Source organism: Amycolatopsis pithecellobii (genome assembly GCF_009707865.1).
GTDB classification, from domain to species: Bacteria; Actinomycetota; Actinomycetes; order Mycobacteriales; family Pseudonocardiaceae; genus Amycolatopsis_E; species Amycolatopsis_E pithecellobii.
In genome coordinates this window covers 112386-168466 of the sequence record NZ_WMBA01000004.1, presented here as the reverse complement: position 1 = coordinate 168466, position 56081 = coordinate 112386, and the positions used below count along the sequence as shown (strand labels likewise).

58 protein-coding genes (2 of these 58 cut by a window edge) are annotated in these 56081 nt (G+C 67.3%); 22 read left to right on the top strand and 36 right to left on the bottom strand.

Annotated features, from left to right (window positions below; all coding sequences use genetic code 11):
• The 4 genes from GKO32_RS04580 to GKO32_RS04565 all read right to left on the bottom strand — a co-directional run.
• Window positions 1–782: the 5' portion of a metal-dependent hydrolase family protein gene (locus GKO32_RS04580; RefSeq protein ID WP_154755499.1), read on the bottom strand. The gene continues 517 nt to the left of window position 1, outside the view; only the first 782 of its 1299 coding nucleotides appear in the window; its start codon is at window positions 780–782; its stop codon lies off the left edge, out of view.
• Between the two features lie 84 nt (window positions 783–866).
• The gene (locus GKO32_RS04575) at window positions 867–1445 is read right to left on the bottom strand and encodes a carboxymuconolactone decarboxylase family protein (protein WP_154755498.1); all 579 of its coding nucleotides are present in this window, start codon (window positions 1443–1445) and stop codon (window positions 867–869) included.
• Window positions 1442–2293 (bottom strand): ABC transporter permease, encoded by an 852-nt coding sequence (locus GKO32_RS04570; protein ID WP_154755497.1) that lies wholly within the window; start codon window positions 2291–2293, stop codon window positions 1442–1444. The genes GKO32_RS04575 and GKO32_RS04570 overlap by 4 nt, the downstream gene beginning before the upstream one ends.
• Window positions 2290–3234 (bottom strand): ABC transporter ATP-binding protein, encoded by a 945-nt coding sequence (locus GKO32_RS04565; protein WP_154755496.1) that lies wholly within the window; start codon window positions 3232–3234, stop codon window positions 2290–2292. The genes GKO32_RS04570 and GKO32_RS04565 overlap by 4 nt, the downstream gene beginning before the upstream one ends.
• A 187-nt stretch (window positions 3235–3421) precedes the next feature.
• Between GKO32_RS04565 and GKO32_RS04560 the strand changes: the two genes are divergently transcribed.
• From GKO32_RS04560 to GKO32_RS04545, 4 genes are all read left to right on the top strand, one after another.
• Window positions 3422–4087: a TMEM175 family protein gene (locus tag GKO32_RS04560; RefSeq protein WP_208024272.1), complete on the top strand. Its 666-nt coding sequence runs from the start codon at window positions 3422–3424 to the stop codon at window positions 4085–4087.
• A 138-nt stretch (window positions 4088–4225) separates the two neighbouring features.
• Window positions 4226–5203, top strand: a complete 978-nt coding sequence (locus tag GKO32_RS40050; RefSeq protein WP_154755495.1) for a response regulator transcription factor — start codon at window positions 4226–4228, stop codon at window positions 5201–5203.
• A gap of 95 nt (window positions 5204–5298) precedes the next feature.
• Window positions 5299–6246, top strand: coding sequence for a fumarylacetoacetate hydrolase family protein (locus tag GKO32_RS04550; RefSeq protein ID WP_154755494.1), 948 nt, complete (start codon window positions 5299–5301; stop codon window positions 6244–6246).
• Window positions 6243–6719, top strand: a complete 477-nt coding sequence (locus GKO32_RS04545; protein WP_208024271.1) for a VOC family protein — start codon at window positions 6243–6245, stop codon at window positions 6717–6719. Before GKO32_RS04550 ends, GKO32_RS04545 begins: the two co-directional genes overlap by 4 nt.
• 7 nt (window positions 6720–6726) lie before the next feature.
• Here the strand turns inward: GKO32_RS04545 and GKO32_RS04540 are convergent, their stop codons facing one another.
• Window positions 6727–7299, bottom strand: coding sequence for an NADPH-dependent FMN reductase (locus tag GKO32_RS04540; RefSeq protein WP_154755493.1), 573 nt, complete (start codon window positions 7297–7299; stop codon window positions 6727–6729).
• Between the two features lie 109 nt (window positions 7300–7408).
• On the opposite strand from GKO32_RS04540, the gene GKO32_RS04535 reads away from it, so the two are divergent.
• The 3 genes from GKO32_RS04535 to GKO32_RS04525 all read left to right on the top strand — a co-directional run bounded on the left by GKO32_RS04535 (window position 7409) and on the right by GKO32_RS04525 (window position 9750).
• Window positions 7409–8098 (top strand): polysaccharide deacetylase family protein, encoded by a 690-nt coding sequence (locus GKO32_RS04535; protein WP_154755492.1) that lies wholly within the window; start codon window positions 7409–7411, stop codon window positions 8096–8098.
• Between the two features lie 38 nt (window positions 8099–8136).
• Window positions 8137–8985: a fumarylacetoacetate hydrolase family protein gene (locus tag GKO32_RS04530; RefSeq protein WP_154755491.1), complete on the top strand. Its 849-nt coding sequence runs from the start codon at window positions 8137–8139 to the stop codon at window positions 8983–8985.
• 84 nt (window positions 8986–9069) lie between these two features.
• Entirely contained in the window at window positions 9070–9750 is a 681-nt protein-coding gene (locus GKO32_RS04525; RefSeq protein ID WP_154755490.1) for a GntR family transcriptional regulator, read from the top strand.
• A 7-nt stretch (window positions 9751–9757) separates the two neighbouring features.
• Here the strand turns inward: GKO32_RS04525 and GKO32_RS04520 are convergent, their stop codons facing one another.
• The 3 genes from GKO32_RS04520 to GKO32_RS04510 are packed head-to-tail and all read right to left on the bottom strand — an operon-like array spanning window position 9758 to window position 12830.
• Complete coding sequence (locus GKO32_RS04520; protein ID WP_154755489.1) at window positions 9758–11353, bottom strand: ATP-dependent acyl-CoA ligase; 1596 nt, start codon at window positions 11351–11353, stop codon at window positions 9758–9760.
• The gene (locus tag GKO32_RS04515; protein WP_154755488.1) at window positions 11320–12279 is read right to left on the bottom strand and encodes a fumarylacetoacetate hydrolase family protein; all 960 of its coding nucleotides are present in this window, start codon (window positions 12277–12279) and stop codon (window positions 11320–11322) included. Before GKO32_RS04515 ends, GKO32_RS04520 begins: the two co-directional genes overlap by 34 nt.
• A complete protein-coding gene (locus GKO32_RS04510) occupies window positions 12276–12830 on the bottom strand; it encodes a VOC family protein (protein WP_154755487.1) in 555 nt (184 codons plus the stop codon). Before GKO32_RS04510 ends, GKO32_RS04515 begins: the two co-directional genes overlap by 4 nt.
• Window positions 12831–13021: 191 nt before the next feature.
• Here GKO32_RS04510 and GKO32_RS04505 point away from each other — a divergent pair, with 191 nt between their 5' ends.
• Window positions 13022–14008, top strand: a complete 987-nt coding sequence (locus GKO32_RS04505; protein WP_166459374.1) for an isopenicillin N synthase family dioxygenase — start codon at window positions 13022–13024, stop codon at window positions 14006–14008.
• Window positions 14009–14037: 29 nt separating this feature from the next.
• Here the strand turns inward: GKO32_RS04505 and GKO32_RS04500 are convergent, their stop codons facing one another.
• The 7 genes from GKO32_RS04500 to GKO32_RS04470 all read right to left on the bottom strand — a co-directional run bounded on the left by GKO32_RS04500 (window position 14038) and on the right by GKO32_RS04470 (window position 22226).
• The gene (locus tag GKO32_RS04500) at window positions 14038–14655 is read right to left on the bottom strand and encodes a carboxymuconolactone decarboxylase family protein (protein WP_154755485.1); all 618 of its coding nucleotides are present in this window, start codon (window positions 14653–14655) and stop codon (window positions 14038–14040) included.
• The gene (locus tag GKO32_RS04495; protein ID WP_166459373.1) at window positions 14652–15428 is read right to left on the bottom strand and encodes an alpha/beta fold hydrolase; all 777 of its coding nucleotides are present in this window, start codon (window positions 15426–15428) and stop codon (window positions 14652–14654) included. The genes GKO32_RS04500 and GKO32_RS04495 overlap by 4 nt, the downstream gene beginning before the upstream one ends.
• A gap of 13 nt (window positions 15429–15441) precedes the next feature.
• Window positions 15442–16047, bottom strand: a complete 606-nt coding sequence (locus GKO32_RS04490; protein ID WP_154755483.1) for a TetR/AcrR family transcriptional regulator — start codon at window positions 16045–16047, stop codon at window positions 15442–15444.
• On the bottom strand, window positions 16044–17021 hold the full coding sequence (locus tag GKO32_RS04485; protein WP_154755482.1) for an aldo/keto reductase: 978 nt from the start codon (window positions 17019–17021) through the stop codon (window positions 16044–16046). Before GKO32_RS04485 ends, GKO32_RS04490 begins: the two co-directional genes overlap by 4 nt.
• Window positions 17022–17372: 351 nt before the next feature.
• Complete coding sequence (locus tag GKO32_RS04480) at window positions 17373–19412, bottom strand: hydantoinase/oxoprolinase family protein (RefSeq protein ID WP_154755481.1); 2040 nt, start codon at window positions 19410–19412, stop codon at window positions 17373–17375.
• Window positions 19409–21028 carry a hydantoinase B/oxoprolinase family protein gene (locus tag GKO32_RS04475; protein ID WP_154755480.1) on the bottom strand — a complete coding sequence of 540 codons (1620 nt, stop codon included), beginning with the start codon at window positions 21026–21028 and terminating at the stop codon, window positions 19409–19411. The genes GKO32_RS04480 and GKO32_RS04475 overlap by 4 nt, the downstream gene beginning before the upstream one ends.
• A 67-nt stretch (window positions 21029–21095) precedes the next feature.
• The gene (locus GKO32_RS04470) at window positions 21096–22226 is read right to left on the bottom strand and encodes an NAD(P)/FAD-dependent oxidoreductase (RefSeq protein ID WP_154755479.1); all 1131 of its coding nucleotides are present in this window, start codon (window positions 22224–22226) and stop codon (window positions 21096–21098) included.
• Between the two features lie 96 nt (window positions 22227–22322).
• Between GKO32_RS04470 and GKO32_RS04465 the strand changes: the two genes are divergently transcribed.
• The 8 genes from GKO32_RS04465 (at window position 22323) to GKO32_RS04430 (ending at window position 29855) form a co-directional block, all read left to right on the top strand.
• Window positions 22323–23195 (top strand): MurR/RpiR family transcriptional regulator, encoded by an 873-nt coding sequence (locus GKO32_RS04465; RefSeq protein ID WP_154755478.1) that lies wholly within the window; start codon window positions 22323–22325, stop codon window positions 23193–23195.
• Window positions 23196–23313: 118 nt separating this feature from the next.
• Window positions 23314–24633: an MFS transporter gene (locus tag GKO32_RS04460; RefSeq protein WP_154755477.1), complete on the top strand. Its 1320-nt coding sequence runs from the start codon at window positions 23314–23316 to the stop codon at window positions 24631–24633.
• Window positions 24634–24767: 134 nt separating this feature from the next.
• A complete protein-coding gene (locus GKO32_RS04455; RefSeq protein WP_154755476.1) occupies window positions 24768–25778 on the top strand; it encodes an ABC transporter substrate-binding protein in 1011 nt (336 codons plus the stop codon).
• Between the two features lie 125 nt (window positions 25779–25903).
• Complete coding sequence (locus GKO32_RS04450) at window positions 25904–26800, top strand: ABC transporter substrate-binding protein (RefSeq protein WP_166459372.1); 897 nt, start codon at window positions 25904–25906, stop codon at window positions 26798–26800.
• A 14-nt stretch (window positions 26801–26814) separates the two neighbouring features.
• Window positions 26815–27645 carry an ABC transporter ATP-binding protein gene (locus GKO32_RS04445; protein WP_154755474.1) on the top strand — a complete coding sequence of 277 codons (831 nt, stop codon included), beginning with the start codon at window positions 26815–26817 and terminating at the stop codon, window positions 27643–27645.
• Window positions 27646–28479, top strand: coding sequence for an ABC transporter permease (locus GKO32_RS04440; RefSeq protein WP_154755473.1), 834 nt, complete (start codon window positions 27646–27648; stop codon window positions 28477–28479).
• Between the two features lie 16 nt (window positions 28480–28495).
• A complete protein-coding gene (locus tag GKO32_RS04435) occupies window positions 28496–29188 on the top strand; it encodes an alpha/beta fold hydrolase (RefSeq protein WP_166459371.1) in 693 nt (230 codons plus the stop codon).
• Entirely contained in the window at window positions 29178–29855 is a 678-nt protein-coding gene (locus GKO32_RS04430) for an alpha/beta fold hydrolase (protein ID WP_154755471.1), read from the top strand. The genes GKO32_RS04435 and GKO32_RS04430 overlap by 11 nt, the downstream gene beginning before the upstream one ends.
• A gap of 17 nt (window positions 29856–29872) precedes the next feature.
• Here GKO32_RS04430 and GKO32_RS04425 read toward each other — a convergent pair whose 3' ends face one another.
• Window positions 29873–30097: a 3-keto-5-aminohexanoate cleavage protein gene (locus GKO32_RS04425; protein ID WP_312867483.1), complete on the bottom strand. Its 225-nt coding sequence runs from the start codon at window positions 30095–30097 to the stop codon at window positions 29873–29875.
• Between GKO32_RS04425 and GKO32_RS04420 the strand changes: the two genes are divergently transcribed.
• Window positions 30075–30473: a hypothetical protein gene (locus tag GKO32_RS04420; RefSeq protein WP_154755470.1), complete on the top strand. Its 399-nt coding sequence runs from the start codon at window positions 30075–30077 to the stop codon at window positions 30471–30473. The two genes, GKO32_RS04425 and GKO32_RS04420, sit on opposite strands and share 23 nt — an antisense overlap.
• A 34-nt stretch (window positions 30474–30507) precedes the next feature.
• On the opposite strand, the gene GKO32_RS04415 is transcribed toward GKO32_RS04420, so the two are convergent.
• On the bottom strand, window positions 30508–31398 hold the full coding sequence (locus tag GKO32_RS04415; RefSeq protein ID WP_312867482.1) for a LysR family transcriptional regulator: 891 nt from the start codon (window positions 31396–31398) through the stop codon (window positions 30508–30510).
• A gap of 80 nt (window positions 31399–31478) precedes the next feature.
• Between GKO32_RS04415 and GKO32_RS04410 the strand changes: the two genes are divergently transcribed.
• A complete protein-coding gene (locus GKO32_RS04410) occupies window positions 31479–31970 on the top strand; it encodes a cupin domain-containing protein (protein WP_154755469.1) in 492 nt (163 codons plus the stop codon).
• 23 nt (window positions 31971–31993) lie between these two features.
• Here GKO32_RS04410 and GKO32_RS04405 read toward each other — a convergent pair whose 3' ends face one another.
• Genes GKO32_RS04405 through GKO32_RS04390 form a run of 4 tightly spaced genes read right to left on the bottom strand, consistent with a single transcriptional unit; the run spans window position 31994 to window position 35837 of the window.
• On the bottom strand, window positions 31994–33073 hold the full coding sequence (locus GKO32_RS04405) for an ABC transporter ATP-binding protein (protein ID WP_154755468.1): 1080 nt from the start codon (window positions 33071–33073) through the stop codon (window positions 31994–31996).
• Window positions 33070–33876, bottom strand: coding sequence for an ABC transporter permease (locus GKO32_RS04400; protein WP_154755467.1), 807 nt, complete (start codon window positions 33874–33876; stop codon window positions 33070–33072). Before GKO32_RS04400 ends, GKO32_RS04405 begins: the two co-directional genes overlap by 4 nt.
• Window position 33877: 1 nt before the next feature.
• Window positions 33878–34744, bottom strand: a complete 867-nt coding sequence (locus GKO32_RS04395) for an ABC transporter permease (RefSeq protein ID WP_154755466.1) — start codon at window positions 34742–34744, stop codon at window positions 33878–33880.
• A 43-nt stretch (window positions 34745–34787) separates the two neighbouring features.
• Window positions 34788–35837: an extracellular solute-binding protein gene (locus GKO32_RS04390; protein ID WP_166459370.1), complete on the bottom strand. Its 1050-nt coding sequence runs from the start codon at window positions 35835–35837 to the stop codon at window positions 34788–34790.
• Between the two features lie 242 nt (window positions 35838–36079).
• Here GKO32_RS04390 and GKO32_RS04385 point away from each other — a divergent pair, with 242 nt between their 5' ends.
• A complete protein-coding gene (locus GKO32_RS04385) occupies window positions 36080–37516 on the top strand; it encodes an amidohydrolase family protein (RefSeq protein WP_166459369.1) in 1437 nt (478 codons plus the stop codon).
• Window positions 37517–37730: 214 nt separating this feature from the next.
• The gene (locus GKO32_RS04380) at window positions 37731–38810 is read left to right on the top strand and encodes a LacI family DNA-binding transcriptional regulator (RefSeq protein WP_154755463.1); all 1080 of its coding nucleotides are present in this window, start codon (window positions 37731–37733) and stop codon (window positions 38808–38810) included.
• Here GKO32_RS04380 and GKO32_RS04375 read toward each other — a convergent pair.
• The 14 genes from GKO32_RS04375 to GKO32_RS04310 form a co-directional block, all read right to left on the bottom strand.
• Window positions 38764–39597 carry a mycofactocin-coupled SDR family oxidoreductase gene (locus tag GKO32_RS04375; RefSeq protein WP_154755462.1) on the bottom strand — a complete coding sequence of 278 codons (834 nt, stop codon included), beginning with the start codon at window positions 39595–39597 and terminating at the stop codon, window positions 38764–38766. The two genes, GKO32_RS04380 and GKO32_RS04375, sit on opposite strands and share 47 nt — an antisense overlap.
• Complete coding sequence (locus GKO32_RS04370) at window positions 39594–40844, bottom strand: DUF3500 domain-containing protein (protein ID WP_154755461.1); 1251 nt, start codon at window positions 40842–40844, stop codon at window positions 39594–39596. Before GKO32_RS04370 ends, GKO32_RS04375 begins: the two co-directional genes overlap by 4 nt.
• Window positions 40844–42070, bottom strand: coding sequence for a bifunctional 3,4-dihydroxy-2-butanone-4-phosphate synthase/GTP cyclohydrolase II (locus GKO32_RS04365; protein ID WP_154755460.1), 1227 nt, complete (start codon window positions 42068–42070; stop codon window positions 40844–40846). The genes GKO32_RS04370 and GKO32_RS04365 overlap by 1 nt, the downstream gene beginning before the upstream one ends.
• Complete coding sequence (locus GKO32_RS04360; RefSeq protein ID WP_154755459.1) at window positions 42067–42543, bottom strand: flavin reductase family protein; 477 nt, start codon at window positions 42541–42543, stop codon at window positions 42067–42069. Before GKO32_RS04360 ends, GKO32_RS04365 begins: the two co-directional genes overlap by 4 nt.
• Window positions 42540–43349, bottom strand: coding sequence for an alpha/beta fold hydrolase (locus GKO32_RS04355; RefSeq protein ID WP_154755458.1), 810 nt, complete (start codon window positions 43347–43349; stop codon window positions 42540–42542). The genes GKO32_RS04360 and GKO32_RS04355 overlap by 4 nt, the downstream gene beginning before the upstream one ends.
• Before the next feature lie 20 nt (window positions 43350–43369).
• On the bottom strand, window positions 43370–44140 hold the full coding sequence (locus GKO32_RS04350) for a cupin domain-containing protein (RefSeq protein WP_154755457.1): 771 nt from the start codon (window positions 44138–44140) through the stop codon (window positions 43370–43372).
• A gap of 13 nt (window positions 44141–44153) precedes the next feature.
• Window positions 44154–44855, bottom strand: a complete 702-nt coding sequence (locus GKO32_RS04345; RefSeq protein ID WP_154755456.1) for an SDR family NAD(P)-dependent oxidoreductase — start codon at window positions 44853–44855, stop codon at window positions 44154–44156.
• Window positions 44856–44866: 11 nt separating this feature from the next.
• Window positions 44867–45661 carry an alpha/beta fold hydrolase gene (locus GKO32_RS04340; protein WP_154755455.1) on the bottom strand — a complete coding sequence of 265 codons (795 nt, stop codon included), beginning with the start codon at window positions 45659–45661 and terminating at the stop codon, window positions 44867–44869.
• A complete protein-coding gene (locus GKO32_RS04335) occupies window positions 45651–46820 on the bottom strand; it encodes an LLM class flavin-dependent oxidoreductase (protein WP_166459368.1) in 1170 nt (389 codons plus the stop codon). Before GKO32_RS04335 ends, GKO32_RS04340 begins: the two co-directional genes overlap by 11 nt.
• Window positions 46821–46847: 27 nt before the next feature.
• On the bottom strand, window positions 46848–47936 hold the full coding sequence (locus GKO32_RS04330) for an LLM class flavin-dependent oxidoreductase (protein WP_154755453.1): 1089 nt from the start codon (window positions 47934–47936) through the stop codon (window positions 46848–46850).
• Between the two features lie 93 nt (window positions 47937–48029).
• Window positions 48030–49067: an AraC family transcriptional regulator gene (locus GKO32_RS04325; protein WP_166459367.1), complete on the bottom strand. Its 1038-nt coding sequence runs from the start codon at window positions 49065–49067 to the stop codon at window positions 48030–48032.
• A 108-nt stretch (window positions 49068–49175) separates the two neighbouring features.
• Window positions 49176–50177: an ABC transporter permease gene (locus tag GKO32_RS04320; RefSeq protein ID WP_154755451.1), complete on the bottom strand. Its 1002-nt coding sequence runs from the start codon at window positions 50175–50177 to the stop codon at window positions 49176–49178.
• Complete coding sequence (locus GKO32_RS04315) at window positions 50174–51697, bottom strand: sugar ABC transporter ATP-binding protein (protein WP_154755450.1); 1524 nt, start codon at window positions 51695–51697, stop codon at window positions 50174–50176. Before GKO32_RS04315 ends, GKO32_RS04320 begins: the two co-directional genes overlap by 4 nt.
• Window positions 51690–52856, bottom strand: coding sequence for a sugar ABC transporter substrate-binding protein (locus tag GKO32_RS04310; protein WP_154755449.1), 1167 nt, complete (start codon window positions 52854–52856; stop codon window positions 51690–51692). The genes GKO32_RS04315 and GKO32_RS04310 overlap by 8 nt, the downstream gene beginning before the upstream one ends.
• A 255-nt stretch (window positions 52857–53111) precedes the next feature.
• Here GKO32_RS04310 and GKO32_RS04305 point away from each other — a divergent pair, with 255 nt between their 5' ends.
• Both GKO32_RS04305 and GKO32_RS04300 read left to right on the top strand, forming a co-directional pair.
• Window positions 53112–53936 carry a fumarylacetoacetate hydrolase family protein gene (locus GKO32_RS04305; RefSeq protein ID WP_154755448.1) on the top strand — a complete coding sequence of 275 codons (825 nt, stop codon included), beginning with the start codon at window positions 53112–53114 and terminating at the stop codon, window positions 53934–53936.
• Window positions 53936–54556 (top strand): maleylpyruvate isomerase family mycothiol-dependent enzyme, encoded by a 621-nt coding sequence (locus GKO32_RS04300; protein ID WP_154755447.1) that lies wholly within the window; start codon window positions 53936–53938, stop codon window positions 54554–54556. The genes GKO32_RS04305 and GKO32_RS04300 overlap by 1 nt, the downstream gene beginning before the upstream one ends.
• Before the next feature lie 154 nt (window positions 54557–54710).
• On the opposite strand, the gene GKO32_RS04295 is transcribed toward GKO32_RS04300, so the two are convergent.
• Window positions 54711–56081: the 3' portion of an FAD-binding and (Fe-S)-binding domain-containing protein gene (locus GKO32_RS04295; RefSeq protein WP_154755446.1), read on the bottom strand. 1416 nt of this gene lie beyond the right edge of the window; 1371 of the gene's 2787 nt are visible here — the last part of the coding sequence; the start codon falls outside the window, past its right edge; its stop codon occupies window positions 54711–54713.

Genomic DNA, 56081 nt, shown 5'->3' with positions numbered 1-56081 from the left:
CGGTCGTCGATACCGAAACCGTGTTCGACCGAGCGGACTCCACCGCGGATCGCGGCGAGGATACCGGCGCGCCCTTGCGCGTGTGCCGCGACCGGGCGGCCACGGTGCCGGCGAGCTTCGTCCACGACGGCGGCGACCTCTTCGTCAAGCAGGTCCTCGTCGTCGGGATCGTCCGTCGCGCTGCTGATCCCGCCGCTGGTACAGACCTTGATGACGTCGGCGCCGTCGCGCAGCATCCGGCGCGCCGCGAGCCGCACCTCACGCACGTCGTCGGCCAGCACACAGAAGTCGAAGTCGAGGTGCAGCCCGCTGGGCAGCGTGGCGTCCGCATGCCCGCCGGTGTGACTGATGATCCCGACCGCGACCTGCAACCGTGGCCCTGCCAACTGCCCGCCGGCGACGGCGTCGCGATAGGCCGCCGGCAGCGCACCCAGGTCACGCGCCGACGTGATGCCCGATTCCAGGGTTTCCCGCAGCCGGTGGGTGGTCTGGATCATGCGCATGACATCGCCCGTCGTGAGCGCCTGTTCCACCACCGACCGGTTCGACGGCAGGCCCAGGTGGACGTGGCAGTCGAAGAACCCGGGCAGCAGCGTGCCGCCCTGGCCGTCGATCGCCGGAATATCCCGCGATGCCGGCGGCGCTTCGCCGGCCGGGCCGGCGAAGGTGATCCGCCCGTCGGCATCCGCCTCCAGCACGGCATCCGGCACCGCGGCGTCGCTGACACCGTCGACGAGGCGGACGTTGTGCACCCGCAGTGGCGACTTGTTCTCGATCTCCATGCTCCCTTGGCCCTTCTTCCTTCCGGATCTCGACGCGCTTTCGGCCTACCTCCACGACCGGATCGGGCAGGTCCCGCAGCGGCATCACTCGGCGTCGGGCGGCGCCGGGACGTCATAAGCGTTGAGCACCAACGAAATGCCGGCGTACTGCGCGATCAGGAAAACGAGTTCCGCGGTACCGGATTCGCCGAACGACCGGACGGCCGCGCGATAGAGCGCACCGGGCATCGGCCCGCCGGTGTAAAGACGAGCCGCCACATCATGGGCGACGGCCTCCTCCGGCGTCAGCTCGGCCGGCCGCTGCCCAGCCACCAGAGCCGCGACGACGGTGCCGGAAAGCCCGGCCGCCCGCGCGATTCTGCTGTGCGAATAGAGCTCGTATCCGGCACCGTATCGGGCCCCGGTGGTGAGGATGGCGACCTCACGGACCCGCACCGGAAGCACGCTCACGGTGGTGACCGCCGTGGACCAATCCAGCAACGGCCTGGCGAGCTCCGGGAAGTGCAGCATCACGGGAAACGGCCCGACCAGCGCGCCGTTTTCGTCGATCGTGGTGAACGGGGTGCGCAGCCCGCCGAGCATCCGGCGAATCTGCTCGTCGAGCTGTTGTTGCTCCGCGGAGAGCTGGTCCGGGCTGATGGGCTTGATTCGCACGGTGATCACACGTCCCTGGTACGGAAGGCGGAGTGGCTCACGACGGTGACGACCACCGTGGCCACGAGGAGGATGAAAAGCCCGGAGCCCGGCGAGACCATGCCGCCGACCGGGACCACGGTGTAAGCGGCCTGGCCCGCGGTGATCGGCCAGTACCGGCCGAACGCGTCACCGATCGCGCCGGGCAGTCCCGGAGCGAGGGCGGGCACGAGCAGCAGCGCACCGACGAGGACGGCGAGGCTGCTGGTGCTCGACCGGGTCAGTACCCCGACCGCCACCCCGATGAGCGCCACGAACGTCAGATACAGCGTGGCCCCGACGAGCGCGCCGAGGACACCGGGGTCACCGAGCCCGGCGGCGGGCAGGCCGGCACCCTTGACGCTCAGCTGCACCACCGTGAAGCTGATCAGCGTGGTGAACAGGCTTACGACCAGCGCGATCGCCCCCACCACAAGCGTCTTCGCGACCAGCAGGCGGGATCGCGACGGCACCATGGCGAGGCTGCCGCCGATCATTCCGCTGGCGTATTCGGGCGTGATGCTGAACGCGCCGAGCATCCCGATGACGAGCTGGGCGAAGAGGAAACCCTTGAGGCTGCCCGCGGTCGGATCCCAATCGGGCGGCACCTGCGACGCCGGAGTGCTGAGCAGATCGGACATGCCGAGCACGCTGAGCCCGACCCCCGCGACGATGGCGGTGAGTGCAAGGATCCAGGTACTGCGGACGCTGCGCAGTTTCGTCCATTCGGAACGAATCGTGTTCCTGGCCGGGATCGCATCCCGGACAACGTGGGCGAGGTCGGCCGGGCGCAACCTTGTCCAATCAGGACGGTGTGGTCTGGTCCATTGGAGTTTCATGCGGCACGGCTTCCGTACTCGGTGACGTCGTGGGTGAGCCGGAGGAATACGTCCTCGAGGGACTCACGGACCCAGGTGAGCTCCTCGAGCGGGATCCCCTCGGTCGCCGCGATCTTGCCGACGATGGCCGTGTCGGCCCCGGTGACCAGAAGGTTGCCGGTCTCGCCTCGGTCGAATACGAACCCGGCCCGCCCCAGGGCACGCGCCAGGTCTTCCGGTGCCGGTGAAGAGACCGTGACGATCTGCGTCGTGTGCGCCCGCACGAACTCCTCGAGCGACGACTCGGCCACAAGCCTGCCCTGACCGATCACCACGAGGCGGTCCGCGGTCAGCTCCATTTCGGACATCAGGTGGCTGGAGAACAGGATGGTCCGGCCCTCCGCCGCGAGGTTCCGCATCAGGGTGCGCGCCCAGCGGATACCCTCGGGGTCCAGACCATTCAAGGGCTCGTCGAACACCAGCACTCCCGGGTTGCCGAGCAGGGCGGTCGCGATGCCGAGGCGCTGCTTCATCCCCAGTGAGAACTCCCCCGCCCGGCGGGAGGCCGCGGCGGTCAGGCCCACGAGATCGAGCACCTCACCGGCCCGTGTCCGGTCGAGGCCCGCGGCCTGGGCGAACGCGAGGAGATGGTCGAACGCGGTGCGCTGAGGATGGACGGCGCGCGCGTCCAGGAGGGCACCGATCGTGTGACCCGGGTCGTCGAGCTCGGCGATGCGCCGGCCGCCGATCGTGATGCTGCCGCGGGTGGGCTTCGCGAGCCCGAGGAGCATCCGCATGGTCGTGCTCTTGCCGGCTCCGTTGGGCCCGAGGAATCCGGTGATGACGCCCGGTTCCGCGGTGAACGACAGGTCGTCTACCACGACCTTGTTCCCGTATCGCTTGGTAAGGCCCCGCGCCTGGATACCGGCCGTGGACGCGGGGCCCGCCTTGGACTCCGTCATGTATGCCCCCTTCTCTCAAGAAACCACACTACACGGTGCAGTTTTCACAAGGCTGAGAAGAGGATGTGAACATGGCCGTGCCGTTGTCAGCCGGCCGGTGGAATCGGTGAGGGAGACGCGGTGCGCGCCGTAGGATTCCATGAGCTGTTCTGCGCGCCATGATTGTCAATTCCAGGGAAGCGCCACCATGATTGACCAACCCAGCGACCACGGCGGCACGCGCACTCCGAGCGGACGACTGCAAGCCTTCAGCGACGGAGTGTTCGCCATCGCCATCACACTGCTCGTACTGGACCTTGCGGTGCCGGCGCGCGACCAGGTCGGTGCGGGCGGACTCGGCTCCGCCCTGGCGCATCAGTGGCCGTCGTACTTCGCCTATCTGGTCAGCTTCCTGGTCATCGGCATCATCTGGGTCAACCACCACACCATGTTCAGCATGGTGAACCTGGTCGACCGGTCGGTCCTGTTCGCCAACCTCGGGTTGTTGCTCGTGGTGTCCGCGCTCCCCTTCCCGACCCGGCTGCTGGCCGAATACCTCACTGCGGGTGCGGATGCGCACATCGCCGCGGCCGTCTACAGCACCACCATGCTCGCGATGGGCGTCGCCTACAGCGTGCTGTGGATCGCCGTCACCCGCGACGTCGGGTTGCTGCACAAGCACGTCGACCCGGTCGCCGCCCGGGCAGCGCTGCGCCGATTCGGCCTCGGCAACATCGCCTACCTGGCCACCATCGGCCTGTCGTTCGTCAACGCGATCGCGACCCTGGCGGTGCACGGGGCGCTGGCGCTCTACTACTGCTTCGACCAGCTCGCAACACCGCACGCCGGACGGCCCGATGACGACACGGGCTGAGTAATAGCCGAGGGCCACGATCGCGAGCACTACCGCCAGCTGCCCGCGCACTTCCGGCGGCGCGCCCCATCGAGACCTGTGGTGGCGGGTAGTCCACGACGGCGGTCGGCGAGGGTTTTCCGCGGTTATGCTCGTCCGGTGGTGCACAACGACGTCAGGCCCGCCGAGCCGGCCGGGCTCGACGCGGAGGTCAGGCGTATCGCGGCGGGGGCGCGGCCGGACAAGGCACGGCGCTTGGCCGATCTCATCCGTCGACGGGCCGAGGTCCAGCACGTCACCTTGGCCGCTGTCGACCGCCGCGAAGGCCGCGTGCTCGCCGTCACCGGCACGGACGTCATCCGGCCCGGAGCCGTCGTCCTCCCCCAGCAGTCGACCCGCCTGGAGGCGGTCACAGCGGGACGAACCTGGGCGTCGGGCGACTTCGTCCGCGAACCGGGTTTCGACCGGCTCCTCGACCGGATAGCCAAGATAGCCGGCCACCGCGCCGGATGTGCAATTCCGATCGCCGTCCAGGACCGGACCGGCGGCGCCGTCCTGCTGTCCTCGTGCGACCACCGCGCCTCCTGGGATGCGATCGCCCGTGGCATCACCGCTGCCGCACCCACCCTGGCCACAGCACTGGGCCTCGCCCCGGCCCACGTACTCCGCGTGCTCGTCCTGCATCGGGACATGCTCGCCGCCGAAGGACTGGCCCGTATCCTCGAGCACGGTCTCGACGCCGAAGTCCGGCTGCTCCACGGTCCGCATGCGCCGCAGCTGCCCGATTCCCCGGCATGGGCAGACGTCATCGTCACCGACCGCGAATCCCGGATGGTCAACGGTTCTCCCATCGTCATCGCCAGACACTGGCCGAAGAAACGGATTCTCGCAGCCGTCAAGCAGGCCAAGCCCAAGCCGGCGACAACCGGACCGGCACCTGCAGCGCCGGCGTTGACCCCACGCGAACTCGACCTGGTGCGCGAACTGGACTCCGGGTCGTCCTACCACCAGATCGCCCGGCAGCTCGGACTGACGACCCAGACCGTGCGCACCTACTCGAAGTCGCTCTACACCAAGCTGGATGCGCACTCGCGCGGCGAAGCCGTCTTCCAAGCACGGCTACAGGGACTGCTTTAGCGAACCCCCACAAATGTGGCTGCCGGGCACACGCCGGGAAGTACATCCTGGATGACCGCCGCGGAAATGCGGGAAGTCCACCCCCAGGGAGCGTCGTGCGCCTCGCCAGCTTCGGGCCCTCGCAGGGCGAAAGTCCGGGCATCCTACTCGATGACCGGCTACTCGATGTCCGTCGCGCGCTCGCGCGGCGCGGACATCATGCTGTCGGCACACCGACCGATCTGATCTCGTTGCCATACTGGCGAGAGATGGCCGCCCTGCTCGTCGAGGAAGCCGAAGACACCGACCTGGTGCCGGTGTCGGGCACGCGTATCGGGCCGCCGATACCACGCCCCGGCCAGGTGATCCTCATGGGCGCCAACACCTATTCCCACATCACGGAGGCAGCGGCCATCTCCGGCGGAGTGCCGCCCCACCGGCCGATGGCAGTCGGAAAGGCATCCGGAACGGTCGTCGGACCAGCCGACGACGTCGTGCGACGGCCGGGCGTGGAGACCCTCGACTACGAAGTGGAGCTTGGCGTGGTCATCGGGACTGCTGCCCGCGACGTCCCCGAGGAGCGGGCCCTGGACGTCGTCGCCGGGGTGACCGTCGTCAACGACATGTCCGACCGTGACCTGCAACGTGCTGTCCACGAGGATCACGAGTTCTACCGCAACCCCTACCTCGGGAAAAGCTACGACGGTTTCTGCCCCAGCGGCCCGGCGCTGGTCACCCTCGACGAGCTGGACGATCTCCGAGACCCGGCCGCGATCCGGCTCCGTACCTGGGTGAACGACGAACTCCGCCAGGATTCGGACCTGACGGACCTCGTGTTCGACGTGCCGCGGATCATCTCCTACCTCTCCACGGTGCTCACGCTCATGCCCGGGGATCTCATCTGCACCGGCAGCCCGGCGGGAGTAGCGGCCTTCCGGAACCCGCCGCTCTACCTTCAACCCGGTGACCTGGTCCGGACCGACATCACCGGACTCGGCGGTACGGCGAACCGGATCATCGCCGCCCCGCAGCCGACCACGAGTGAGAAGGGAACACACCGGTGAGCGCACCAGCCCTCAACGGCATCCACCACATCCGGATCCCGGTCAGCGACCTGGACACCAGCCGGACCTGGTATCAGCGCGTTCTCGACGCCACCTATCGGCCCGAGTTCAACCACTACGCGCCGGACGGCACGCTCACCGCCTACATCCTCGAGGTCCCCACCCTGCCGATGATCGAGCTACGCCTGGCGCCGCTGACCGCCGCCGGCTGCAAAGGGTTCGACCCGCTCATCTTCTCCGTCCCCGGCCGCTCCGATATCGAGGCGTGGATCCGGCACCTGGACGCCGAAGGCGTCGAGCACTCCCCCCAGCTGCGCGGCCTCCTCGGCTGGACCCTGGTGTTCCTCGACCCCGACGGGCTCGCACTGCGGGTGTACACCGAAGAGACCCACGAATGGGACCACGCCACGGCGGACCTGCACTCGCCATGGCTGTACACCTCACGCGACGCGCAGCCCCCCACCCCCGGCTGAGCCCGCATCACCGCAATTCAGCCCGGACCATCTGTAACGCGCCGGCCCACGACTCGAGTTGGTCGAACAGGGTTGCCGCGGCCTCCCCGTGCTCGGGGGCCGGCTTGAAGACAGAGAAACCCTCAAAGTCCGTGAAAACCGAGAAGGAGACCTGCTGACGGACGTGCGCGATCTGAAGTTCACTGCAGATCGCGCGGAGATGTTCGATCGCCCGGGCGCCACCCAGGGTGCCGTAGGAGACGAAGGCCGCCGCCTTGTTGTGCCACTCGGCATACAGGTAGTCGATGGCGTTCTTCAGCACGCCCGAGGTGGAGTGGTTGTATTCCGGGCTGACGAAGACGAACCCGTCATAGGCGGCGATCGTCGCGGCCCAGGCCTTGGTGTGCGCCCCCGAGTACTGCCCCAAGGCCGGCGAGAGGGCCTCGTCCAGATGCGGCAGTGGGTAGTCCGCCAAGTCCACCAGTTCGTACTTCGCGCCGGTGCGCATGCCGGCCTTGTCCAGAACCCAGTCGGCCACGGCCTTGCCGTTACGGCCGGGCCGGGTGCTGCCGACGATGATCGCGATCTTCAGGTCGCTCATGGGCGCTGACTCTCCTCGCTAAAATCTCGAGATTATTTCCTTGTCATGATACTATGTCCTCAATCTCGCAATAGCGAGCCAACTTCGAGAAATATTCGGGAGGTCTTCCATGGCCGGCAAAGCAGCCGAGCGCAGGCGAGTGACGCTCACCTTCGACAACGGGCCGACCCCGGGCGTGACCGACAAGGTGCTCGACGTGCTGGCGGCCCATCGCACGCTCGCCACGTTCTTCGTGGTCGGCACCCAGCTGCAGCAGCCGGGCGGCCTGGCCCTCGCGCGGCGGGCGGCGGCGGAGGGGCACCGCATCGGCCATCACACGGCCACCCACACCGTCCAGCTCGGCGCCGCCGAGGATCCTGACGACGCGGTGGCCGCGGAGATCATGGCCATCGAGGACGACATCGACGCGCTGGCCGGTACCAGCGAGACCGAAGGCGAGCGCCTGTTCCGGCCGAACGCCGCGGGCGGCGTCCTCGACAAGCGTGTGTTCAGCCCGGAGGCCGTGCGGTATCTCGAGCAGCATCGCTACACGTGCGCGCTGTGGAACTGCGTGCCGCGCGACTGGGAGAACACGACAAGCTGGGTGGACCACGCTCTCGCGTACGTGGCGCGCACCGACTGGTCCGTGGTGGTCGTCCACGACCTGGACACCGGGGCGATGGACCGGTTGCCGGCGTTCCTGGCCGGACTGGCCGCGATGGACGTCGAGACCGTCACCGAATTCCCCGACTCCTGTGTCCCCATCAGGCAAGGCCGGCTACGGCATTCCCTGGCCCACCTCACCAACGGGGCCGGGTAACCCGGCTTACCACGGCACACCTACAGCTGGAGTCACCTATGCGTATCGCCAACGTCGACGGCCGTCTGACCCTTCTCACCCCTGACGGTCCCGTGGATGTCGCCACCGCGAGCGGCGGCCGATTCGGGCCGGATCCGCAAGCCGCCTACGAATCGTTCGACGACCTTCGCCGATGGGCACAGGACCAAGGCGGACCAGCCGCCGGCGCCGAAACCGGCATCGGAGACCCGCGGCTTCTCGGCCCCGTGGCGCCCGCCCCTCGTCAGGTCTTCGCCATCGGAGTCAACTACCGGGATCACGCCGCCGAGGGGGGCCTCGGCACTCTGCCCGATGAGCCGATGGTGTTCACCAAGTACCCCAGCTCGTTCTCCGGACCCGTCACCGACGTGCCGCTGCCCGCCGGATCCGTCGACTGGGAGGTCGAACTGGTGGCGATCGTCTCGCGCACCGCGCGCGGCGTGGACTCCTCCCGTGCGTGGGAGTACGTGGCCGGCCTGACCGTGGGGCAGGACCTGTCCGAAAGGCAGCTGCAACTACGCGGGCCGTTGCCGCAGTTCAGCATGGCCAAATCGCATCCTGGCTTCTCCCCGACCGGTCCGGTGCTGGTCACGCCCGACGAGCTGCCCAACCCGGACGACTTGGAGATCGGCTGCGCCGTCAACGGCGAACAGGTGCAAAAAGCACGGACCACCAGCATGATCTTCCCGGTCCCGCAGCTGGTGGCGTATCTGTCCACGATCGTCACCTTGTACCCGGGGGACGTGATCTTCACCGGGACACCGTCCGGGGTCGGCGCGGGCCGCACCCCCCAGCGCTTCCTGCGTCCCGGCGACGAGCTGAGCAGCTGGGTCGAAGGCATCGGCGAGCTCAAACAGCGATTCGTGTGAGCCTGCCAAGCGGCCGCCAAATCTCGAGATAGCGCCATCTTCCCGCGCCAACGGTTCAGTCCCGCAGTTGGATATCATGGTTCCATGTCCAGCCAAATCTCGACGACCCGGTCTGCGCTTGTCTACGAGGAGGTCCGCAAGGAAATCCTGCGTGGAACGCTCCCGCCTGGCTCCCGGCTCCGCTTCGTCGATTTGGCCGACCGTTTCACCGTCAGCCAGTCGGTGGTCCGCGAGGCGCTGATGCGCCTGGCCGAGCAAGGCCTGGCCGTCGCCTTGCCACAGCAGGGGTTCCGGGTCCGGACACTGAACCTGAGCGACCTCAACGAGATCACCGAAGCCAGGATTGAGATCGAAAGCCTGGTCGTGCGCCGCGCGATCGCGCACGGCGACCTTCAATGGGAGTCGTCGGTGATCGCCGCACACCACACCCTCGCCCATACCCCGGCAACGACGGAAACCGGCGAAATCAGCGAAGACTGGGTCGATGCGCACGAGGCGTTCCACCACGCGACCCTGCAAGGGTGCGGGAACGCCCAACTCCTGTCCATCGCGACGTCCTTGCGCGAAACGGCGTCGCTCTACCGGTGGTGGTCCGGGTCGATGGCCCCGGACCCCGAGCGCGACGTGGCGCTCGAGCACCAGCAGATCCTCGACGCCGTGGTTGCCCGCGACGAAATGAATGCGGCCTGCCTCATCGCGCAGCACATCCAGCGCACCACCGACGCACTGAACAAGAAGGCCGGCCAACCCGAAGTACGCAGCTGACCTTCCCCTACGTTCGTGCCGCGGGCATGGCTTCTCGATCCCACGAGCCCTCGATACCGACCTCGCGCAGGACGTACTTCTGGACGCGCTCGGTGGCGGTCTTGGGCAGCTGATCCACGTAGCGCACGTATCTGGGCACCATGAACGGTGCCATGTGCTCACCGCAGAAGGCCACGAGTTCCGCGGGATCGAGCTCGCCCGAGCCCGGCTTCAGCACGATCACGATCATGACGTCCTCCTCGCCGAGTGGTGAGGGAACACCGATCGCAGCACTCTCGGCGACAGCCGGATGAGAGTTGACGACTTGTTCGACCTCATAGGAGGAGATGTTCTCGCCGCGGCGGCGGATCGAGTCCTTGAGCCGGTCGAGGTAGACGAAATACCCGTCGGGGTCACGCCTTCCACGATCCCCGGAGCGGAACCAGCCATCGTTCATGGCGGCCTCGGTCGCGGCGCTGTCCTTGAAATAGCCGCGGAACAGGATGTGGGGCCGCTTGCTCCGGATCACGATCTCGCCGGGCTCGCCGTCGGCCGCTTCCGTTCCGTCGCTCCTGACGACCCGCACTTCCGCCCAGCTCGTCGGCAGGCCGAGCTTTCCGACCCGGATGTCGTCCGGTGGGTTCCCCAGGCAGAACGTGGCCGTCTCGGTGAGTCCGTAGATCTCCAGAATCCGCAGGCCGAAGCGCTTCTCGAAGGCCGGCCACAACGGCTCGGGGGCGGCCCCGCCCACCGCCAGCCGCACCCGGTGCTCCGCGTCGTCCGTCCGCGCGGGCTGCTTCGCGATCATCGTCAGCATCGCGCCGATGTAGTTGAACACCGTCGCGCCGGTGCGGCGCAGGTCATCGAGGAATCCGGACGCGCTGAACCGCGGAGCCAGCACCATCGGCCGCCCGGACAGGAGGGAGCCGCAGGTGGTCAGCATCTGCGCGTTCACATGGAACAGCGGCAGGCTGGTGTACAAGACGTCATCGTCACGGACCCGGACATACCTGTGCATGAACTCGTACGCCGCGGTGGAGTAGGCGTTATGACAGTTCAGGACGCCCTTCGGGGGACCTGTGGTCCCTGACGTGTACAGGATCGACGCCAGATCCGCGGAGGAAACGGCCGGCAACCGCGGCACGGCGTACGAGCCCGCGAGGAACTCGGTGAGGGATGGCCATCCCGGAGATGCCGCACCCCGAACGAAACAGAGCACTGGGGCGCCGCCGTCGGGCAGCGCCGCGCTCAAAGCCGGGACGACGGACTCGTCGGCGACGATCACCCGCGGTTCACTGTGCTCGATGACGTAGCGGAGACCGTCGCCCTTGAGGCCCATGTTGACCGGCACGAACGCCGCGCCGAGAAGAGCCGCGCCGAACCAGATGTCGAGGAATTCCAGGCAGTTGGGGAGCATGATCGCGACCCGGTCTCCGCGGCCGACACCCGCCGTGGCTAGGGACGCTGCGGCCTGCTCCGCGCGGGCCCGCATCTGGCCGTAAGAGACCGACTCGTCCCCGAAGCGGACGAAGGGATCCTCGGGACTCGCTTCCGCCCGTCCAGCGAGCAGGGCGGGCAACGTCGTCGGCGTCACGGCGTCACCGATGTGCTCTTTCGGCGCCACTCCCGGACGGGAGGCGGCTCGACAAGGCTGTTGACGAGCCGTCCGAGACCCTCGACTTCGAGGACCACTTCATCGCCGGCAGTGAGCCACGGGTATTCGTCCGGGTTATTCGTCGCGGAAAGCTCGAGAATACAGCCGGTGCCCACTGTTCCCGACGCAATGAGATCGCCCGGCTTGACCCAGGTACCGCGAGACGAATACGCGACAAGCTCGGCAAAGCTCCAATACATGTCCGACAGATTTCCCTTGCTGTACTGCCGGCCATTGACGAACGCCTTCATCTCGAGATCGAAAGAATTGCCCTTCCGAAAGGGCTCCAGTTCGTCTTTGGTGACGAGAAAGGGGCCCGTCGTCATCGCCCAGTCCTTGGTCTTGAACGGACCGACCTGAAACTTCACCTCGTGCCCCTGAATGTCGCGCGCACTCCAGTCGTTGAAGATGCAGTAGCCGGCGATCAGCTCTTCCGCCTCGGTGACATCGACATCGGCACCCGCCCGGCCTACAACCGCCGCGACTTCGAGTTCATAGTCCAGCCACTGCGAACCGGCGGCGGCGGGAATCGTGGCACCGGAGCCGGTCAGACCATGCGGGTTGGTGAAATACACCATCGGGTGCTGGTACCAATTGTCGAAATCGAATGGCACGCGGAAGGCCGCGAATCCGGCGCGCAGATGTGCTTCGAACGAGGCCGAGTCTCGAATTGATGGTGGCTGAGGGATCGGTGCACACAGTTCGACATCTTCGACCGCAACAACCTCGCGGGGATCCCTGGTCGCCTTTTCGCCTGCCGCCGCCAGCGCCGAACCATCGTCGCCGAGGAGACCGAGGAGGCTCACCCCCTGTTCGAGGCCGAATATCCGGTCGTCGACGATCAGTCCGGCTCGTTGGGCGCGAGTCGCGGGAGAAATATAGGTGGCCCACTTCATGACTGATCGGCAGGCTGCTGCGGGCGCCAGGCGTTGTTGCTGGTGTGGTCGCCACCGAGCCAGCGAGCGAGGTCGGCGTGTGCCGTGCGCAGCCGCTCGGCGTTGATGTTCTCCACATCGGGATGGTCGACGGTGAATTCGAGCTGCAGCCCGTTGGGATCCACGGTGTAGAGCGACACGCAGTAGCCGTGATTGACCACGAAGGTGCTCGGTTCCGTGTAGCCGGCCTCGGCGAGGCGCTTGCGGATGGCGTCCTGGGTCTCCTGTTCCACCTTCAAGGCGACGTGGCGGATCGGGGTCGGGTTGATCTTCGTGTTGAATTCCCGCTGGTCCTGCGGGTCAGCCATCTGGAAGAAGGCCAGTGCGCTGCCGTCAGCCAAGCCGTAGAAGGTGTGGGAGAGGGCGCGCTCGGACCCGCCGACCTCCTCGATCTCGGTCCAGGTGGCGATCAGGGGCAGGCCGATCACATCCTCGTAGAAACGCCGATTGGCTTCCTGGTCGTCGACTATCCAGCCGTAGTGGTGGAGACGGAGTGGAAGTTGCGTGCTCATGAGGTGACCTCCGTTGGTCGAGTGGATCGTGGATGGGCGCATGTCCGGCACTGCGGCGCGCTGCTCTATCTCACGACCTTAAGCCGAGAGTTTCGAGAAGTCAACATAATCTCTAGATTCGGCAGTTGTCACGGTAAAGGTCCCGCGGCCGTCCCTTGTCCGCGCGGATGTGGTGCCCTTACCGTGCCGACATGATGCGGGAAATTCCCCGGGTCGAACTCGCCGACGCGACGGCCGCGTCGGCGACCCGGCGGCGTGAGTTCGGCGAGACCGTGGAGCGCGGGTTGCGCGAAATCGGCTTCGTCTTCGTCCACACTCGAAATGTCGCGCGGATGCTGCCCGCGGCCTATGCCGCATATGCCGACGTATTCAGCCGTCCGGCCGACGAGCTCGAGCGGTACCGGCGGCCCGGAATTCACCACCTGCGCGGCTATACCCCACTCGGCGTCGAAACGGCCGCGGCCTGCCGGCGCTCCGGAATGGACGGTGAGCCGCAACCCGACCAGCGGTCATGCTGGCTCATCGGCCCCGAATCGATCACCGACCCCACACTCCCAGTGCGTTTCCCGGCCTTCTACGCCGACAACGTCTGGCCCGAAAACGCCCCGGCGTTCCGCGACCACACGCTCTCCTTGTTCGACGCCCTCAACGAGGTGGGCCTGGCGATCCTGCACGCCCTCGAACCACAGCTGGGCTGTCCCGACGGCTACTTCGCCGACCTCACCCGGGACGCGAGCACGGCACTGCGACCGCTGTGCTATCCACCGATCACCACGGATCAGGTCGGACAAGTCGTCTGGGGCTGCCGGCACACCGACGGGAACCTCGTATCCGTCCTTCCGCCCTCGACCGGCAAGGGTCTCAAGGTCAAACTCCGCGGCGGCGGCTGGATCGAAGGCACCGCCCCCCAGGATCACACGATCGTCCAGGTCGGGGACATGTTGCAGTACCTCACCGGCGGCCACCTGCGATCCGCCGTGCACCGCATCGACACGCCTGCTACCCCGACCGGCCACAGCCGGTACTCCAGTCCGCTGTTCATCTACCCACGCGCCGACGTCGATCTCCAGCCGGCGCAACGCTGGCGTGCCGACCCACGGAAATACCCGTCGATCACCGCCGCGGAATTCTTCGAAGCCCGGCTGCGATCGACCGGGCTGAGCGCCACCCTGAACTGACACCTGCCTCGCGCGGCCCCTCATTCTTGTCATTCTTGGCGAGGCGCGGGAACTTCGAAGGCGTTGAGCAGCGCCGCGGTCGCGAGGTAGATGCCGATGACGTTGACCAGGTCGAGCACTCCGTGCCGACCGACCGCTTGAATCGCGCGATCGTAGGTTCCGGTCGAGACCGAGTGCTCGCGGACGAGTTCGTCGGTGAAGCGATGCACGACGGCCTCGACCGCGGAGAGCCGATCGGTCGTCGTGCCGCTGATGATCGAGGTGATCACCTCCTCGGCGACACCCACGTGCCTCGCGACCGCGGTGTGGGCGTAGATCTCGTAGCCGCTGTTCCACGCGGTTGCGACGGTGAGGATCGCGATTTCGCGCAGCACCGGGGTCAAGCTTGATCCGGCCTGATCGTCGAGGACCCAAGCCATGAACGCCCGTCCCGGTCGCGGCCTGTGCACGAAGGCGTTGAACGGACCGATGAGATCGCCCTCCGCCGTCGTCACCGCCATACCGGACGGTTGCGCCCACGGCACGACCACGGCCCGGAGCTCACGTTCCCACGCGGATTGGCCGGCATCCATGGGGCCACTGCGCACCAGGGGCAGCCGCCCACCCCAGGCGACGTCGCCGTCGCCTGGGGTGCAGTCGGTCGTCATGACGAGGCGAACGGGGTGATGAGGTCGGCCAGCTTCTCCGGCGCTTCCATCGGGACGAGATGCCCGGCGTCGATGGTGACGATCTCGGCGCGGGTCAAGCTGGGGAGCGTTTCCTTGCGTTGCATCTCCAAGCCCCAGACGGGGTCGAAGTCGGCGACGATCAGCAGCGTCTCGATGTCGATGGGGGCGCAGCGATTGGTCCAGTCCTCGTAGACGCCCTCTTCCAGCCAGGCGTCCCACGCGTGGCGGTTCACGCGCAGGTAGTCCTCGCACGCCCGGTCGAACACCTCAGCCGGGAGCGGCAGGGCGCTGCGGTCCCGGACGAACTGCTCGGCGTCGGCGCGATCCCGGGCGCTCGCCTTGAGAGATTCCCGAAGCTGCGGCCCGCCGACCTCCTGGCCCAGCGGGGTCGGGGTGAGCAGGATCAGCTTGGCGGGCGGGTTTTTCAGGCCCAGCGCCTTGCCCTCCCGGCTGGCGAGGATCTGCATCACCTTGCCGGTCATCGAGTGCCCGAGCAGGACGTAGTCGGTCAGCTCGAGTTCGTTGATCGTGGCCGCGAACTGCCTTGCCATCTGGCGCATCGTGTATCCGGGGATGTCGGCCGCCTCGCCGTGTCCCGGTGCGTCGATCGCCACGGTGCGGAAATGCCGGGACAACAGCGGCGTGGCTTCGACCCATTCGCGCCGCGAGAAGCTGAACGAGTGCGACATCACCAGGGTGCGCCCGGGAACCGCCGGGGTCCCCTGTTGGGCGGTGTCGGTTACGGGAAGCATGGTGGGACCTCCGTCATTGATCGTGCGTGGGATGGGTGGTGAATCCGCGCAGCGCGGCGCGGGCGAGCTCCAGTGCCGTCTCGGCATCGATCTGCCGGCCGAGCAGCATCCGGAAGGTCGTGGGCCCGAACAGCAGGTCGATCATGAGGTCGGCATCGACGTGCGGATCGAGCTGACCGAGGTCGACGCCGCGCTTCCACAGCGCGCGCAACGCCTCCCGCCGCGGGGCGAAGAACCGTTCGTTGAGCAGGTCGGCGGTGCCGGGTTCGAGGACTGCGGCGGCGATGAGCTCGACGAAGACCCGGCCGTCGCGGCCCTGGTACTGCCCGGCCAGCGCGGTCACCGAACCCAGCAGGTCGGCAGCCGTGTCCGCGGTCTCGGCCAGTGGCACCTGGTGGGCGATGTGCGCGGCGAAGGCGTCGATCGCGAGGGCGGTGCGCTGCGGCCAGCGCCGGTAGATCGTCGGCTTGCTCACCCCGCTGCGCTTGCTCACCGCCTCCACGGTGCACGCGGCCACGCCGCCTTCCAGCAACAACTCCGTGGCCGCCTCGAGTACACGACTCTCCAGGGTGGTGTCCCGCGGCCGGCCGCGAGGTCGCCGGGCCTCGCCGGTGGTCACGGCCGTCCCGTGTTCTGCAGGGCGCCGTACCGGTCACCCGAGACGCGATCGGCGAGCGGTTCCAGCTGGGCCAGCACCTCGTCGTCGAGCTGCACGTCCGACGCCGCGACGTTCGCAGCGACGTGTTCCGGGCTGCTCGTACCGGGGATGGGGACCACGGGGATCCCGAGCCCGCGGTTGCGGGCGTGCACCCAGGCGAGCGAAAGCTGGGCGCCGGTGATCCCCCGTTCCCCGGCCAGCGCGCTCACCGCGGCGGCGAGACGCTGGTTGTTGACCGCGTTTTCGCCCTGGAAACGGGGATGACCCCGTCGGGAATCGTTGTCCCCCAGCGTTGACGGGTCGACCTCGCCGGCAAGCAGCCCACGGCCCAACGGCGAGTAGGCGACCAGACCGGCCCCCAGCTCGGCCATGGCCGGCGCGAGGGCCTCGACCTCCCGGGACCACAGGGAGTATTCGCTCTGGACGGCGGTGATCGGATGCACCGCATGTGCCCGCCGGAGCTGGTCGGCGTCGACTTCGCTCAACCCCAGGTAGCGAACCTTGCCGGCCGTGACCAGCTCCGCCATCGCCCCGACGGTCTCGGCCAGGTCGACATCCTGCGGCGGCCGGTGCAGGTAGTAGAGGTCGATCTGATCGACACCCAGCCGCAGCAGCGACGCCTCGCAACTGCGGCGGACGTAGTCCGGTTCCCCGCGAACCCGGCGTCGATGATCTCCCGCCGAGCGGTCGACCCCGAACTTCGTACTCACCACAACCCGGTCGCGGTGGCCGGCGATTGCCCGTCCCAGCAGCACCTCGTTGTGCCCTGCACCGTAGATGTCGGCCGTGTCCAGCAAGGTGACACCCAGGTCGAGTGCCTGGTGCACGGTCGCGATCGACCGATCCCAGTCCCTCGGGCCGTAGTGCTCACTCATGCTCATACAGCCCAGTCCCTGAGCGGAGACAACAAGCTGTCCCAGCGTGGCCGTCTGCATCAGTGCCTCCTTTACGTTACGACACGTAAATTAGAGCACTCCGAACCACCCGAGTCAAGGCGCCTGCTCCGCCATCGAGGACAGCAGCTCGCTCATGGGTTAGGGAAACGGCCGTCCGGCCAGGGAGATGACGCAGGTTCTCAATCGGGCCGGTGATGCTTCGCACGGGGCCGAGCCGACCGCCGCGTGCGTGCCCCACCCTCCACAAAGGACCTGCGTTCTCCCTCGCCGCCGAAACCGAGATCTTCGCGGGAGAGCATGCGCAACTCGCGCGCCCGCAACGCTCAACTCGCGCCCGGCCAACCCGCAACTCGCGCCCAGGCAACGCTCAACTCGCGCGGTGGCTGGGGGTTACGGGATTCGCTGGATTGCGATGCCGCCCGTCTCGGGCAGGGTGCGGAAGCGGTAGCCGGGGGCGACGGCGCAGGTGGAGTCCTCCTGCACCAGGATGGCGGGGCCCTTGATCCAGTCTTCGTGGTGAAGGTCGGGCGCCGAGAACACCGGCGTCGGGACGGCTTCGTGCCGCGTCCACCACACGGGCGTGTCCGGCGAAGCCAGGTCCACACCGGAACCCGAGGCGTACTGGAGTCGAAGACCGGAGCCGCCGACATCGATGGCGCACGTGACGCGGAGGCTGATCATCTGGATGTCCTCGCCCGTCACCCGGTACCCGTTGAGCTGTTCGTGCGACTCGCCGAAGCGATCGGCGATGAGATCCGCCGTCGTGTGCTCCCACGGGAGATCCGGAAGAGCCACCCGCAGCGTGTGCTCTTGGCCGCGATACCGCAGTTCCGCCTCGATACCCGCGCTCCAGTCTCCGGTCTCGCCCTGCTCGTCCCGCCATGCCAAGGCCTCGGCCATCAGGACCTTCGCGGTGTCGGAAAGCTGGTTGACGGTCGCCGGGCTCACGTCGACCACGAAGGACCGCATGAACTCCTTGCGCAGGTCCGACACGAGCAGGCCCATCGCACTCAGCATGCCGGGATGCGCCGGGACGATGACCTCCTCGATGCCCAGCTCCCCCGCCAGTGTGGTGGCATGCAGCGGCCCAGCGCCACCGTAGGCGACCAGGGTCAGGGCCCGCGGGTCGATGCCGCGCGCCACCGTTGCCCGCCGGGCGGCGAGCGCCATGTTGGTGTTGACCATGTCGAGGATGGCATGGGCCGCGCTGATCACGTCGAGGTCGAGCGGGGCGCCCACCGACCGTTCGACGGCGGCGATCGCCAGGTCCCGGTCGACGCCGAAGGAGTTGCCGAGCCGGGCCGCGGCGGGCAGCGTCCCGAGTACGACATGCGCGTCGGTGACCGTGGCTTCGGTCCCGCCCTTGTTGTAGGCGGCAGGCCCGGGTACCGATCCGGCGCTGCGCGGGCCGACCTGCAGGCGCCCGCCCTGATCGATCCACGCGATGCTGCCGCCGCCCGCACCGATGGCCTCCAGCGCGACGGTCGTGCCGAGTACCGGCAGATCCTGGAAGTGGCGGATGTTCACGACATCCGGTGCGCCGGACCGGATCACCCCGATGTCGGCGCTGGTGCCACCCATGTCGAACGTCAGCAGGTCGGCCCGGTCGTGCCGCTTGGCAAGGTTGATGGCGCCGAGCACCCCGCCCGCGGGACCCGAAAGCAGTGTCCGCGTGGGGTGGACGGCCGCCTCCGACATCCGGACGACGCCCCCGGAGGATTCCATCACGTACGGTTCACCGACCACTCCGGCCGACCGTGCCTGGTCGGTGAACCTGCCGAGGTAGGTCGTCATCGTCTCGCCGAGTGCCGCATCCATGACGGCGGTCGCGAACCGTTCGTACTCGCGGAACTCCGGCACCGCCGACGCCGACGTCCACACGTCGAGGTCGGGGAACGCTCGCCTGATCCAGGCCGCGGCCTCGCGTTCGTTGGTGTCGTTGGCATACGAGTGCAGAAAGGCAACGCAGACGGCGGTCGCACCTCGGGCCACCAGCGTCTCCGCCGCGGCGACGACTTCACCGCGATCGGGTGCCGTCAAGACCTGCCCGGTGTAGTCGGTGCGCTCGGTGACTTCGAGGCGCCGCTCTCTCTCGACCGGTACCCAGCGCGGTGTGAAGTCCAGCCGGTACAGCGTGTTCCGGGTCTGCCGTCCGATCGCGAGGACGTCGCGGAAGCCGGCGGTCGTGATCAGCCCGACCACACCGAGTTGCCGCTCGATCATCGCATTCGTCGCCACCGTGGTGCCGTGGATGAGGGCGCTCACGTCGGCACCGGCCTTCCCGGCCTTGTCCAGTACGGCTCGCACAGCGGACTCGATCACCGCGGACGGGTCCGGATACGAGCTGGGTACCTTGGCGATGAACGTCCGGCCGCCGGACACGGCGAACACGTCGGTGAAGGTGCCGCCGATATCGATGCCGATCCTCACTTCGCGTCGCCTTTCTCCTTGTCGGTGCCGGTTTCGTCCTCCGTCTGCGGGCTGCCGAAGCCGCCGCCGCCGGCGGTCATCGCCCGGACGATGGTTCCCGGGCGCAGGGGGGTTCCGTTGTCGGACCGGGTGAAGGTTCGCGGGTGGTCCGATTCGGGGTCGAGCACGAACGCCAAGGGCAGGCCGCTCCCCCCGCCTTGCAACCCCCATGGACCGTTGTTCACCCGATCGCCTTTGACCAGCAGGCGGATGTCGTCGTTCAAGGTCTCCAGCTCACGGATGATGCCGATACCGCCACGAAACCGGCCCGCCCCACCCGATCCGTCGCGGAGCGCGTATTTCGTGACACGCAACGGATAGCTCTGCTCCACCGCTTCGACGGGGGTGTTCGCCGTGTTCGTGATGTGCGTCTGCACGGCGTCCTGGCCGTCCGCGGTGGGCAGTGCGCCCGCGCCCCCGGCGATGACCTCGGTGTAGGCGAACGGTCGTTGCCGGGTCGCGTCGTAGCCGTTGAAGGCCATGGCGGTGATCGAACCGTTGGACGCGGCCGGAATACGGTCCGGCAACGCCTGGCTGAACGCTCCCAATATCGCGTCGACCGCGCGCTGGCAGGAATCGGATCGCATGAAGACCGGTGCGGGCGCGACGGAATTCAGCAGGGATCCGCGTGGAATGGTGATCTCGACAATCCGGTAGAACCCCGCATTCGCCGGAAGAGTGGGGTCCAGGATGGTCTTGATCGTGTAGTAAACGGACGCCTCCACCGCGGCTCGTGCGGTGTTGATCTGGCCGGCCACCTGACCGGCGGTGCCGGTGAAATCGACCGCGATGCGCTCGTCGTCGATCTCGATCGCCACGCGAATCGGGATGTCGACCGTGCCTGCTCCGTCGGAGTCCATCCGGTCGGCGAATTCGAAGCGCCCCTTGGGCATTTCCTGTAACGCCGCGCGGGCCTGGGCCTCGGCTTTGTCGAGCCACACGTGGGTGGCCTCGACCACGGCGCCAGGGCCATAACGTGCCAGCAGCGCGTCGTAGCGGCGCACGCCCAGCGACACGGCGGCGAACTGGCTCCGGAGATCACCGAGACGTTCGGTGGGTACGCGAGTGTTGAGCTGGATCAGCCGGATCAGCGCTTCGTCGAGGACACCGCGATCGACGATCTTGAGAATGGGCAGCCGCAGGCCTTCGGAGTAGATGTCCGGCGCGACGCCCAGCGAACCGCCGAACTCGGCATGGTGGGCGACCGCCGCGGCGAATCCCACCAACTCCCCCGCGACGTGCAACGGCGCCACCACCGAGACGTCCGGCAGGTGTGTGCTGCCCCCGAGGTATGGGTCGTTGGAGATGAAGATATCGCCGGGATGAATGTCCCCGTCGTACTGCGCGACGATCCCCGGGATGAACCCGATCATCGAGCCCATGTGGATCGGGATGTGTTCGGCCTGTGCGATGGAATGACCGGAAGTGTCCAGCAGCGCTGTTGTGCAGTCACGCCGCTCTTTGATGTTGGGAGAGTAGGCGGCTCTCATCATGGCCACCCCCATCTCCTCGGAGATGGCGACCAGGTGGTGACCGATGATGTCGACGGTCACCGAATCCAGTTCGGACTGTGTCATCTGGGATGAATCCTTCACGTTTTCCGATGTGAGGCTAGCGTGCGATTTCAGTTGCCCATAGCCGCGACTACCGGCGACGGATCCTGAATGGGGCAAGCAAATCGCCCCGCCGGCCGGTGGTGAGCCACTCCGCTACGTGTTTCGCCACCGCCGGCGCGATGGCGAAGCCGTGGCCGTGCCAGCCGGTCGCCACGAAGACCCGGTGGTCCTCGTCGAGGAAATCGAGGTAGGGCAAGCCATCGGGCGTATAGGTCTCCGGCGAACTGGCGTCCGCGGCCACCAGGACGCCGTCGCGGAGCGGCGGGAAGACCGATGCGGCGACGTCGAGGCTTTCCTGGATGTCGCTCTCGACGGGCCGGCCTCGCGCCGTGTCGTCGTCCCACCTGCCACGCATGCCGCCGGAGATCATCGTGATGCCCTCGGCCAGTGGCTTCACGGACAGAATCTTCTGGAGGTGCCCGGCCAGATGCCGTGGCTGGTAATCGTCCTTGGCCTGGAACATCAGCACCTGGGGCGCCATTGTCCACAAAGGAAGGTGGGGCCGCCCCGATCGCTCGAGCAACGCGTTCGTGCCGAAATTCGTGGCGAGCACGATCGCCCTGCGGGCCACGAGTTCCGAGCCATCACCCAACCGCACCCAGGGACGCGGCTGGGCGCCGAATCTGTCGACTTCGGTCGCCTCCCGGACCGATGCGCCGAGCTTGCCCGCCGCGGCCGCATACGCACGGGCCGTCAGTTGCTGATCGGCAATACCCTCGTGCGGGTTGAACAAGGCGGCGATCTCGGATTCGCCGACACCGGGCTCCAGTGCCCGCAGTTCCGAACCGCCGACCAGCCGGGAACCGATCCCGTGCCCGGACTGAAGCCGCTGGTGCGCCTCCGCGCGGGCCAGCCCGATCTCGCCATACTCGGCCATCGAACCCACCAGCATCAGGCCACCGAGCCGCTCGAACCCGGTGTCGCCACCGAGTTCGGCCGCCAGGGCCGGCCAGATCGCCAGGGCTTCCCGCGCCAGCACCAGTTCCCGCGAATTGCGCCCGTTGGCGCGCACCCCGCGCTTTCCCGGTCCGCCCGATGCTCGCGATGCGAGCCGGCCGGCCTCGAGTACCGTGACCGACGACCCCCTGATGACCAGCTCGTACGCAAGAGAGGCGCCATACACGCCACCCCCCACGACGATGAAATCCGCGACCTCCACGCGTGACCTCCGACCAGCTTTATTGAAGCGAACACTTCATCTCTCCGGTCGAACTGTAGTATTCACAACAACACATGACAAGAGGGAGGCCTCAAGTTGAATTCGGATGCTCCGTTGCATGAGCGGGTTGCGGCGCTCGTGGTGTCGTTGACGCCGGGCGAGGCGGTGGTTGCGGAGTTCATGGCGGCGAATCCGGCATTGGTCGCTGTGTCCTCGACGGCGGAGCTGGGGAGTTTGACGTCGACGAGCGATGCGACGGTGGTGCGGACGACAAAGAAGCTGGGGTATCCGAGTTTCCGGGAGTTGCGCCGGTCGGCTCTGGCCATCTCGGGTCGCCATCGCGACCCGTCGAAGGTGCTGGATGATCAGCTGGAACAGATCAGTGGCTCGGATTTCGGAGCCAAGAAGGTTCTCCTGGACACCGCATTGCTGCTGCGGCAGTTCGAAGCGGATCTCGACACGGACAGCTGGACTCGCGCCATCAACGCCATGACGAGTGCCGCTCGCGTGATCACCTACGGCATCGGCCCCAGCGGATGTCCCGCCGATTATCTCAGCATCTGCCTTCACCGCGCCGGAAAGCCGAGCACGAGTATCAAAGCGACGGGCTTCTCGCTCGCCGACAGCCTGCTCGACATGAACGAGTCCGATGTGCTCGTCGTGTTCGCGACATTGCGCCAGTTCCGCGAGATCGACGTAGTGCTCGAGTATGCGGCGAAGGTCGGGGCCACCACGATTCTGGTCAGCGAGACACTCGGCGAGGCACTGCGGGAGCGTGTGGACGTCGTGCTGGCCACGCCGCCCACCACCACCGGCACCAGCGACGGCGTCGTCATGGGCATGATCGTCGCCCGCGCCCTGAACCTGTCCGTCTCGGCGGAGCGTCAGACCGACGCCGTGCGGTCCTACGAGCGGCTCAACGCGCTGCGCGCCGACATCGTCGGCGGCAAGCTCGACGCGGAAGGGTAATTCCTCCACCCCTTGCCTCCTCCCTGACGCGTTTACTACAGTCGGCCGACATCCAGGAAGTTTTTGCTACACGGCGGCCGACGGTCGTATACGTGGCACAGCCGGGAGGAGTCCGCCGATGTCCGCGGAAGACTTGACCAGTGTGGAACGTGAAGTATCCCCTGCCGAGCCACGAACCCGGTTGTCACTGGGGCGGCTTGTGTCGACGGTCGCCGTGGGAAACCTGTTGGAATGGTACGACTTCGGCGTATACGGGTACTTCGCGCTCGTCATCGCCCGGCAGTTCTTCGCGGGCGGTCAGAGCACGGCGCTGCTCCTGACATTTGCGAGTTTCGGTGTCGGTTTCCTTGCCCGTCCACTCGGCGCGATCGTGTTCGGGCATGTCGGTGACCGGGGCGGCCGCCGGAAGGCTCTGACATATTCGGTACTCGGCATGGGGGTCGCCACCTTTCTGATCGGCTGCGCCCCGACCTATCACCAGATCGGTCTCGCCGCCCCGGTCCTGCTGACCGTGTTGCGTTTGCTTCAGGGATTCGCCAGCGGTGGTGAATGGGCCGGATCCGCCACCTACATGCTCGAGTCGTCCCCGCCGGGCCGCCGAGGGTTCGCCACCAGCTGGCAATTGAGCTCGGTGGCGCTGTCGCTCACCTTGTCCGCGAGCGTGGCGGCCTTGATCAACGCGGTGATGCCCGCCTCGGCCGTCGAGTCGTGGGGATGGCGGCTGCCGTTCCTGGCCGGCGCCCTGATCGTGATCCCGGCGTGGATCCTTCGCCGGTCGGCACCCGAGACCAGTGCATTCGAGACGCTGAAAGCGAATGAACAGGTGGCCACCGCGCCGCTCCGAGAAGCGTTCAGGACCGCGCGCCGCCCGATGCTGAAAGCGGTTGGCCTCGTGGCATTGATGGGGGTCGCGTACTACATCCTGTTGACCTACCTCGCGACGTGGCTGGTCACCTGGGCCGGTTTCAGTCCGGCACTCGCGAACCTGACGATGGCGATCGAGTCGGCGGCCTTGGCGGTGGCGACTCCGATCTTCGGCGCGTTGTCCGATCGCATCGGCCGCAAGCCGCCGATGCTCACCGCGTGTGCACTCTTCGCCGTGGTGTCGTACCCGGTTTTTCTGCTGCTCCAGAACAGCCCGGCTTGGGGTGTCATGCTTCTGCTGCTCGTGTGCGTCGTGCTGCTCGGCATGGCCGTCGGCCCCGCCACGGCAGCTCTGGCGGAATTGTTCCCGGCGCAGGTTCGGTACACCGCGCTTTCGATTCCTTACCATTCGACGACGGCGATCTTCGGTGGATTCGCCCCGTTCATCGCCGCGTTTCTCGTGACGTGGACGCACGATGGTTCCGCGCCGGCCTGGTATCTGGTCGCGGCCGCCGTGTTCGGTTTCGTCGCGGTCCTGACCTTCAAGGAGACGGCCCGGCAGCCGTTGGCGTAAGCCGGGCGCCGGTGACACCGGCGCACCCCTTGGCACGCGCTGGCGTATATACTACAGTTCTGGCAAGTTTGCGTAGTCGATGCTACAACCGGACCTGAATCGCGGCCGGTGCACGGACAACAAGGAGAACAACGATGTTTTCGTCCATCCGCAAACGTGTCGTCGGCATCGCCACGACCGCGGTCTGCCTTGCGGCGGCCACCGCGTGCGCCGGCCCGGCCCCGGCTCCCACCAACGGAGCACCCAACTTGACCTTCCGGATGAACCTGACGGCCGGATCGCTGACGACACTGGGGCTCTTCGTGGCTCGCGACATGGGGTATTTCGCCAAAGCCGGGTTGCAGGCCCAGTCGGTCACGACCAACCTCGGCACCTCGGCGCTCCAGCTGCTGACCTCCGAACAGCTGGATGTCGCCTCCATCGACATCCCGAGTGCGATCAACGCGCGCGCCGCCGGCGCCGACATCGCGATAGTGTCCGGGCTCGAGCGGCATGCTCCGGTCGCGCTGCAGTGCCGGAAGGACATCGGCGCGACACCTGGTTATCCGGCCGGCGTGACTTCGCTGGCAGGCAAGTCGATCGGCATCACGGCCGTCGGCGCGGCGAGCGACACCTTCGGGCGCATCATTCTGAGTTCGGCGGGCGTGGACCCGGCCAAGGTCTCGCTGGTCCCGCTGGGCGGGGTGCCCAATTTCATTGCCGCGATCAAAGCGAAACGCGTCGACTGTGTCATGTCGTTCCAGCCGATCCAGCATCAGCTGGCCGACGAGGTACAGACCATTGTCGATGTGCAGAAGGGCGAAGGACCCGCCATTCTGACGAACGCCGCATACGGCGTGGCGGCCACGACGAACAAGTTCGCGACGGCCAATCCCGAAGTCATCACCCGCTTCCGGCAGGCGATCAAGGCAGCCAACGCATTCCTGGCCGACCCTGCCAACGCCCCGGCGGTCGCCACCGGGGTCGCCTCGGACTATCCCGGGGTCAGCCATGACGAGCTCGTGACCCTGGTCAGGGCCGTGCAGGCGACCTACGCCGACGGCGAGACGATCCCGGCGAGCGCGTTCGAGGATTCGGTCAAGGCATACAACCTGGCCTACGGCAAGAACATCACCGCAAACCAATCCGAATTGGTGCTGAAATAGCTATGCGACCCTCTCTGCGAAAACGCCTTTTCTGCCTCGCCGTGAGCGCGGCTTGTGCCCTGGCGGCCACGGCATGCGGAAGTTCGACCTCCCCGCGCGATGAGGCCACCGGTGGCCCCGCCCCGTTGCCGATCAAGCTGAATCTCATCGGCGGATCGCTGGTGACACTGCCGCTGTTCCTGGCCCGCGAAATGCGATATTTCGAGAAGGCAGGCCTCGACGTACAACCGCTCACCACCAACAACGGCAACTCGGCGACACAATTGCTGAGCTCCGGGCAGCTGGATATCGCCATCAGCACGATCCCGGTCACGATCGCGGCGAACAGTTCCGGCGGTGACCTCGTGATCGCCTCCGGAGGCGAGACCAGGGAACCGCTCGCCTTGCAGTGCCGCAAGGGCGTCGGTGCGGTCCCGGGTTACCCGGCCGGCATCAGTTCGCTGGCAGGCAAGTCGATCGGCACTACCGCACCGGGCGGGGCGCCCGACATCTATACCCGTGCGCTGCTGGTCTCCGCGGGTGTTGACCCGGCCAGGGTGTCGTGGGTGACGGTGGGCAGCGTCCCCGCCGAAATCGCCGCGATCAAGGCAAAGCGGATCGACTGTGTCACCTCGGTCCAGCCCGTCCAGCAACAACTCGCCGGCGACGTCGACACGATCGTCGACGTCCAGAATGGTCAGGGTCCCGAATTCCTGCTGAATGCGAATGCCTGGGTCTACCTCGCGTCGAAACAGTTCGCCAACGCCAACCCCGAGGTGATCAACCGCTTCCGGTCCGCGATCACCGCGACGAACGCCTTTTTGTCCGACCCCGCCAACGCGCCCGCCATCGCCAAAGCCGTCGCGCCGGACTACCCCGGCGTCGGCGAACCCGACCTCACGGGCCTCATCAGGGGCCTGGCGCCGTCGTTCGCCGGGGCCGAGAACATCACCGCAAGCCAGTTCGACGACGCGGTCAAGGCATACAACCTCGCCTACGGCAAGAACGTCACCGCACACCAGTCCGAGTTGGTACTGAAGTAAAGGATTTGATCGATATGAAGGGATCAGCTGCCGGGCTGGCCAAGCCGGTGCCCGGTACGCGGACCACAGCGACAGCACCGCGGGGAACGATCGAGCTGGAGGCGGTCGGCCACTCCTTCCTGGCGGGCAAGACCCGGCGCCCGGCGATCCGGGATGTCTCGTTCACCGTCGAACAAGGAGAGTTCTGTGCGGTCGTCGGGCCCAGCGGCTGTGGTAAGACCACCATCCTGAATCTCGTCTCCGGACTGCTGCGCCCCACCGAGGGCCGCGTATCCGTCGACGGAAAACCGGTCCGCGCCGTGAGCAGCGACATCGGCTACATGCCCGCGCAGGACTCCCTGCTGCCGTGGCGGACCGTACTGGGCAACGTCGAGTTCCCACTCCAGCTCGCCGGCGAATCACGCAAGTCCCGGCTGGATCGCGCCCGGGAAATGATCTCGGCGGTCGGCCTGGAGAAGGTCCTGGACCACCACCCGCACCAGCTCTCCCAAGGCATGCGGCAACGGGTGGCGATCGCCAGGACGTTCGCGACCGGCTCACGCATCATCTTGATGGACGAACCCTTCGGCGCGCTGGACGCCCAGACACGCGTGGTCATTCAGGACCTGTTTCTGTCCATCTGGGAACGCCGCAAGCCGACCGTCATCCTCATCACCCACGACGTCGCGGAAGCCGTCGCGCTCGCCGATGTCGTGGTGTCCATGTCGCCCAGCCCCGGGACCGTGCGGGCGACTCGCCGGATCGAACTGCCACGACCGCGGTCGGCCGAGCAGCTCATCTTCGAATCGACCCGGTTCCAGTCGTATATGAAGGAAATCTGGCACGAGCTACGCGGAGGCGAATAAGTGACCGGCACCGAGGTCGTCACGACCAACCCAGCCCAGCTCGACGATGCTCCGCCGGTTCCGCGCCAGGGATATCGCCGGGCCTTCGTGATCGCCACGCGGATCATCCTGGTCGCCGCAGCCATCGGCGCGTGGCAGCTGATCTGCACGACGAAGCTGGTGAACCCCCTCTTCGTCCCCAGCCCGGGCGCGACCGTGCAGGCGTTCGTCAACGGCATCCACGACGGCAGCTTGCGAGCCGCCTCGCTCGAGACGCTCAAAGCGGCCATGATCGGCTTCTGTATCGGCATGGCCGCGGGCACCATTTCCGGCCTCGTCATCGGACTGTCGCAGACCGCGACGAAAGTGCTGAACCCGCTCGTCACGGTGATCAACTCGATGCCCCGCATCGCCCTCGCCCCGTTGTTCGTCCTGTGGTTCGGGACCGGCACCAACTCGGCCATCGCCTTGGTGGTGTCACTGGTGTTCTTCATCGCCCTCACGAACGTCATCACCGGCGCGCAGGCCACCGAGCGGAACCAGCTCACCCTGGCCAAGCTGTGTGGCGCGTCCCGGTGGCAGACGATCTACTGGGTGGTCCTTCCCGCGACGGTTCCCTGGATCATCGCCGCGGCGCGCCTCTCGCTGGCCTACGGCCTGTCCGCCGCCATCGTCAGCGAGATGTTCCTCGGCCAGGTCGGGCTGGGTTATGTCATCGTGTCCGGGTCAGGGTTCTTCCAGATGCCCAACGTGTTCGCGGCCATCATCGCCACCGTCATCATCGCGGGCGTACTCGATCAGATCGCCTCCCTCGCGGAACGACGATTTCTGCGCTGGCGGCCCGCGCACCATTAGTCACGAGGAGGTGGAAATGGAACTCGAAACGGTATTCGGTCTGGTGCACGGTGGGTGTCACGGAGCGTGGTGCTGGCAGCGTGTGATCGGCGCGCTCGACGTCCTCGGGCACCGCGGGGTGGCCATGGATCTGCCCTGCGACGACGACTCGGCCGGTGCCCAGCGCTACGCCGAGGTGGTCCTCGACGCACTCGCCGACGTCGATGGCAACGTTGTTCTCGTCGGGCACTCTCTGGGCGGGCTGACCATTCCGCTGGTCGCGGCGGAACGTCCGGTCCGCACGCTGATATTCCTCTCGGCCGTGCTGCCCATGCCCGGCAAAAGCCTGATACAGCAACAGGAAACGGAACCAGAGATGGTCTTTCCCAATCCTGACGGGCCATCCGCGTTCCGTCGCCGGCTGTATGGGACAGCGGCCGATGCGGATGCCGCGTGGGCGCTGGCGCAGATCCGGCCGCAAGCACAGACCCCGTACCACGAGGAGACTCCGCTGAAGGCCTGGCCGGACGTCGACGCGGCGTTCATCGTCCCGACCGAGGACCGTGCGGTCAATTCGGTATGGGCGCGCCGGGCCGCGCGGGAGCGACTCGGCATCGAGGCGCACGAAATGATCGGTGCCGACCACTCCCCCTTCCTCAGCCGCCCCGCGGAATTGGCACGGCTCCTCGTGGAATTGGCGGTATCGAAGGAGCAGGCGCATGGCGCGTGAGACGATTTTCGTTCTGGTGCATGGCGGTTCTCATGGAGCGTGGTGCTGGCAGCGCGTGATCGGCGCACTCGATACGCTCGGGCACAGCGCGGTGGCCATGGATCTGCCCAGCGAGGACGAGACGGCCGGTGCCGGGCGCTATGCCGAGGTGGTCCTCGAGGCGCTCGCCGACCTCGACGGCGACCTTGTCCTGGTCGGCCACTCACTGGGCGGGCTCACGATTCCGTTGGTGGCAACGGAACGACCCGTCCGCAAGATGATCTTCCTGTCGGGCGCGCTTCCGATACCCGGCAGGACCCTGCTCGAACAGTTGGCGGCCGAGCCCGAAATGCTGCTCTTCTCACCCCAGGCCGGCCCATCCGCTTACCGCGACGGCCTGTACAACGCAGCCGGCGACGCCGACGCGGCGTGGGCACTGACGCAGATCCGGCCCCAAGCGGAAATGCCTTTCCGCGAAACGACACCACTGAGGGTCTGGCCGGACACCGAGTCGGCATATGTCGTCCCGACCGAGGACCACGCGGTCAATCCGGTATGGGCGCGCCGGGCCGCGCGGGAGCGACTCGGCATCGAGGCGCACGAGATGATCGGTGCCGACCACTCCCCCTTCCTCAGCCGCCCCGCGGAATTGGCACGGCTCCTCGTGGAATTGGCGCGGCCGCATTAGGAGGAGACCCCGGGGGTTCAGCGGGGTGGCAGCTGCAGCAGTTTCTCGGTTTCCCCGGGACCGGCGATGGTCAGGTCGAGATCGCCGGCGAGCTGAGCCGCACGCGAGACCAGCGGCAGGTTGCCCTGGCTGAGTTCGCCCTTGCGCAGATACAGGGTGTCTTCGAGCCCGGCTCGGGCGTTGCCGCCCAGCGCAAGCCCCATCGCGGTCAACGACAGATTGGCCCTGCCGATCGCGGTCACCTGCCACACCTCGCCTTCCGATGACGCCGCGTTCCATCACATCCGGTCGGCCTTCACCGCGGAGGGCGAGCCGGTCCATTTCCATGCGAGCTATGCGGTCCTGGCCGACCTTGCCGCCGCGGCGGCGCGTATCGGCCGATCCGGCGACGTGGCCCCGTTGCTCAACACGGCTACGCGAGCGCTGGGCGGCAATACCTCGCTCCGTCTCGCCTCACTTCTGCACCGTGCCGCGGCGTTGTCGGCTGCCGAAGAGGCCGAGCGCCATTTCCGTGCGGCACTCGAGGTCGAGCGGTGGCCGTTCGAACACGCACAGCAGCAGCAGATCGTGCGCCTGGCCTCCCGGGCGCAGCTGCGCGACCTCCTGCCGGCCGAGTAGCCGCGAGGCCCCGTGCTTCGCCGGGCTAGACGCGTCACGCTTGGGCGAAGCGCGGGGTAAGCGTTTCCGCTGCCGGCTCGTGATAGGCGGCTGTCGCGACCTGCACGAACGACCTGATCAACGGGTTGGTGTCGCCCTCGTTCCACGCCACCACCACGCGGCTGGGGGCCATGTCGATCAGCGGGACCACGGCCAGGTCGCCCGGCAGGTCGTGCCCGAGCGGGGTGATCCCCACGGTGCCGTTCCAGAGCACGGCCTGGAGGCATTCCTGCACGACGCGCACCACCGGGCCCTCGCGCGGTTTCCCGCCGTTCCAGTACGACTGCCAGATCGGGTCGCTCCCGGGCGGGAACTGGAACCATCGGCGGTCCGCCAGGTCGGCCAGCCGCAGGTGATCGCGGTGGGCCAGCGGGTCGTTCGCGCGCAGGACCGCGCCGACCGGGTCGGCGCGCAGCTCACGCACCGTCAGTGCGGTCTCGTCGAACGGCGCGCGGGTCAGGGCGACGTCGACCAGTCCGGCACGCAGCCCGCAGGTGGGATCGGTCAGGTCGGTGTCGCGGACGAGGATGTCGATGCCGGGGTGCCTTCGACGGTAGGCGCCGGCAAGGCGGGTGATGCCGCGGTCGGTGTTGTCGCCGAGGATGCCGACGGTGATGGTCGCCGCGCCGGCTGCCGCAGCGACGCGTACGAAGGCCCGATCCGCCTGGTCGAGCAGGGCTCGGGCCTCTTCGAGCAGGACCACCCCCGCCGACGTCATGGTGACCCCGGCGGACGACCGGGTGAACAGCGCGGCGCCGACCTCGGCCTCCAGCCGCCGGATCGCCCGGCTCAGCGGCGGCTGGCTCATCTGCAACCTGGCGGCAGCGCGGCCGAAGTGGAGTTCCTCGGCGACGGCCACGAAATAGCGCAGCGTACGTAGCTCCACGCGGCGACGATACCCGTGCGGTATCGGCATCCCGGAATTGGTCTTGGACAGTCACCGGGCTCCGGCGGTGAAATCGGATCATGACTGAGGAACCGAAAGCCCGTGAGGCGGCCGACCCCGCGGTGTCGGTGGTCGGCCCGGACGCCGGTGAGACGATCGTCCTGGGCACCACGCGACTGCGCGTGCTCGAGGACGGCCGGAACACCGGGCACCGCCTCGGGCTCGCCGAGTCCGTCCTCGCCCCGCACACTCCCGGACCGCCGCAGCACCGCCACGCCCAGCACGATGAGGGGTTCTACGTCATCTCCGGTGCGGTGCGGTTCACCGTCGGGGACAAGGACTACGACGCGACCGCGGGCACGCTCGTGATGGTCCCGCCCGGCGCCCCGCACACGTTCGCCAACGTGACCGACGAGCCGGCCGTCATGCTCAGCACTTTCACGCCCGACCTGTACGTGCAGTACTTCCGTGACCTGCGGGACATGATCGCGAGCGGCCAGGAACTGACCCCACAGGCGAACATCGGGACGATGGCCCGCTACGCCACCGAACCTGCCACCGACTTCACCTGAGAGCCGGCGCGCGGCTGCACAACTCACGTCTCCCTCGGGAGCAGGATCGCATCCTCCCAGGGAATGGACACGTCCACGTGCTCCCCCGGGCTGAAACCGGTGGCACGGGCGGGGACGATCACGCGCAGACCAGTGACGGTATCCGAGTCGATCAGGACGCGAACCTCGTCCCCGAAAAGCATCGAGCTTCGCACCTTACCCCGCAGTGCCGGTGCGCCTTCGACAATTCCCCATCGCGCGGCACGCGGCCTGATGCCCAGCGTGTAGCGGCCGGGCGACATTCCCGCGGGCGCCTCCCAGTACCCCGTGCCATTTTCCCACCGGAAGCGTTTCTCCGAATCTATTTCCGCCGGGACCGTGGTCGCGTCGGAAAAGAACTCGGCCGTAAATGCGTTCGGCGGATTGCGAAACAGGTCGTCCGGCGTGCCGAGTGCCACCACCCGCGAGTTGTTCATGATCGCGATGCGGGTCGACAGGTGCATCGCTTCCTGCTGGTCATGGGTGACGTAGATGAACGTCGTCCCGAGTTCGCCGTGGATTCGCTTGATCTCGGACTCCATTTCGAGCCGGAGTGTCCGGTCAAGAGCACCGAGCGGCTCGTCCATCAGCAGCACGTCGGGGTCGTAGGCCAGTGCACGTGCCACCGCCACCCGCTGCTGCTGACCACCTGACAGCTCCGCCGGAAGTGCTTCGGCCCGATGCTCGAGTTTCACGATCGCCAGAATCTCGGCCACCCGCGCTCGCCGGCGAGGCAACGACCATTTCCGGCGCTTGAGGCCGTACTCGATGTTCTTCGCCACCGTCAGGTGCGGAAAAAGAGAGTAGCTCTGAAAAACCATTCCCAGTTGCCGCTGTGCAGGACTCAGTCCGGAGATGTCACGGGACCGAAGCAAGATTGCCCCGCTGCTGGGCGACTCGAACCCGGCGATGAGCTTGAGCAGTGTGCTCTTCCCGGAACCGCTCGGCCCCAGCAGGGTCAAGAATTCGCCGCGCTGAACAGTGAGGCTCGTCGGCGAGAGGGCCGGCAGCCCGCCGTACTGCTTGGCCACGCCGTCCAGCACCAGCACCTGATCGTCGTCCATGATCGTTTCCGTGTTCGTCATCCTCGTCGCCTCTTCATCACAATTCGTCCGGCAATGGCAGCGACAATCATCAATAGTGCGGAGCCGAGCATCAGAAGCGATGCGGCTGCCGTGATGACCGGATCAATGGAGTACTGAACTGAATCGAGAATCGCCTTGGGCAGGGTGACTTGTCCCGGTCCGCCCACGAAATTGACGATCACCACCTCGTCAAAGGCATGGAGAAATCCCATCACCGCGCTCGCCAATATCGCCGGCAAGAGCGCCCTGCCGGTGATTTCCACGATCGACCGGACAAGGGAGGCCCCCATCGTCATGGCCGCGAACTCGGCCGTACGCGGGATCTTGCTCAATCCGGCGGCAATGCCGATCACGACGATGGGCAGCGCCACCACGGCCTCCGCGATGATGAGCCCCCCATTCGAAGAAGTAAGGCCCAGCCGGGAGAAAAGCGCAAACAGTCCAACGGCCAACGCGGACATCGGAATGATGATGCTGGTTACGGCCACCCCTTGCAGCAGATTCCTGCCGGGGACTTTGCTTCGCTGCGCGACCAGGCAGACGGGCAGCGCCACCACGACGGCGAGTGCGGCGGCCGGCAGCGCCAGGGAGAGGGAGAGCCCCATCGAGCGCATCCACACCGGGTTGTGAAACAGTTCCTGGTATTGGCGCCAGCCGAAACCATCCGGGGGGAACGCGAAGTGGATCTGCTGCGAGACGGACATCACGAGTATCACGACGACCGGGGCGAGGATGATGAAAACGGTCGCGGCCAGTATGACCCGCACGGACATTCTGGCCAGTTTGTCAAGAATTTCAGACATTTCACGACCTCGTGATTGCTTTACGAATACTTCCCGGGCCGACGAGTCCGATGGTGACGATCATCATCAGAAGTGCCACCCCCAGCAGGATCATCGCGAGTGCAGCCGCCGCGGGATAGTCGAAGTACTCCAGAATGTTCGTCTGGATCAGGCCGGCCAGGAAGGGCGCCTGGGCTCCACCCAGCGTGACCGGTGTGACATAGAAACCCACCGCGAGGGCGAAAACGACGGCTCCAGAGGCGATCAAGCCCGGTGTCGCCAGTGGCACCATCACCCGCAGGAGTGCGCCCGACCTTGTCGAGCCCAGCACCTCGGCGTTCCGGAGGAGATTCACATCAATCGTCTGGAACACGGCATGAACGGTCAGCACAGCAAACGGAACCAGTGAATATGAGATTCCGAGCACGACCGCCGGCGTGGTGTACATCAGCTGAACCGGCTTGTGGCCGAACCACCCGAGGGCGGTGTTGACAACCCCTTCTTTCGAGATGAGCAGGATAATGGCGTAGTTCTTGACAATTGTCCCCATCCAGAACGGGATCAGCACGCACGCCCAGCAAAGCCCGCGCACCCCAGCGCGCGTCGTCGTGCGGATCGTCCAAGCGATGAGACTCCCGACCACGAGAACAAGAGCCGTCACGATCAGACTCGCCGTGAACGTCGTGAAAATCGCCTTTCGCCCGGATCCGCTCGAGAGGATTCGCCCGTACGCTTCAAAACCGTCCGCGCTCGATTCCACGAACAGCAACACAAGCGGATACAGCACGAAGACGCCCAGCAATATCACCGCCGGCAATACCGCCACCAGGGCGTAGCGTTTTCGGATATAGGGCGTCCATTCACGCCGTAATTGCATTGACGCCGTCAATTCTGGTCACACCCTTCTGGCGAGCGTTGGTGTCGAGCGGTGGTCACCCCGCGATGAATTCCTGCCAACGCCGGTTGATCTCGTCGAACTTCGCCGTGAAGTCGGCAACATTCGGCGTGGCGAGCTGTCCCTTGTGCTCGGGCGCGTTGCTGAATTGCGCACGTTTCTCCGGCGGCACGAAATCCAGCGCCTTGGGATCCACGGCCGACTTCGATGCGGCCAGGGCGAACTTCGCCTGCTGCTCAGGGTGATTGGCGATCCACTCCATCAGCTGCCAGGCAGCTGCCTTGTTCGGCGCATCCTTGAGTACGACGCTGGTGCCGTCCGCGAGAACGCCGTCGGTCCAGACCGCCTTGTAGTTGCCCTGCGGGAGGAGCTCGTCGTAGATGCGGGTCGCGTAGAAGATCGCCATATCGGCTTCGCCATTCTGAAGCGCCTGGGTACCTTGGTCGGACGAGGTGTAGAACACCGACACGAACGGGCGCAGTTCCTTCAGTTTCGCGAATGTCGCATTGACGTCGATAGGCGTCGAGGCGACTTTGTCCCTGGGCACGCCCAGCGCGATCTCGGCCTGGCTGATCGGATACACCGGATTTATGCCGATGATCGCCCGCTTCTGCGGAAACTTGTGGACATCCCAGAATTCCTGCATGTTCTGCGGACAGACGGGGACCCGTTGGGTATTGCACACGATCAGCATGGCCGTACCACCGCTGTGAAACCCGTAATCGGTGACGTTCTCCTGACCGACCGCCTTGATGAGCCGGTCCTTGACATCGGGCGGCACCGGGTCGAGAAGCCCCTCGTTGGCGAGATGGGCGGTGTCCGCTCCCGTAATGGATTCGAGAATGTCCCACTGCACACGCGAGGCCTTGGCCTGCGCCTCGACGCGGGCCACGAATACGCCCGGCGCATCCACTTGCTGTCCCGCAATCCCTGTCTCAGCCGTGAACGGGCCGAGATATGCGGACTGATATGCCTTGCTCGGCGCACCGCCCCAGTTGGCTATCACCAGTGGGCCGGTGGATCCCGAGCCACTCGACGAAGCACACCCCGTGAGCGCGAGCGTTACGGCCGCGACGAGAGCTGTCATCGTCGCGGCGACACCCCTCCGATGTGACAGCGCCATGTTCTTACTCCTCACCATTGAGGCTGCAATCGTTTGCAGGGATGCTAGCCGAAGGGGTTGCCCCGTGCAAGCCTCGCTCGGCTCGACAACGTGCTCAGGGCCCAACTTCATGTCGACCACCCGACGGAGCAATCGTTTGCACGAACAGTCGGCAAGAAATAGGATGCGATGCAAATCCCGCCCCCGCTGACACGATGGATTGGCACATGAACAAACACCGCACTCTGTTCACAGGCGCGACCATTCTCCCGATGGACGGCAAGTCCGAGGACCTGGCCGTGGGAGATCTGCTCGTCGAAGACGATCTCATCGCGGCCATCGCGCCGAATCTGGACATCGATGACGCGCAGGTCATCGACGCGTCGGGAACGGTGCTGTGCCCCGGTTTCGTCGACACCCACCGGCACACGTGGCAAACGCCGCTGCACGGCGTGCGAACCGACTGGAATCTCCTCGACTACCTGACCTACATCCGCGGCATGTACTGCATCTGCTACGAGCCCGAAGACGCGGCGCTGGCAAACCGGGTCGGCGCACTGGAGGCGCTCGATTCGGGCATCACGACGCTGGTCGATCACTCGCACCTGCAACTGTCGGAAGCCCATTCGGACGGCTTGGCGGAGGGCATCATCGACTCCGGCATCCGCGGAATCTTCTGCTACGGCACATACCGGAATCTCGCCTACAAGCCCGGACAGGACGCGTCGGATCTGCCTCGTCTCCTTGGCGAGGTCAACGGCCCGCTCAACGAGTGGCACAAGAAGAACGCGACCCGTATCCGCGACACGTACTTCGCCGACGAGTCGGCCCGGGTGCGTTTCGGGATCGCCTCCCGCGAGTTCGAGACCCTTCCCGAATCGGAGTCGATGCTCGAGGAGCTGCGATGGAGCCGCACGTTGCGGCCCGCGCGCATCAGCATCCATGTCGGCATGAGCTCCCGTGAACCACTCAACGTGGTGCGGGAGCTGCACGAGGCGGGCGAGATCCGTCCGGATCTCCTTTTCGTGCATGGGAACCATCTCACCGACGACGAACTCCGGATGATCATCGACGGTGGCGCCTCGGTCAGTTCCGCGATCGAGATCGAGATGACCTACGGGGCTTATCCGGTCGTCAATCGCTTCACGCGGCTGGGCGGGCAATCGAGCATCGGGATCGACGCGACGATCGACTTCGGCGGCGACATGTTCGGGCAGATGCGGGCGCTGTTGAACGAATGGCGATTGGAGCGGTCATTGCAGAACCCCCTCAAGATGACCCGCAAAGTGCATCAGAAAAAGGTCCTCGAGATCGCCACGGTGCGCGCGGCCGAGGCCATCGGTTTCGGCGACCTCACGGGCAGCCTCACCGTGGGCAAGAAAGCGGATCTGCTGTTGCTCAGGACCGATGCGCTGGGATTGACGCCGATGTGGGATCCCTACGCCGCGGTCGTGAACTACGGCAACCCCAGCCTTGTCGACACGGTGATGGTCGACGGACGGATCGTGAAGCGGAATGGCAAGCTCGTCGGCATCGACTGGCCGGCACTGCGCGACGCGCTGGAGCGCTCGAGAGCCGACATCCGCCGACGGTTTTCGTTGATCCCTGAGCAGCCGATTCGCGAGCGGTGGGCGCAGGGGTTCCGGATCGAGATATCGGACTAGCCACTGTTTCGAAAGTGGTTTGCACAGCGGTGCAGGCAGCGGTGCGGGTTGACGGCCCACAGCAAGCGGCTCCGCCGCTTATGAAACACAAGCTGGCGATCCGCCGGAATCGGCGGTGTGGCCACGCCGGGAACGGTAGGTTGGGTGCAAACAGTTGCAGGCCGGGTAGCCTCACGGGAGGCTGCGGGGACCGTTCTGGGTGGAGGGGCCGGGTATGGCGGATGTGACGTTGAAGGATGTCGCGGTGCGGGCGGGCGTGCACGTGGCGACGGCGTCGAGGGCGTTGGATCCGGATCGTCGCCATCTGGTCAATGCCGAGACCCGCCAACGGGTGGAGGCCGTCGCCAGGGAACTGGGGTATCGGATCAATGTGCTGGCGCGGGGGTTGCGCAAGGGCAGTACCGGTCTGATCGGCGTGGTGGTGGCGGATCTGGGGAACCCGTTCCTGCCGCCGATCCTGCGGGGCGTGGAGGAAGTACTCGGCCCGCGGGGCTATCTGATCGCGGTGTCGGAGACGCACGAGGATCCCGAGACGTTGCGGCGGGTGTGTGAGCAACTGGTCGCCCGCCGGGTGGAGGGAATCGTGATCAGCGCCGCGCATGCCGGGGACGGGGATTTCCTTGCCACGGTGGAACAATCGGTGCCGGTGGTGCTGGCGGTTCGGCGGGTCAGCGGGGGTGGGCATCACACGGTCACCCACGACGATGTGCTGGGGGCGCGGCTGGTGACCGAGCATCTGGTCAAGCTCGGGCACCGGCGGCTGGCGCAGCTCCGCGGACCGCAGGACGTCTCGTCGTTCGCCGGTCGTGCCCGCGGGTTTCAGGACGTGCTCACCGAATACGGCTGCACCGAGGTCACCACCGGCGAGCCGGCCCGGGAACCGACCACCGCCGAAGGCAGACGACTCGCCGCCGCGCTGCTGGCCGCCGGGGGGCCCCGGCCCACCGCGATCGTCGCGCAGAACGACCTGATGGCCATCGGGGCCCTCGACGCCCTGGGCGAGGCCGGACTGCGCTGCCCGGAGGACATCTCCATCGTCGGCTACAACGACGCCCCCCTCACCGGCCACCTCACACCGCCACTGACCACCGTGCGCCTGCCCAGCCACGCGCTGGGCCGCCGCGTCGCCACCACGATGCTCAGCCAGCTCGACCAGAACCAGGAACCCCCCACCACCGTGGCCCTGGAACCAGAACTGGTGATCCGGGCCTCCACGGCCGCCCCGGCCGATGAAGAACCCGAAGTCGTCAGAGCAGTGCGTAGCCGAGATCGACGGGAAGCGCGACGCCGGTGACGTAGCGGGCTTCGTCGGAGATGAGATACAGCAGCGCATGGGAGATGTCGATCGGCTCGACCCACGGGTGCGGTAATGCGTTGACGGATTGGTAGACCGGCTCGACCTGTTCGCGAGTGGGGTTGGGTACCTCCGGGAGGAACATCCGGTAGTTGTCCGGGTTGTGAATCATCGGTGTGTCCACTGTGGATGGATGCAGGGAGTTGACCCGGATGTGGTGCGGCGCGAGTTCCAGTGCGGCGGTACGCATCAGGCCCAGCAGCCCGTCCTTGGCCGAGGTGTAGTGGCCCAGGTTCGGCGCGGCACGCAGCGCCAGCGACGAACTGGTGAACACGATCGACCCGCCGCGACCACCGGCCAGCAGATGCGGCACCGTCGCCTTCAAGGTGTAGAAGGCCCCGGTGAGGTTGACATCGATCATGTCCCGCCAGGCCTCGGCGGACAGCTCCGTGAGCCGGCCCGTGGAGCAGATACCGGCATTCGCGCACACCGCATCCAGGCCGCCGAGCTCAGCTACGCCCTGGTCCACCGCCGCGGTAAGCCCGTCAAGGTCACGGATGTCGGCCTTCGCCGTCACGATGCGCCTGCCCAGTCCGGCGACCTCCGCGGCCGTGGCGTCCAGATCCTCCATTGTGGACAATGGATAAGCGACGGTGGCGATGTCGGTGCACGAGTCGATCGCGATGATGTCGGCGCCTTCCCCGGCCAGGCGGATCGCGTGGCTGCGGCCCTGGCCGCGTGCGGCGCCGGTGACGAGGGCGACTTTGCCCTCGAGCCGTCCGGTCATGGCTTGGTTCCTTCCGAGTGGTGGTGGTGCTGGGCGTAGTGGCGGCGCAGGAGGTCGTGGCCGTAGTCGCCGCCGTTGGGGGTGCGGACGATGGTGTGCACGTGGAACGGCTCGGGTTCTTCGTTGTCGAGGAACACGCCTTGGTGGCAGTCGTATTCGATGAGCAGGACCGGGCTGTGCACCTTGTAGTAGAAGGCGTCCCCGTCGGCGTCACCGCCGATCCACGCGACGTGGGTTTCGTCGAGGTGGGCCCGGATCCTGGCCATCAGCGCGGCCGCGGGGCCGGCGGGCGCGCGGCCGGCGTAGGTGCCGATCAGGTCGAGCAGCAGGTCTTGCTGGCCGGCGGACAGATTGCCGGCGCGCAGTCCTTCAAGAGGGATGACCCGGTTGTCCCGTCCCGCGCCGCCCTTATGCCTGCCGTCGACGAAGTTGACCAGGTCCGCCGGCAACTCGGCCGAGAGCAACGAGCGATGCAATACGGCGCGACGCTCCTGCCGCCGGGTGAAACTGCGGCGCAGCGCCAGCCCGGCTTCGCGCTCGGCGTCGAACAACCGGAGGCCCTGGTAGGTTCCGCGGTCGGCGGTGACCGGTTCGGCGCCGACGAATGCCGGGGTCAGCACCAGCTGGCTGCCGAGGACGAAGCAGTGCAGGACGAGGTGGTGTCCCCACAGCTGCCAGCCCCAGGGACTCGTGACGGACGGAGTGCCGTACAGCGCGAAGAAATAGGCGTATTCCTTCAACGTGCCGGGGTATTGCCCGATCAGCTCGCCGAGCGCGGCGTTGAGCCGCATGGCGGTCCTGGCGTCGGAGAATCCCTTGGCCGACAGGCTCGCTTCCATGACGGCCAGCGCCGCGTCGCGTTGACCTTGTCCGACGTCGTCGAGATACACGCCGTGCGGTTCCCAGGTCGGGTAGGCGTTGGTCCACAGCCGCCACTGCTTCGCGTCGATGTCGAACCGGGCGGACTTTCGCTGCCCGGCGCTCAGCGCGGCCAGGAAGTTTTCCGCGGCGTGAACCGCGGGCTTGGGGTCGAAATCCTCGTCCTGCACCGCGAAAAGGTCCGGCACCGGCGATCCGTCGGTGGTGATGCCGACGAAGGGTTCGGCGGCGGCGGCGACCACGTCCGGCATGAGGGCGAGGATCTCGGGCGGCCTGTTCGCGGGGTCGATGCGGGGACCGGAGAGCGCGTATGTCCCGTCGGGCCGGGGACCGAAGCCGTGATAGCGGCGGTCGTCGAGTGCGGTCATCAGCTACTCCTCTCCAGCTCCAGCAGGTGCCCGAGCCGCTGTTGTTTCGTGCGCAGGTAATGCACGTTCTCGGGGGTGGCGCCGGCGGGCAGTGCGACCCGTTCCACGATCCGCAGCCCGTATCCGTCGAGGCCGGTGTACTTCGCGGGGTTGTTGGTGATCAGCCGGACGCGGCGAACACCAAGGCCGGCAAGGATTTGTGCGCCGACGCCGTAGCTGCGCGAGTCGACGGGGAGGCCTTGCGCCAGGTTCGCGTCGACGGTGTCCAGGCCCTGTTCCTGCAGGGCATAGGCGCGGATCTTGTGGGCCAGCCCGATGCCACGGCCCTCCTGCCCGCGCAGGTACACCAGCACCCCCGTGCCTTCGGCGGCGATCGCTTGCATCGCTTGCGCCAGCTGGGTTCCGCAATCGCACCGCAGCGAACCGAAAACGTCACCGGTGAGGCATTCGCTGTGCACCCGGGTCAGCACACCCTCCCGGGCACCGGCGACATCACCGAGGACCAGGGCGAGGTGTTCGGAACCGTCCACAGTGGAGCGATAGGCCAGTGCACGGAATTCACCCCATGTCGTCGGTAGCGCGGCCGTGGCGACATGCTCGACCATGCGCTCGGTGGCACGCCGGTGGCGGACGAGATCGGCGATCGCGAGGACGGGCAGCCCGTGCTCGGCGGCGAACGCGCGCAGCGAATCGCCACGCCGCATCGATCCGTCGGGTGCGATGATCTCGCTGATCACGGCGACCCCGGAGGTACCGGCGAGTCGCGCCAGGTCGACGGCCGCCTCGGTGTGACCGGCCCGCACCAGCACCCCACCGGGCCGGGCACGCAGCGGGAACACGTGGCCCGGTCGCCTCAGGTCAGCCGCGCCGGTGCGCGGATCGGCCAGCGCCCGTACCGTTGCGGCGCGATCGGCGGCCGACACACCGGTACCGGTGCCGGCGTGGTCCACAGTCACCGTGAAGGCGGTGCCGTGGGTGTCGGTGTTGTCGGTGACCATCTGGGGCAGGTGAAGCTCGTCGCAGCGCTCGGCGGGCATCGGCGCGCAGACGATGCCGGTGGTGTGCCGTACCAGGAAAGCCATCCGCTCCTCGGTGACGAACTCGGCGACCCCGACCAGATCGCCCTCGTTCTCCCGGTCGGCGTCGTCGATCACCACGACCAGTCCCCCGGCGGCGAGCGCGGCGACCGCGGTCTGGACCACTTGGGCGGGAGCCTGGCGGGTCATGTCGCCACCCCCTCGAACGTGACGTGCGTGCCGAACGAACGGGCGTGGTAGGTCAGCGGAGCGAGCCCGGAAGACTCCGCGGCGAGGACAGTGCCGAGCGCGACGACGTGGTCACCGCCGTCGACGAGGTCCGACACCTCGCACGCGAGCCAGCCCGACACCCCGTCCAGCCGGGGCAGGTCGTTCGCCGGCCGCCAGGCGATCCCGTCGAACTTCGACGCGCCCTTGACGGCGAACGCCTTCGCGACCGCGGCCTGCTCTCGTGACAGCACATTCACCCCGAACCGGCCGCTCGCGCGCACCAGCGTCAGCAGATCCGATCGGCGGTCGAGGGAGACCAGCAGCATCGGTGGCGTCAGCGACAGCGACGCGAACGCGCTCACGGTCGTGCCGTGCGGCCGGTCACCGTCCATCGCGGTCACCACCGATACCGGCGTCGGCACCCCGGCCATCACGTCGGTGAACGCGGTCATGACTGGCCGCCACTGAATTCGCGGAGCAGTTCGGCGAGCCGGCCCGGTTCGTCGACCATCGCTCCGTGGCCGCTGTGTGCCAGTGTCCGCACCGACCAGCCCGGCAGGTTCTGTTCGCGCAGCCAGCCTGCCCACCGCGGGTCGGCCATCCGGTCGTGCTCGCCCCAGGCCACGAGCACGGGTACCCCGACTTCGGCCAGCTGCGGCCGGAAGTCGATCCCGGCCAGCTGACCGAAGTAGCGTTCCGCCAGGTGCACCGGCATGTCCAGACATTTCTCCGTGAGCCAGCGTGCGGTCTCCGCATCGGTCTGGTGGTAGAAGATCTCGCCGGTCTGCAGCACCGTGGGCACGGTGCGCTCGGCGAGCGCCTGGCGCAGGCCCGCGAAGGCTTCCGGCGGCGTGCCGAGGTCGAGATCGTCCGCGGCCAGGAACCGTGGCGCCGCGGGAGCGAGCAGCGCCAGCCGCGCGATCCGGCCGTCGGCGTTGTGCTTCAGCACGGCCTGCAGGGCTACGGCGCCGCCGAGTGAATGGCCGACCAGGGTGACGCCGGTCAGGCCGAGCCGTTCGGTCAGGGCGATCGTGTCGGCGGCCAGTTCGTCGAGTGTGTAGGCGGAATCGGGTTTGTCCGACGCCCCATGGCCGCGAGGGTCGAACGTGACACAGGTGCGGTGCGGGGCGAGTTCGCGCACGACCCAGTTCCACACGTCGAGCGTGTTGGCGAACCCCGGGTGGAACACCAGCGCCGGTCCCGATCCGGCGATCCGGTAGTGCAGGCCGACGTCGCCGTCGACGGAAATCGTGGACATGTCTTGGTTCCTTTCGGACGTCAGCCGAAACTGCGGCCGGTCAGCGCGAAGTCGACCCCTTGGTCGGGAGTCACCCCGCGGGCCGGTTCGGGGACCAGCAGCACCAGGTGACTCTCCGGGCCGGGACCGCTGTTGCGGTTGCGATGCGGCACCCCCGCGGGGAGCACGACGAGGTCGTGGCGGGTGGCCCGGACGTGCCGGCCCGCGATGTCGATGTCGAGTGCGCCGTCGAGGATGAAGTAGAGCTGGTCGAAGTCGTGGATGTGCCACGGCGTTCCCGGCGAGCCCTCTTCCACGGTGGCGAGGCGGAACGAGGTGCGCCCGCTGCCGGTGTCCCGGTCGGCGAGGACCCGCATGTGGAAACCGGGCAGGACCTCCTTACCGGGAATGTCCGCCGCCGCACGGACATAGGCCGTGCCAGGGCCGCCGCGTTCGTCCGGCGCGGCCGGGGTGGCGAGCGGGACACCGCGCGGCGGGGGCGGGAGCATGACGTCGAGGTGGAGTTCGGTGCCGGAATGCGGGTATTCGTTGCGGTGCGGCGTGCCCGCGGGGATGAAGACGACGGAGCCGGCCTCGACGTCGTAGTGGTCTCCGTTCAGCTCCAGGCTCATCCGACCGTCCAAAATGTAGTAGAGCTGGTCGGCCGCGTCGTGGGAGTGCCGGTCGAAACCGACGGCGCCGTGCGGCGCCCGGACACCTTCGATCAGGCAGCTTTCGAGATCCGCGAGGGGCTGGTGGTCGAACCTGTCCCCGGCGAGGCGGCCCGGTTCGAACCTGCGGACGAATTCCATCACGATCTCCTTTTCACTGGGCGAGATAACCGCCGTCGACCGCGAGTTCCGCGCCCGTGACGAAACTGGATTCGCCGGAAGCCAGGAACAGGCAGGCGCAGGCGATCTCGCTCGGCCGGCCGGCCCGGCCGAGCGGCGTGGCGCCGATGATGACGGCGTTGACCGCCGGATCGTTGGCCTGAGTCATCGGGGTGTCCACGAAACCCGGATGGACGGAGTTGACCCGGATGCCGTCCTGGGCGTAGCTGATCGCCGCGTTCTTGGTCAGTGTCCGTACCGCGCCCTTGGCGGCGTGGTAGGCGGCCAGCCCCGGCACGGCGGTCACGCCCCAGATCGACGAAACGTTGACGATCGAGCCGCCACCGCCGCGGCGCATCACCGGGATCACCTCACGCATCCCGAGGAACGCGCCGGTCTGCGAAACCGCGATGACCCGGTTCCACGATGCCAGGTCCGACTCCACGATCCCTTCCGCGACACCGATTCCCGCGTTGTTGACCAGCACATCGACCCTGCCGTGTGCCCGCTCCGCTTCCGTCACCACGCGGCGCCAGTCCTCTTCGGACGAAACGTCCAGCGGTACCAGATCACCGTCCGGGCGGACATCGGTGGCGATGACCGTCGCGCCTTCCTGGGCGAACAGTGTCGCGACGGCGTGTCCGATACCGCCCGCCGCGCCGGTCACCACGGCGACCTTGCCGGTGAGGCGTCCCATTTTTCCTCCAGTCACGGGAAAATCCGGTTGTCGTTACGATTGACCACGAAACCGGCGCCGCGCCGCGCGAAGTCCCCGATCGCGTCCGCCGTGGCCTCCGGCCGTTCTTCCTCGAGGACGTGCCCGGCGTCGTAGACGAACAGCACCGCGAAATCGGGGTTCAGCTCCAGATACCGCCGGGCCAGCGAAGCGGGGATTCGTGGATCGTGCGTGCCGAACAACAGCAGCGTGGGCACGTCGAGCGTGCGGTACGCGGCTTCGAGCTCCTCGTCCCGCGGTGTCAGCAACCGGCCGACGAGTTCGGCCTGCTTTGCCGCCGTACCAAGCGAAAGCGGTGCTCGTGGCCGCGCATTCTCGGGGTGGGCGTACAGACGCTCCGGGCCACCGAGCATCTGCTCCCCGGTCGGCGGGGTGAAACCGTCCGGCAGGACCCCGGTCGGCGCCAGCAGGACGAGCCGCTCGATTTCGTCCGCGTGCCGTACCGCGGCCCAGGAGGCGATCCGGCTCCCGAACGAGGTGCCGGCCAGCGTGTAGGGACCACCGGTGACCCGGCGGGCCGCCTCGTGCATGGTGTCCGCGAGCTGCGCCGCCGTGGCACTGCGGGTGTTGGCCGGCGACTCGCCGAAACCGGGAATCTCAAAGAGGATCACGCGGAAATCCGCGGCGAGCGCTTCGTGGGCGGCGGCGATGGCCGCGCCACCCGCCCCGTGCAGAAACACCAAAGGTGCGCCGGATCCCGCCTCGCGGTAAGCGATGTCGAAGCCGTCCGCGTGCACGGTGGCCCCGGTGAACGTTTCAACGGACATCGGCGGACTCCTCGTCCTGGGCGGCACCCAGGTGCCGCAGCTTCGGGATGACTTCCTGCCCGAACAACGTGAGGCTGCGCGTGCGCTCCTGTTCGGTCAGCCCGCCACCGGAGAACCCGAGATCGAACAGGCCGACGCCGGTCTGCTCGTGGAACTCCGTCAGCTGCCGCACCACCTCGTCCGGGGTGCCGGAGAAGTTGAGCTTGCCGAGCGCGAAACCCGCGGCCTTCCCCTTGGCGTCCGCGCCGCGGTTCCTACCGTCGGCGTCGGTGCCCAGCTCCGTGGGATCCGGGGGCGGTTTCAGCTCGGACGCGACGGTCGCACCCCGGCCCATGAACGCCGCGGCCTGCCCGAAACCGCCCACGCCGTAGTACTTTCCGGCCAGAGCGCGGGCTTCCCGCTCGGTTTCCGCGACAGCGACGTGTGCCCGGTAGAGGATGTCGGAGGGACGGCTTGTCCGGCCTGCTTCGGCGCATGCTTCCCGATAGGACTGAACCAATTGGGCGGTCAGGTGCGCGGGATAGAACGAGATACCGATCTTGTGCCCGTGTGCGACCGCGTACCGCACGGACTCCGGGCTGTTGCCCGAGCCGAAGATCGGCGGATGCGGATGCTGGGACACCCCCGGCCACACCGAAATCGTGGGGTAGCGATAGTAGCGGCCCTGCCAGCCGAACGGGTGCGGTTCGGTCAGCGCCATCGTGATCAGCTCGACTGCTTCCTGGGTGCGGCCGCGGGTTTCGGCCGGGTTGACGTTGTAGGAGACGAACTCGTTCGGGGTGCCGCGCAGGAACAACATCTCCAGGCGGCCGTGGCTGAGCTGGTCGAGCATGGCCGCCTCTTCGGCGATCCGAAGTGGATTGTTGATGGACACCAGCGGCCCCATCCAGCCGATCCGCACGCGCTCGGTCCGCTGGGTGAGGGCCGCTGCGATCACCGCGGGATTGGGGCTGGGCAAAGAAGGCCAGTAATGGTGCTCGGACACGCTGACCATGTCGAAACCGAGCTCCTCGGCCAGCGCTGCCTGATCGAGTGCGAAGTCGGTCGACCGCTCACCGACCTCACGCCGGTAGCGTGCCGAAGGTACCGGCCAGCTCGTCTGTGTCCGGTAATGCTCGGTGTCGCCATAGATCTGGGAACACAGGAAAGAAAACTTCATCGTCATCCGCCTTGTCGCCGGGGCCGGTCAGCGCAGGGTGAGCGAGCGAAGCGCCGGCGCGACTTCCTTCGCGTAGAGCTCCACCGACCGCTGGGTCTGCTCCTTTGTGAGCTGTCCGAACGAGAACCAGTTGATCAGGTGACCGCAGCCGATCTCCTCGGCCTGCGCGACAAGCTGGTCTCGCACGGTGGCCGGGGAACCCACCACGACCGCGCCCGAGGCCACCAGATCGTCGAACGTCACCCCGCCGCCGGTGACGAACGGCCGGAAGAACGAGGAGTATCCCTCGTAGCCTTTCGCCAGGTTGTCGACGTCCTCGGGTACCGCGGCCCGCTTGAACAACTTGAAAACGTGGTCCAGCGCGGGTTCGGCGAGTTCCCTCGCCTGCTCGTCGGTGTCCGCGACGAATGCCTGGCGCAGCACGGCGATCTTGTCGGCGGACGGCGTCCGGCCGGCGGCGACCGCGGCCTCTTCGTAGGCCTTGCGCATGCCGGCGAGCCCTGCCGGCGGGACGAACGACATCGCGATGCGGTAGCCCTTCGCGGCGGCCCAGCTGACCGTCGAGGGACTCAGCGCGGTGACCCAGACCTCAGGCGCGTTCTTGGGCCTCGGGTAGATCGACGCGTCGTCGTAGTCGAAGAACCGGCCGTGGTGGGTGAAACGGGGTTGGTGCCACGCCTTTTCCATCAGGTCAAGGGATTCCTCGAACCAGGCACGGGTGTCCTCGAGCGGGAAACCCTCCTTTTTGAACTCCAGGTCGTCCGAGCCGCGGCCGAACCCGACCTCGAGACGGCCGTGGGTGAGGTAGTCCAGCATCGCGGTTTCCTCGGCCAGCCGCCGTGGATTGTGGAATGCCGTGACGTTGCACATCACGCCGAGGTGCATCCGGCTCGTCCGCTGCGCCAGGCTCGCGACGAGCAGGTTCGGCGAGGGGCTCATGTTGTAGGCGGTGAAATGGTGCTCGGAGAAGAAAACCCCGTCATAGCCCAGATCCTCGGCCTGGACCCAGGTCTCCAGATGCCAGTCGTACTCGTCCTGCACCAGATCCGGGTCAAGGCCCTCGGGCCGGGAATCATAGGGATAGTTGAAGATGTCGAACAACCAGGATTTGACCATGCGAGAAGCGTAGGAATTCCGGCCGGCTCCGAAGGTCCGCGATACGCTGAATTCCAGCCGCTTTCCGCAGTTGATCAGTCCACTGAGGACGGATCAGTAGGCCGATTCCCGTGCTGTCCTGCGTAATGTCTCCGAAGGCGAGCACCCGTAGCGTTGCCGGTAGGCGACACCGAACCGCCCGTAGTGGTGGAATCCCCAGCGGCGGGCCACCGCCGCGGCGGTGGTCACCGCCGAGTCGGACCGGCACAACTCCTCATGTGCCCTGGCCATCCGTACCTTGCGCAGGTACGCCATCGGCGAGGTGCCGACGTACTTGCGGAACCCCTCCTCGAGAGCGCGTATGCCGATCGCGGCCGCCCGTGCCACGTCGGCCACCCCGAACACCGACATCGGGTCCCCATCGATGAGCTCGATCGCCCGGCGCAGATTCCCCGGCGCGACAGCCGGCCGCGGTTCGTGCAACTTCGCCGAGTAGTTGTGCGGCTGAGCCAGCAGCAGCCCGGTCATCACCAGCCGCGCCATGCCGGCACCCATCATGGGATCGGCGGTGATCCCGTCAGGCCGGCTCAACTCGCTGCGCAGCAGGCTGACCGTGCGAAGAACCGACCGGACCGGCGGATCGTTCAAGTCCAGGCTCGGCTCGAACCGGATCGGGCCGGTCAACGGCTCGTCGAGCATCGTGGCCAGCAGTGATTCGAGCACGTCGACATCCAGGCGCGCGGTCAGCACCCGGCAGTCGTGACTCCAGTTTTCGAAATACAACGGGTCGGACGGGCTGATGACCACACCGGTCCTCGCCGACGCCTCGACGCTGCGCCCACCCGAGCCGACCGTCACCCTTCCCATCAAGGGCACACAAAGGACATAACGGACCCCGGCCGGCACGGTCACCCGCACATCGGTGCCGTAGGACAGATAATTGAGCTTCAATCCGGGCAACTCGTTGACCCACAACCGCATGTCCAACGGCTTACTCCGATCCACCACCTCCACCCGCCCCGGCTCGTAACAGCGGGAAATAGCCTCGGTGGCCTCGTGCGGATCAGTCGAGCGCAAAAACACACCCGCGGGCGTCGCCACTTCGTGCGGCACGACCCACGGCTCCACATCGTTGTACTCCGTCGACGACATCGGCGACTCCTCAGTACTGAACCCGGCCAGACTAAGCGCCCGGACTTGGCCCTGAGGGTCCAGTTTACGCATGAGAACAGCCGCGAATCGCGGATCGGCCGAACATCGTCACGTGCGGACCCGACGCCGGATCAGCGTCGAGATGGTCACCGCCAGTACCAGGGAGCCGCCGTAGAAGGCGTCCTGGATCCAGCTCGTCACGCCGGCCAGCTGGAGTCCCACGATGCCGGTCTGGAGGAAGTAGATCGCGATCACCGCACCGAGTGCGTTGAACCGGCCGGGCTGGATCGCCGCCGTGCCGAGGAACACCGCGGCGAACGCCGGAAGGAGGTAGAGCTGCGAGGTCGCCGGGTCGTAGCCACCAAGGGACGCGGCCAGCACGACCCCGGCGATACCGCAGAACACCCCGGAGACCACGTACGCACCGATCCGGATCCGGCGGACCGGGACACCGGCGAGACGCGCCACCTCCCGGTTGGTGCCGACGAACGACATCCGCAGGCCCAGTGGGGTCTTCGCGAGCACATACGCGACCAGTACCGTGGCGGCGAGTCCAAAGTAGAACGAATGCGACAGTCCGCCGAGTGCACCGTTGAACGCACCGGTGAACGACGGGGTCAGGCCCTGCACGGTGTTGAGATCCGTCAGCCACAACGAAACTCCGCCGAGTAACGTGCCCATGCCGAGGGTGACCACGATGGCGTTCACCTCGACCAGCACGATCAGAACCGCGTTGATCGCGCCCACCCCGGCCGCCGCAACGATCGCGATCAGGCTCGACAGCCACGGATCGATCCCGTGGTTCACACTCAGCAACGCGGTCAGGGTGCCGGCCAGGCCCATATTCGCCGATACGGACAGGTCGAATTCGCCGACGACGAAGACCACCACCAGCGCGAGCGAAAGGAACACCAGGTGCACCGGTGAGCTGAAGATCGTCTGGAAGGTCCCCGCCTGCAGGAACATCGCGCCGTTGGTGGCCGCGAACACCCCGATGAGCAGTGCCCAGGTCACCACCAGGGAACCGCGTCCGAGCACCGCACCGGCTGTGCGAAGAAGAGCCGGCGTGTCATCCGGCACGGAAATGATTTCGAGTGCTTCGTCGGTCATGTGGCCGGCTCCATCCAGGTCGCGTCGAGGATGTCATGTGCGGACAAGGGTCCATTGAGGACAGTGGTGACCCGCCCCTGGCCGAACACCAGGACGCGGTCGCAGAGCGCGGACAGGTCGCCGGCCTCCGCGGAGGCCACCAGGATCGTCGTCCCCGCCGCCGCGACCTGGTGCAGTGCTTCGAGGATGTCCCGGCGCGCCCCGACGTCGACGGCCTGCGTCGGCTCGTTCACCAGCAGCAGGCGCGGATGCTCGGCGAGCCACTTGCCGAGCAGGACCTTCTGCTGGTTGCCTCCGCTCAGCGTGCCGACGTTCGCCTTCGGGTTCGCCGGGACGACGCCGAACCGGGTGATCGTCGCGCTGGTGGATGTGTCCCGCCACGGGCCGACCGACCACCGCCGGGAACGGCCCGGCAGCCACGGCAGCACCACGTTGTCACGGATCGTCTGGTCCGCGCCCAGGCCTTCGACCATGCGCTGCCCTGGCACCAGCACGACCCCGCGGCGGCCGAGTGCCGCCGGTGAAGCGCCGGTCAGCCGCACCTCGGTCCCGTCGACGGCGAGCCTTCCCGCGCTGACCGGCAGCGCGCCGCCGAGCAGGTAGGTGACCGTCTCGAACCCCGAGCCGGGCATGCCGGTCATGCCGACGATCTCGCCACGGGAAAGGCCCAGTGACAACGGTTCCGACAGTCCGGTTCCGCGCAGGCCGTCGAGCCGGATGACCTCCGGTGCACTGCTTTTCCGGGCCGGACGGCGGAAGTCCGCCAGCGCGTCGCCCAGCATCGTGACCGCCAGGGTGGCCTCCGACAGACCGTTCGTGCTCAGGCCGGACGCAACGCAGCAGCCGTCGCGGAGTACGGAAACCCGGTCGCAGTGCTCGATCACCTCGTCGAGCCGATGTGCGATCAGCAGGACGGAAGTCCCTTCACGCACGAGGCTCCGGAGCGTCCCGTAGAACTCGGCCAAGGCGCCGGGGGAAAGCGCCCTGGTCGATTCGTCGAGCACGATCAGGCCCCGTCCGGCCGGGTGGTTCTGGAGTGCCCTGGCGATCGCGACCCGCGCGCGGTCGGCCTCCGACAGGTGCATCGCGAGCTGGTCGACGCTGCCCGCGAACCCGAGCCGGTCCAGCGTCCTGGCGGCGAGATCGCGTTCGCGCGGCCAATCGATGCGGCGGCTGACGCCCCGGCCCCGCATCGCGCCGATCCGGATGTTCGATGCGACCGACCGGTCCGGCAGGATGCCGAGATCTTGGTACACAATGGACACTCCGGTGGCGTGCAGGTCGGGCAGCCGGAGCGGGAACGGGACCGTGGCGCCGTCGATGGAAAGACGAGCACCGTGGTCCGGGGCATGGTAGCCGGAGATGATCTTGGCGAGTGTCGACTTCCCGGAGCCGTTCTGGCCGACCACCCCGTGGATTTCTCCCGGCTGGACGGTGAGGTCCACTTCGGACAGTACCCGGCGGTGGCCGAAGGTCTTCGACACCCCATGCAGCTCGAGCCGCGGCGCGGGGTCAGCCATCGATACCCCACAGCTGCTGGAACTGCTGCGGATAGTCGACCGGACCGAACCAGCTGCCGTTGAGCGCGTTGTCGTTGGTCAGCGGGCCGACCGAGTCGATGTTGGTCTTGTCGAAGACCCGCACCGGCAGGAAATTCGTGACCGGCGCCGGTTTGCCCAGCAGGATCCGCAGCATCGCGTCCATGGCCGCCCAGCCGCCGTAGTTGCGGTTGGCGGCACCGTCCGCGGCCTGCCCGCCGGACTTCACGAGCTGCATCGAACTCAGTGCCGCCTCGATCCCGACGAACTTGAGCTGGGCGTTCGGCACCGCGGTGCGCGCGCCGCTGACCATCTGGGGGATGAGGAAGTCGAAGTTCGCGAGGGCGTAGCCGATCTGGTGATCGCGCAGCAACGCGGAACTCGTCAGCGTGCCGACCCGGTTGGTCGTGCCGGTCGTGAAACCGGCCACGGTGACCTGGCAACCCGGACACTGCCGGCTGAACGTGTCCTTGCTCCCGGCTTCGATGTTGTGCGAGGCACCGGGATCGTCGGTGTTCTCGGTGATCAGCACGTTGGCTTTGCCCGCCGAATCGGCGATGATCCACTCCGCGGCGGCGGCCTGCGACGCGGTGTCACCGACGTCGAAATACTTCAGGTTGCCGGTGTCGGTGCCGACTTCGCCCATGGACAGGATCGGCACATTGTGCGAAGCCGCGTTGTCCACGGCGGTCTGCACGCCGTGCGGGTCGACGCCGTCGGTGAAAATCCCCGCGGCACCGGCCGAAACGGCCGAGTTGATGCAGGCGGCCTCAGCCGGCGGGCTGAGCTTCCCGTCGCAGACCTGCAACGGCATCTTGAGTGCCCTCGCCGCGTCCTGCAATGCCTTCAGCTCCACCGCCAGCACCGGGATCTCCGCCGAGACCGGCACGAACCACAGGCTCTTGCCGGCCAGCGTTTTCGTGTCCAGTGCGGGTCCCGGCGCCACGAACTTGTTCGCGGGGGCGAGCAGTTGCCCGATCTTCGCGGACACCGCACCGGCGGGCTGGTGACCGTCCGGCTGCGCGGACGAGGAACAGGCCACAAGGGACAGAGCCAAGCACGCGGCGACCGGCACCGCGGGCCAATGCGGCCGCGGTGATCGTTTCCAGCGACGGTTCCGGGCAGCGCGACGTGCGATCATGGCGAACCTCTCTGTTCTGGCCGTGGTCGGCAGGGCAGGTTCACGCTAGGACGCGATTCCGGTGCGCGAGAGCCGTTTAGCGCGGCAGTTGAGCCGTTTTACGAGACGGCCGCCCGGAAAGTTCTGTCGCCATATTCCGCAAAACAGAATCGTATGTTCCGAACCGGAAGCAAGGGGCGATAGTGGGAGCATGACCAGTTCTCGTGGCTCGGACTCCGGCGCGCTCGAGCTCAACCGCACCAGGAAGGACATCCGATGAAGCTCGCCACCATCCGATCCGGGAACGGCACTCGTGCCGTCAGGCTTGAGGGCGAGGTACTCGTCGATCTCGGATACGCCGACCTGCGTGAGCTGTTCTCGCGGCCCGACTGGCAGACCGTGGCCACGCATGCTTCCGCCGGGACATATCCGGTCGGGAACGCGGACTTCGCGCCTGTCGTGCCCAACCCGTCGAAGGTCGTCTGCGTCGGCCACAACTACAAGAACCACATCCGGGAGATGGGTCGCGAACTGCCGTCGTATCCGACCCTGTTCCCCAAGTTCGCCGAGACCCTGCTGGGCGCGAACGACGACATCGCCAAGCCCGCGGAGACGGACGCGCTCGACTGGGAGGCCGAACTCTGCATCGTCGTCGGCAAGGAGGTCCGCCGCGCGGACGAAGCGGCGGCCGTGGCGTCCATCGCCGGCTTCACGGTCATGAACGACATCTCGGTGCGTGACTGGCAGTTCCGCACCGTCGAGTGGACCCAGGGCAAGATCTGGGAGGCGACCACGCCCGTCGGTCCGTTCGTCACCACCCCCGACGAGGTCGGCGGTGTCCGTCCTGCCCTCGAGGTCAGGACGCTCGTCGACGGCGAGGTCAGGCAGCACGACAACACCGGCGACCTGCTGTTCGATCCGGTTTCTCTGGTGCGGTACGTTTCCACGATGATCACGCTCCGGCCGGGTGACCTGATCGCCACGGGCACCCCGGCCGGCGTCGGCCACGCACGCAACCCGAAAACCTACCTCGCCGGCGGCGCGACGGTCGTGACCGAAATCGAGGGCCTCGGCGCGTGCACCAACCGGATCGTCGCCTGATGACTCCCGACGCGCGTCACTGGGTGCGGCAGGGCACCACGCTCTTTCTCGATGCGGCCGGGAACCTCACCGAGACCGAATACGACGGCGCGAGCCTGCTTCCCGGCTGGACCCGACGGCACCTCGTCGCGCACGTCGCCGCGAACGGCGATGCCTTGGGCAATCTGGTCCACTGGGCCGCCACCGGCGAGGTGACCCCGATGTACGCCTCCGCCGGGGAGCGCGCCGCCGGCATCGAGCGGGGCGTCTCGATGACCGCCGCCGAGCTGACCGGATGGGCGCGGCACTCAGCGACCGCACTGGACGAGGCGATGGGCCGGCTCACCGACCAGCAGTGGCGGGCCGAAGTCGTGACGGCACAAGGGCGCACCGTCCCCGCCACCGAGATCCCCTGGATGCGCGCACGGGAGGTCTTCGTGCACGCCGTCGACCTCGACCGCGGCATCGGCTTCGCCGACCTCCCCGCGCAATTCCTCGAAACCCTCGTCAGCGATATCCGCACAAAACGAGGCCTCTCACCGTCCGCGCTCCCCCGCGGCCCGCTCGCCGACGTGGCGGCCTGGCTCGCCGGCCGGCCACACACCCTGGCCGACGCCCCCGAACTCGGCCCCTGGCTCTAGCTCGAGTTCCCGCGCGAGTTGCACGTTCCCGCCGCGCGAGTTGAGCGTTCCCGGTGCGCGAGTTGCACGTTCCCGGTGCGCGAGTTGCACGTTCCCGCCGCACGCAACGCTCAACTCGCGCGCTCCCAACGCTCAACTCGCGCGCTCCCAACGCTCAACTCGCGCGCGTGATCTCTTCGAGCAGTTCGAGAACGTGCCGGTAAGCCTGACCGGTGGCGCGCGTCATCCCGAGCTCACACGTGCGGTTGCACGAAGCGTGTGCTGCGGCGGCCACCGTCACCACTTCTCGCGCCTCGGGCGCCGTGGCGGCTGCGGTGAGCTCGGGGTGGAGCATGCCCCGGTCGCCGGCGAAAGCGCAGCAACCCCAGTCGACCGGCACGTGCACGTCCTCGGCGACCACCCGGGCGACCGCGAGGAGGGCGTCGTCCACGCCGAGCTGGGCAGAAGAACAGGTGGGGTGCAGGACCAGGGCCGGGAGCTTCCGCGGCGGAGGCAGCCGGGGCAGCACCTGCTCGGCCACGAATACGACCGCATCCTCGACACGAACGCCAGGCACGCCACGCAAAACTTTCGTGAAACCCTCCGTGCAGCTGGTCGCGTCACTGATCACCCGGGCCTGGCCCGCAGAAGTCACCGCTTCGATCACCCGTGCGCGCATCTCTTCGTAGCCGCGCGGGAAACCCTTCGACGACCACGGCGTACCGCAGCACAACGAGTCGATCCCTTGCGGCACCGCCAATTTCAGACCTGCCCGCTCACACAGACGCTCCAGACTGACCTGCACACCCAGACCGGCGGAGCCGAACATCGAGCCGACGCAGGCCGGGAGATAGAGCGCGTCGGCGCCCTCTATCGGAGGCCGGGCACGCCGTCGTCCACCCGCCGGCAGATCCGGGGTCCAGCGGGGGACGGCGTCCGCCCCGAGGACCGCGCGACCCGCGTCGGTTGCCCCGGTCACCAGCGCGGACGGAGCATGTGCCGCCACGCTCAGGGCCAGGGAGCCGGCCCGGGACACGCCCGACCAGTGCTTGGCGGCCACGGTCCACGCCGCCGTTTCGGCGCGGCCGTGGACGTCGCGACGCAGGCGCTTCACCAAGTCGCCGGTGTTGATGTGCACCGGACACGCCGTCTGGCACATTCCATCGGCGGCGCAGGTGTCCAGACCGTCGTATCGGTATGCCTCCTCGAGCTCGGCAACCAGCTCGCCGTCCTCGTCGCGACGGGCCGACTCCGCGGCCCGCCGCGCGACGATCCGTTGACGCGGGGTGAGCGTGAGGTCCTTGCTGGGGCAGACGGGCTCGCAGAACCCGCACTCGACGCAGCGGTCGACCTCCTCCTCCACCCGCGGATGCAGCTTGAGGTGCTTGAGATGTGCGGCCGGGTCGTCGTTGAGCACCACGCCGGGGTTGAGGATCCCGTCCGGATCGAGGAGACGCTTGGTCTCCCGCATCACGTCGTACAACTCGTCGCCGTATTGACGGCGCACATACGGCGCCATCACCCGGCCCGTGCCGTGCTCGGCCTT

Bases quoted from the DNA above. Each gene is read 5' to 3' on its own strand.
- GKO32_RS04570 (WP_154755497.1), bottom strand. From the start codon at position 2,293: ATGAAACTCCAATGGACCAGACCACACCGTCCTGATTGGACAAGGTTG.
- GKO32_RS04565 (WP_154755496.1), bottom strand. From the start codon at position 3,234: ATGACGGAGTCCAAGGCGGGCCCCGCGTCCACGGCCGGTATCCAGGCG.
- GKO32_RS04560 (WP_208024272.1), top strand. From the start codon at position 3,422: ATGATTGACCAACCCAGCGACCACGGCGGCACGCGCACTCCGAGCGGA.
- GKO32_RS04540 (WP_154755493.1), bottom strand. From the start codon at position 7,299: ATGAGCGACCTGAAGATCGCGATCATCGTCGGCAGCACCCGGCCCGGC.
- GKO32_RS04535 (WP_154755492.1), top strand. From the start codon at position 7,409: ATGGCCGGCAAAGCAGCCGAGCGCAGGCGAGTGACGCTCACCTTCGAC.
- GKO32_RS04530 (WP_154755491.1), top strand. From the start codon at position 8,137: ATGCGTATCGCCAACGTCGACGGCCGTCTGACCCTTCTCACCCCTGAC.
- GKO32_RS04525 (WP_154755490.1), top strand. From the start codon at position 9,070: ATGTCCAGCCAAATCTCGACGACCCGGTCTGCGCTTGTCTACGAGGAG.
- GKO32_RS04515 (WP_154755488.1), bottom strand. From the start codon at position 12,279: ATGAAGTGGGCCACCTATATTTCTCCCGCGACTCGCGCCCAACGAGCC.
- GKO32_RS04510 (WP_154755487.1), bottom strand. From the start codon at position 12,830: ATGAGCACGCAACTTCCACTCCGTCTCCACCACTACGGCTGGATAGTC.
- GKO32_RS04505 (WP_166459374.1), top strand. From the start codon at position 13,022: ATGATGCGGGAAATTCCCCGGGTCGAACTCGCCGACGCGACGGCCGCG.
- GKO32_RS04500 (WP_154755485.1), bottom strand. From the start codon at position 14,655: ATGACGACCGACTGCACCCCAGGCGACGGCGACGTCGCCTGGGGTGGG.
- GKO32_RS04495 (WP_166459373.1), bottom strand. From the start codon at position 15,428: ATGCTTCCCGTAACCGACACCGCCCAACAGGGGACCCCGGCGGTTCCC.
- GKO32_RS04485 (WP_154755482.1), bottom strand. From the start codon at position 17,021: ATGCAGACGGCCACGCTGGGACAGCTTGTTGTCTCCGCTCAGGGACTG.
- GKO32_RS04475 (WP_154755480.1), bottom strand. From the start codon at position 21,028: ATGACACAGTCCGAACTGGATTCGGTGACCGTCGACATCATCGGTCAC.
- GKO32_RS04460 (WP_154755477.1), top strand. From the start codon at position 23,314: ATGTCCGCGGAAGACTTGACCAGTGTGGAACGTGAAGTATCCCCTGCC.
- GKO32_RS04455 (WP_154755476.1), top strand. From the start codon at position 24,768: ATGTTTTCGTCCATCCGCAAACGTGTCGTCGGCATCGCCACGACCGCG.
- GKO32_RS04445 (WP_154755474.1), top strand. From the start codon at position 26,815: ATGAAGGGATCAGCTGCCGGGCTGGCCAAGCCGGTGCCCGGTACGCGG.
- GKO32_RS04435 (WP_166459371.1), top strand. From the start codon at position 28,496: ATGGAACTCGAAACGGTATTCGGTCTGGTGCACGGTGGGTGTCACGGA.
- GKO32_RS04430 (WP_154755471.1), top strand. From the start codon at position 29,178: ATGGCGCGTGAGACGATTTTCGTTCTGGTGCATGGCGGTTCTCATGGA.
- GKO32_RS04410 (WP_154755469.1), top strand. From the start codon at position 31,479: ATGACTGAGGAACCGAAAGCCCGTGAGGCGGCCGACCCCGCGGTGTCG.
- GKO32_RS04405 (WP_154755468.1), bottom strand. From the start codon at position 33,073: ATGACGAACACGGAAACGATCATGGACGACGATCAGGTGCTGGTGCTG.
- GKO32_RS04400 (WP_154755467.1), bottom strand. From the start codon at position 33,876: ATGTCTGAAATTCTTGACAAACTGGCCAGAATGTCCGTGCGGGTCATA.
- GKO32_RS04390 (WP_166459370.1), bottom strand. From the start codon at position 35,837: ATGACAGCTCTCGTCGCGGCCGTAACGCTCGCGCTCACGGGGTGTGCT.
- GKO32_RS04385 (WP_166459369.1), top strand. From the start codon at position 36,080: ATGAACAAACACCGCACTCTGTTCACAGGCGCGACCATTCTCCCGATG.
- GKO32_RS04380 (WP_154755463.1), top strand. From the start codon at position 37,731: ATGGCGGATGTGACGTTGAAGGATGTCGCGGTGCGGGCGGGCGTGCAC.
- GKO32_RS04375 (WP_154755462.1), bottom strand. From the start codon at position 39,597: ATGACCGGACGGCTCGAGGGCAAAGTCGCCCTCGTCACCGGCGCCGCA.
- GKO32_RS04370 (WP_154755461.1), bottom strand. From the start codon at position 40,844: ATGACCGCACTCGACGACCGCCGCTATCACGGCTTCGGTCCCCGGCCC.
- GKO32_RS04365 (WP_154755460.1), bottom strand. From the start codon at position 42,070: ATGACCCGCCAGGCTCCCGCCCAAGTGGTCCAGACCGCGGTCGCCGCG.
- GKO32_RS04360 (WP_154755459.1), bottom strand. From the start codon at position 42,543: ATGACCGCGTTCACCGACGTGATGGCCGGGGTGCCGACGCCGGTATCG.
- GKO32_RS04355 (WP_154755458.1), bottom strand. From the start codon at position 43,349: ATGTCCACGATTTCCGTCGACGGCGACGTCGGCCTGCACTACCGGATC.
- GKO32_RS04350 (WP_154755457.1), bottom strand. From the start codon at position 44,140: ATGGAATTCGTCCGCAGGTTCGAACCGGGCCGCCTCGCCGGGGACAGG.
- GKO32_RS04345 (WP_154755456.1), bottom strand. From the start codon at position 44,855: ATGGGACGCCTCACCGGCAAGGTCGCCGTGGTGACCGGCGCGGCGGGC.
- GKO32_RS04340 (WP_154755455.1), bottom strand. From the start codon at position 45,661: ATGTCCGTTGAAACGTTCACCGGGGCCACCGTGCACGCGGACGGCTTC.
- GKO32_RS04335 (WP_166459368.1), bottom strand. From the start codon at position 46,820: ATGAAGTTTTCTTTCCTGTGTTCCCAGATCTATGGCGACACCGAGCAT.
- GKO32_RS04330 (WP_154755453.1), bottom strand. From the start codon at position 47,936: ATGGTCAAATCCTGGTTGTTCGACATCTTCAACTATCCCTATGATTCC.
- GKO32_RS04325 (WP_166459367.1), bottom strand. From the start codon at position 49,067: ATGTCGTCGACGGAGTACAACGATGTGGAGCCGTGGGTCGTGCCGCAC.
- GKO32_RS04320 (WP_154755451.1), bottom strand. From the start codon at position 50,177: ATGACCGACGAAGCACTCGAAATCATTTCCGTGCCGGATGACACGCCG.
- GKO32_RS04315 (WP_154755450.1), bottom strand. From the start codon at position 51,697: ATGGCTGACCCCGCGCCGCGGCTCGAGCTGCATGGGGTGTCGAAGACC.
- GKO32_RS04310 (WP_154755449.1), bottom strand. From the start codon at position 52,856: ATGATCGCACGTCGCGCTGCCCGGAACCGTCGCTGGAAACGATCACCG.
- GKO32_RS04305 (WP_154755448.1), top strand. From the start codon at position 53,112: ATGAAGCTCGCCACCATCCGATCCGGGAACGGCACTCGTGCCGTCAGG.
- GKO32_RS04300 (WP_154755447.1), top strand. From the start codon at position 53,936: ATGACTCCCGACGCGCGTCACTGGGTGCGGCAGGGCACCACGCTCTTT.